We start from the raw sequence: 44,133 nt of genomic DNA, 5'->3' as shown, positions 1-44,133 counted from the left end.
CTACATCGTGGTCTTCCTGAACAAGGCTGACCTGGTAGACGACGCTGAGCTGCTGGAACTGGTCGAGATGGAAGTTCGCGACCTGCTGTCCACCTATGACTTCCCAGGCGACGACACCCCGATCATCATCGGTTCGGCTCGTATGGCGCTGGAAGGCAAAGACGACAACGAGATGGGCACCACTGCCGTCAAGAAGCTGGTTGAAACTCTGGACAGCTACATCCCAGAGCCAGAGCGTGCTATCGACAAGCCGTTCCTGATGCCAATCGAAGACGTATTCTCGATCTCGGGTCGTGGTACCGTTGTTACCGGTCGTATCGAGCGTGGTATCGTCCGCGTTCAGGATCCGCTGGAAATCGTTGGTCTGCGTGACACCACCACCACCACCTGCACTGGTGTTGAGATGTTCCGCAAGCTGCTGGACGAAGGTCGTGCTGGCGAGAACTGCGGCGTTCTGCTGCGTGGTACCAAGCGTGACGACGTTGAGCGTGGCCAGGTTCTGGTCAAGCCAGGTTCGGTCAAGCCGCACACCAAGTTCACCGCAGAAGTCTACGTCCTGTCGAAGGAAGAAGGCGGCCGTCACACTCCGTTCTTCAAAGGCTACCGTCCTCAGTTCTACTTCCGTACCACTGACGTGACCGGTAACTGCGAACTGCCGGAAGGCGTTGAAATGGTAATGCCAGGTGACAACATTCAGATGACTGTCACGCTGATCAAGACCATCGCAATGGAAGACGGTCTGCGCTTCGCTATCCGTGAAGGCGGTCGTACCGTCGGCGCAGGCGTCGTAGCAAAAATTATCGAATAAGTAGTTGATTTACTTGATCAGGCCGGTATAATGGCCGGCCTGATACAGCGTTACAGGTCAGTAGCTCAATTGGCAGAGCGACGGTCTCCAAAACCGTAGGTTGGGGGTTCGATTCCCTCCTGACCTGCCATTCACCTCGGTGTGATTGGCTTTCTTCTCACAGGATCCTCCCCGATGACTCCCAAAACTGAAGCCCAAGAATCGCGTTTTGATCTGTTCAAGTGGCTGGCTGTAGTTGCTTTGGTGGTTGTTGGCGTCGTGGGTAATCAATATTACTCCGCCTCCCCAATCCTGTATCGCGTCCTTGCATTGCTCGCCCTGGCTGCGGCTGCTGGCTTTGTTGCCCTGCAGACTGCGAAGGGTAAGTCGTTCTTTGCGTTGGCGAAGGAAGCTCGTACCGAGATCCGTAAAGTCGTGTGGCCGACCCGCCAAGAAACCACTCAGACCACGCTGATTGTCGTGGCTGTAGTTCTGGTTATGGCGCTGCTGTTGTGGGGTCTTGATTCCCTGCTCGGCTGGGCGGTCTCCTTGATTGTTGGCTAAGGGTGTCCCGTGGCTAAGCGTTGGTACGTAGTGCATGCTTACTCGGGTTACGAGAAGCATGTGATGCGCTCGCTGATCGAGCGCGTCAAGCTGGCTGGCATGGAAGACGGTTTCGGCGAAATTCTGGTTCCGACCGAAGAAGTCGTTGAAATGCGTAACGGCCAGAAGCGCAAGAGTGAGCGCAAATTCTTCCCTGGCTATGTACTGGTCCAGATGGAGATGAACGAAGGGACTTGGCACTTGGTCAAGGATACCCCTCGTGTGATGGGCTTCATCGGTGGTACCGCAGACAAACCTGCGCCAATCACTGATAAAGAAGCTGAGGCTATCCTGCGTCGCGTTGCCGACGGTAGCGACAAGCCGAAGCCGAAGACGCTGTTCGAGCCAGGTGAAGTGGTTCGAGTCATTGATGGTCCGTTCGCAGACTTCAATGGCAGTGTCGAAGAGGTTAACTACGAAAAGAGTCGCCTCCAGGTGGCGGTGCTCATTTTCGGCCGCTCTACCCCGGTAGAGCTCGAGTTCAGCCAGGTCGAAAAGGTCTAGGCGGACGAAGCATCCCATACCCCGCAGCCCTGTGTGCTGCGGGGTTTTGTCGTCACTGGGATAAAACGCAAGTCATCCGGGGAGCCTTCTGGCGTTCGTACCCGATTTTGGAGTAGCTCATGGCTAAGAAGATTCAGGCTTACATCAAGCTGCAAGTTAAGGCCGGCCAGGCCAACCCAAGCCCACCCGTTGGTCCAGCACTGGGCCAACACGGTGTGAACATCATGGAATTCTGCAAGGCCTTCAACGCCCGTACTCAGGGTCAAGAAGCCGGCCTGCCGACTCCTGTGATCATCACTGTCTACAGCGACCGTAGCTTCACTTTCGAGACCAAGAGCACCCCTGCCTCGGTTCTGCTGAAGAAAGCTGCTGGCCTGACCAGTGGTTCGGCTCGTCCGAACACCGTCAAAGTCGGTACCGTGACCCGTGCTCAGCTCGAAGAGATCGCCAAGACTAAACAGGCTGATCTGACCTCTGCTGACCTGGACGCTGCTGTGCGCACCATCGCTGGCTCTGCCCGCAGCATGGGCCTGAACGTGGAGGGTGTGTAATGGCTAAGCTGACCAAGCGCCAAAAGGCTATTGCTTCGAAAATCGAAGCTGGCAAAGTCTACAACTTCGAAGAAGCAGCCGTGCTGCTGGCCGAACTGTCCACCGTGAAGTTCAGCGAATCCTTCGACGTTGCTGTCAACCTCGGCGTTGACCCGCGTAAATCCGACCAGGTCGTTCGTAGCGCTACTGTGCTGCCACACGGCACTGGCAAGACCGTACGCGTTGCCGTCTTCACCCAGGGTCCAGCTGCTGAGGCCGCTCTGGCTGCCGGCGCTGACCGTGTAGGTATGGACGATCTGGCTGCTGAAATGAAAGCCGGCGACCTGAACTATGACGTTGTTATCGCATCGCCAGATGCTATGCGCGTTGTAGGTCAACTGGGTCAGGTTCTGGGTCCTCGCGGCCTGATGCCTAACCCGAAAGTTGGTACCGTGACTCCAGACGTAGCCGGCGCTGTCAAAAACGCCAAGGCTGGTCAGGTTCGCTACCGTACCGACAAGAACGGTATCATTCACACCTCCGTTGGCAAAGTCGGCTTCGAAGCCGTCAAGCTGAAGGAAAACGTTGAAGCCCTGATCGCTGATCTGAAGCGTATCAAGCCAGCTTCTTCGAAAGGTATTTACGTCAAGCGCGTTACCCTGAGCACCACCATGGGCCCAGGCCTGGTCATCGACCAAGGTTCGCTGAACGCGTAAGACCATGGCGGCACGACGTGTCGTGCTGCCAGCAAAAATTGGGGTCCCTGCCTGGCGGGGGCTATCCAAGACCGTAGGCGACGCAAGTCTTAAACCACCAGCCTACGCAGATGGTGCTCCCGATTCGTTATCGAATCAGACACCAAAACGACATCCGGCTTCGGCCAGATGAAACGGTAGAAACCAGGAGTAAACCCGTGGCAATTAAACTCGAAGACAAGAAGGCCATCGTCGCTGAAGTCAACGAGGCTGCCAAAGTCGCTCTGTCCGCTGTCGTGGCTGATGCCCGTGGTGTGACTGTAGGCGCAATGACCGGACTCCGTAAAGAGGCTCGTGAAGCTGGCGTTTACGTACGTGTCGTACGTAACACCCTGCTCAAGCGCGCTGTTGCTGATACTGAATTCAGTGTCCTCAACGACGCCTTCACTGGCCCGACCCTGATCGCTTTCTCCAACGAACACCCGGGCGCTGCTGCTCGTCTGTTCAAAGAGTTCGCCAAGGGTCAGGACAAGTTCGAGATCAAGGCAGCTGCGTTTGACGGCAAGTTCATTGCCGCCAACCAGATCGATGTACTGGCTACCTTGCCGACCCGTGACGAAGCTATCGCACGTCTGATGAGCGTGATTCAAGGCGCTACCAGCAAGCTGGCTCGTACTCTGGCGGCCGTTCGCGACCAGAAAGAAGCTGCTGCTGCCTAAGGCGGCGTAACCTCTTTCAAAATCATTTGTTTAATTTGATGGCTGCGAAGGCTGTCACCCCAATACAGGATTTAAGTCATGTCCCTGACTAACGAGCAAATCATCGAAGCAATCGGCCAGAAAACCGTTCTGGAAGTTGTTGAGCTGATCAAAGCTATGGAAGAAACCTTCGGCGTTACCGCTGCTGTTGCCGCTGCTGGCCCAGCTGCTGCTGCTGCCGTTGTTGAAGAGCAAACCGAATTCAACGTTGTTCTGCTTGAAGCCGGTGAGAAGAAAGTAAACGTGATCAAGGCCGTTCGTGAACTGACCGGTCTGGGCCTGAAAGAAGCCAAAGAGAAAGTCGACGGCGCTCCTCAGGTCGTAGCTGAAGGCGTTTCGAAAGAAGCCGCTGAAGACGCTAAGAAGAAGCTGGAAGAAGCAGGCGCTAAAGTCGAGCTGAAGTAATTTCGACTTTGCGATGCCAGCCTGAGCGTTGAGCACAAGGCTGATGGCTGGTGGCTTATGCCACCGGCCTTTTTCCGTTATTGGTGGCCGATCAGATCGGCCCCGATAGCGAGCTGCAAGACACCCATGTGGGTGGCGCAAACCAAGGGGTTTGCACGATTTTCTGGCTGCTCCCGCCGGGAGAAGCCAAACAAGCAGGTGACCAAGCTGGGGAACGCTGATGGCTTACTCATACACTGAGAAAAAACGTATCCGCAAGGACTTTAGCAAGTTGCCGGACGTCATGGATGTGCCTTACCTCCTGGCCATCCAGCTGGATTCGTATCGCGAATTCCTGCAAGCGGGAGCATCCAAGGATCAGTTCCGCGACGTCGGCCTGCACGCGGCCTTCAAATCGGTATTTCCGATCATCAGCTACTCCGGCAATGCTGCCCTGGAGTACGTAGGCTATCGCCTGGGCGAACCCGCCTTCGATGTGAAGGAATGTGTCCTGCGTGGCGTGACCTTCGCGGTCCCACTGCGGGTCAAGGTGCGCCTGATCATCTTCGACAAGGAATCGTCGAACAAAGCGATCAAGGACATCAAAGAGCAAGAAGTCTACATGGGTGAAATCCCCCTGATGACTGAGAACGGTACCTTCGTAATCAACGGTACCGAGCGTGTGATCGTTTCCCAGCTGCACCGTTCGCCTGGTGTGTTCTTCGACCACGACCGTGGCAAGACGCACAGCTCCGGCAAGCTGCTGTACTCCGCTCGCATCATTCCTTACCGTGGTTCCTGGCTGGACTTCGAGTTCGACCCGAAGGACTGCGTGTTCGTGCGTATCGACCGTCGCCGCAAACTGCCGGCATCGGTACTGCTGCGCGCGCTGGGTTACAGCACCGAAGAGGTTCTGAACACCTTCTACACCACCAACGTGTTCCACGTTTCCGGCGAAAAACTGAGCCTGGAACTGGTACCGCAGCGTCTGCGTGGTGAAGTCGCGGTCATGGACATCCATGACGAAACCGGCAAGGTCATTGTCGAGCAGGGTCGCCGTATCACTGCGCGCCACATCAACCAGCTCGAGAAAGCCGGCGTCAAGCAGCTCGACGTTCCTATGGAATACGTCCTGGGCCGCACCACTGCCAAGGCTATCGTGCATCCGGCTACCGGCGAGATCCTCGCCGAGTGCAACACCGAGATGACCACCGAGCTGCTGATCAAGGTCGCCAAGGCGCAGGTTGTCCGTATCGAGACCCTGTACACCAACGACATCGATTGCGGTCCGTTCATCTCCGACACCCTGAAGATCGACACCACCAGCAACCAGCTGGAAGCCTTGGTCGAAATCTATCGCATGATGCGTCCAGGCGAGCCGCCAACCAAGGATGCTGCCGAGACCCTGTTCAACAACCTGTTCTTCAGCGCCGAGCGTTACGACCTGTCCGCCGTAGGCCGCATGAAGTTCAACCGTCGTATCGGTCGTACCGAGATCGAAGGTTCGGGCGTGCTGAGCAAGGAAGACATCGTCGAGGTCCTCAAGACCCTGGTCGACATCCGTAACGGCAAAGGTATCGTCGACGACATCGACCACCTGGGTAACCGTCGCGTTCGTTGCGTTGGCGAGATGGCCGAGAACCAGTTCCGTGTTGGCTTGGTGCGCGTCGAGCGTGCGGTCAAGGAACGTCTGTCGATGGCTGAAAGCGAAGGCCTGATGCCGCAAGACCTGATCAACGCCAAGCCGGTAGCGGCGGCGGTGAAAGAGTTCTTCGGTTCCAGCCAGCTGTCGCAGTTCATGGACCAGAACAACCCGCTCTCCGAGATCACCCACAAGCGCCGTGTTTCTGCACTCGGCCCTGGCGGTCTGACCCGTGAGCGTGCTGGCTTCGAAGTCCGTGACGTACACCCGACCCACTACGGCCGCGTGTGCCCGATCGAGACCCCTGAAGGTCCGAACATCGGTCTGATCAACTCCCTGGCGGCCTATGCCCGCACCAACCAGTACGGCTTCCTGGAAAGCCCGTACCGCGTGGTGAAGGAAGGCGTGGTCAGCGACGACATCGTGTTCCTGTCGGCCATTGAAGAAGCGGATCACGTCATCGCCCAGGCTTCGGCCGCGATGAACGAGAAGAAGCAACTGATCGATGAGCTGGTAGCGGTTCGTCACCTGAACGAATTCACCGTCAAGGCGCCGGAAGACGTCACCTTGATGGACGTTTCGCCGAAGCAGGTTGTCTCGGTCGCAGCGTCGCTGATTCCGTTCCTCGAACACGACGACGCCAACCGTGCACTGATGGGTTCGAACATGCAGCGTCAGGCTGTACCGACCCTGCGCGCTGACAAGCCGCTGGTAGGTACCGGCATGGAGCGCAACGTTGCCCGTGACTCCGGCGTCTGCGTCGTAGCCCGTCGTGGCGGCGTGATCGACTCGGTCGATGCCAGCCGTATCGTCGTGCGTGTTGCCGATGACGAAGTCGAGACCGGTGAAGCAGGTGTAGATATCTACAACCTGACCAAGTACACCCGCTCGAACCAGAACACCTGCATCAACCAGCGTCCGCTGGTCAGCAAAGGTGATGTGGTCAAGCGTCACGACATCATGGCCGACGGTCCATCCACCGATATGGGTGAACTGGCACTGGGTCAGAACATGCGCATCGCGTTCATGGCGTGGAACGGCTTCAACTTCGAAGACTCCATCTGCCTGTCCGAGCGTGTGGTTCAGGAAGACCGCTTCACCACGATCCACATCCAGGAACTGACCTGTGTGGCGCGTGACACCAAGCTTGGCCCAGAGGAAATCACCGCAGACATCCCGAACGTGGGTGAAGCTGCGCTGAACAAGCTGGACGAAGCCGGTATCGTCTACGTGGGTGCCGAAGTCGGCGCTGGCGACATCCTGGTCGGCAAGGTCACTCCGAAAGGCGAGACCCAGCTGACTCCGGAAGAGAAGCTGCTGCGCGCAATCTTCGGTGAGAAGGCAAGCGACGTCAAAGACACCTCCCTGCGTGTGCCAACCGGCACCAAAGGTACTGTCATCGACGTTCAGGTCTTCACCCGTGACGGCGTTGAGCGCGACAGCCGCGCCCTGGCCATCGAGAAGATGCAGCTGGACGAGATCCGCAAGGACCTCAACGAAGAGTTCCGCATCGTCGAAGGTGCAACCTTCGAGCGTCTGCGTTCCGCCCTGAACGGCCAAGTGGTCGACGGTGGTGCGGGCCTGAAGAAAGGCACCGTGATCGCTGACGAAGTACTGGACGGTCTGGAGCACGGCCAGTGGTTCAAACTGCGCATGGCCGAAGATGCTCTGAACGAGCAGCTGGAAAAAGCCCAGGCTTACATCGTCGATCGCCGTCGTCTGCTGGATGACAAGTTCGAAGACAAGAAGCGCAAGCTGCAGCAAGGCGATGACCTGGCACCGGGCGTACTGAAGATCGTCAAGGTCTACCTGGCTATCCGCCGCCGCATCCAGCCGGGCGACAAGATGGCTGGTCGTCACGGTAACAAAGGTGTGGTCTCGGTGATCATGCCGGTCGAAGACATGCCGCACGACGCCAACGGTACTCCGGTCGACGTCGTACTGAACCCGCTGGGCGTACCTTCGCGTATGAACGTCGGTCAGATCCTTGAAACCCACCTGGGCCTCGCGGCCAAAGGCCTGGGCGAGAAGATCGACCGGATGATCGAAGAGCAACGCAAAGCTGCTGAGCTGCGCGTGTTCCTTACCGAGATCTACAACGAGATCGGCGGTCGTCAGGAAAGCCTGGAAGAGTTCACCGACGAAGAGATCCTCGCCCTGGCGCACAACTTGAAGAAGGGCGTGCCTATGGCTACCCCGGTATTCGACGGTGCCAAGGAAAGCGAGATCAAGGCCATGCTGAAACTGGCAGACATGCCAGAAAGCGGCCAGATGGTGCTGTTCGACGGCCGTACCGGCAACAAATTCGAGCGTCCTGTGACCGTTGGTTACATGTACATGCTCAAGCTGAACCACTTGGTGGACGACAAGATGCACGCGCGTTCCACTGGTTCCTATAGCCTGGTTACTCAGCAGCCGCTGGGTGGTAAGGCGCAGTTCGGTGGTCAGCGTTTCGGGGAGATGGAAGTGTGGGCGCTGGAAGCATACGGCGCGGCATACACCCTGCAAGAAATGCTCACAGTGAAGTCGGACGACGTGAACGGCCGTACCAAGATGTACAAGAACATCGTGGATGGCGATCACCGTATGGAGCCGGGCATGCCCGAGTCCTTCAACGTGTTGATCAAAGAGATCCGTTCGCTCGGTATCGATATCGATCTGGAAACCGAATAACACGTGACGCGAAGGGGAGCGGGGCTGGCACAGCCCGCTTCCTGCTCCGCCAGGAGGAAAGGCCTTGAAAGACCTACTGAATTTGCTGAAAAACCAGGGTCAAGTCGAAGAGTTCGACGCCATCCGCATCGGTCTGGCGTCGCCTGAAATGATCCGTTCGTGGTCGTTCGGTGAAGTTAAGAAGCCGGAAACCATCAACTACCGTACGTTCAAGCCTGAGCGTGACGGCCTGTTCTGCGCCAAGATCTTTGGCCCAGTCAAGGACTACGAGTGCCTGTGCGGCAAGTACAAGCGCCTCAAGCACCGCGGTGTGATCTGCGAGAAGTGCGGCGTTGAAGTTGCCCTGGCCAAGGTTCGTCGTGAGCGCATGGCGCACATCGAACTGGCCTCGCCGGTTGCCCACATCTGGTTCCTGAAGTCGCTGCCGTCCCGTATCGGCTTGCTGATGGACATGACCCTGCGTGATATCGAGCGCGTTCTCTACTTCGAGAGCTACGTCGTTATCGACCCAGGCATGACCACCCTTGAAAAGGGTCAGCTGCTGAACGACGAGCAGTACTTCGAAGCGCTGGAAGAGTTCGGTGACGACTTCGACGCCCGCATGGGTGCCGAGGCTGTCCGCGAGCTGCTGCACGCTATCGACCTGGAGCACGAGATTGGCCGCCTGCGCGAAGAGATTCCGCAGACCAACTCGGAAACCAAGATCAAGAAGCTGTCCAAGCGCCTGAAGCTGATGGAAGCTTTCCAGGGCTCGGGCAACCTGCCTGAGTGGATGGTCCTGACCGTCCTGCCAGTACTGCCGCCGGACCTGCGTCCGCTGGTTCCGCTGGATGGTGGCCGCTTTGCGACCTCCGACCTGAACGACCTGTATCGTCGGGTGATCAACCGTAACAACCGTCTGAAGCGCCTGCTTGATCTGTCGGCGCCGGACATCATCGTGCGCAACGAAAAGCGCATGCTGCAGGAAGCGGTCGACGCCCTGCTGGACAACGGCCGTCGCGGTCGCGCCATCACTGGCTCGAACAAGCGTCCGCTGAAGTCCCTGGCTGACATGATCAAAGGTAAGCAAGGTCGTTTCCGTCAGAACTTGCTCGGTAAGCGTGTGGACTACTCCGGCCGTTCGGTAATTACCGTTGGCCCGACCCTGCGTCTGCACCAGTGCGGTCTGCCGAAGAAGATGGCCCTCGAGCTGTTCAAGCCGTTCATTTTCGGCAAGCTGGAAATGCGTGGTCTGGCGACCACCATCAAGGCTGCCAAGAAGATGGTCGAGCGCGAGCTGCCAGAGGTATGGGACGTGCTCGCCGAGGTCATCCGCGAACACCCCGTGCTGCTCAACCGTGCACCGACCCTTCACCGTCTGGGTATCCAGGCGTTCGAGCCTGTGCTCATCGAAGGTAAGGCGATCCAGCTGCACCCGTTGGTCTGTGCGGCGTACAACGCCGACTTCGACGGTGACCAGATGGCCGTTCACGTGCCGCTGACGCTGGAAGCCCAGCTCGAAGCGCGCGCGCTGATGATGTCGACCAACAACATTCTGTCGCCAGCCAACGGTGAGCCAATCATCGTTCCGTCGCAGGACGTTGTACTGGGTCTGTACTACATGACCCGTGAAGCCATCAACGCCAAGGGCGAAGGTCGCGTATTCGCCGACCTGCAGGAAGTCGACCGCGTATTCCGCGCCGGCGAAGCCGCCCTGCACGCGAAAATCAAGGTCCGTATCAACGAGACCGTGAACGACCGCGATGGTAGCGTCACCAAGAACACCCGCATCGTCGACACCACTGTCGGCCGTGCGCTGCTGTTCCAGGTTGTGCCGGCAGGTCTGCCGTACGACGTGGTCAACCAGCCGATGAAGAAGAAGGCGATCTCCAAGCTGATCAACCAGTGCTACCGCGTGGTTGGTCTGAAAGAGACCGTTATCTTCGCTGACCAGCTGATGTACACCGGTTTTGCCTACTCGACCATTTCCGGCGTTTCGATCGGTGTTAACGACTTCGTTATCCCGGACGAAAAAGCCCGCATCATCGGTACCGCTACCGACGAAGTGAAGGAAATCGAGAGTCAGTACGCCTCCGGCCTGGTAACCCAGGGCGAGAAGTACAACAAGGTCATCGACTTGTGGTCCAAGGCGAACGACGAAGTGTCCAAGGCGATGATGGCCAACCTCTCGAAAGAGAAAGTCATCGACCGCGAAGGCAACGAAGTCGAGCAAGAGTCCTTCAACTCGATGTACATGATGGCTGACTCCGGTGCGCGGGGTTCCGCTGCACAGATCCGTCAGCTGGCAGGTATGCGTGGTCTGATGGCCAAGCCGGACGGCTCGATCATCGAGACGCCGATCACCGCGAACTTCCGTGAAGGTCTGAGCGTACTGCAGTACTTCATCTCGACTCACGGTGCTCGTAAGGGTCTGGCGGATACCGCACTGAAGACTGCGAACTCCGGTTACCTGACTCGTCGTCTGGTAGACGTTGCGCAGGATCTGGTCGTGACCGAGATCGACTGTGGCACCGACCACGGCTTGCTGATGACGCCGCACATCGAAGGCGGTGACGTTGTCGAGCCGCTGGGTGAGCGCGTATTGGGCCGTGTCATTGCCCGTGACGTGTTCAAGCCAGGCACCGAGGACGTCATCGTTCCGGCCGGTACCTTGGTCGACGAGCAGTGGGTCGAGTTCATCGAGCTGAACAGCATCGACGAAGTTATCGTGCGTTCGCCGATCAACTGCGAAACTCGCTACGGCATCTGCGCCAAGTGCTACGGTCGTGACCTGGCTCGCGGTCACCAGGTCAACATCGGTGAAGCTGTCGGCGTTATCGCTGCACAGTCGATCGGTGAGCCGGGTACCCAGCTGACCATGCGTACGTTCCACATCGGTGGTGCTGCAAGCCGGACCTCGGCTGCCGACAGCGTCCAGGTGAAGAACGGCGGTATGGTGCGTCTGCACAACCTGAAGCATGTCGTGCGCGCCGATGGCAACCTGGTTGCCGTATCGCGTTCCGGCGAGCTGGCCATTGCCGACGAATTCGGTCGTGAGCGCGAGCGTTACAAGCTGCCTTACGGTGCGGTGATTTCGGTCAAGGAAGGTGACAAGGTCGAAGCTGGCGCCATCGTCGCCAAGTGGGACCCGCACACCCACCCGATCGTTACCGAGCTGAAAGGTACCGTGACCTTCGTGGGCATGGAAGAAAACATCACCATCAAGCGTCAGACCGACGAATTGACGGGTTTGACCAACATCGAAGTTCTGGACGTCAAGGATCGCCCTGCCGCAGGCAAGGAAATCCGTCCGGCAATCAAGATGGTCGATGCCAACGGCAAGGACCTGTACCTGCCAGGTACCGACGTACCGGCTCAGTACTTCCTGCCGGCCAACGCCCTCGTCGGCGTGGCTGACGGTGCTCAGATCGGTGTGGGTGACGTTATCGCGCGTATCCCGCAAGAAACGTCGAAAACCCGTGACATCACCGGTGGTCTGCCGCGCGTTGCCGACTTGTTTGAAGCGCGCCGTCCGAAAGAAGCCTCGATTCTGGCTGAAGTCAGCGGCACCATCGCGTTCGGTAAAGAGACCAAGGGCAAGCGTCGTCTGGTCATTACTCCGACCGACGGTAGCGATCCGTACGAAGAGCTGATTCCGAAGTGGCGCCACCTGAACGTCTTCGAAGGCGAACAGGTAAACCGCGGCGAAGTTATCTCCGACGGCCCGAGCGATCCGCACGACATCCTGCGTCTGCTGGGTGTGAGCGCGCTGGCGAAGTACATCGTCAACGAGATTCAGGACGTTTACCGTCTGCAAGGCGTTAAGATCAACGACAAGCACATCGAGACCATCCTGCGTCAGATGCTGCGTAAGGTCGAGATTGCCGAGTCGGGTGATTCCAGCTTCATCAAGGGCGACCAGATGGAACTGACTCACGTACTGGTCGAGAACGAGCGTCTGGCCAGCGAAGACAAGTTCATCTCGAAGTTCTCGCGCGTGCTGCTGGGTATCACCAAGGCGTCGCTGTCGACCGAATCGTTCATCTCCGCGGCTTCCTTCCAGGAAACCACCCGCGTACTGACCGAAGCGGCCGTCACCGGCAAGCGCGATTACCTGCGCGGCCTGAAAGAGAACGTGGTCGTGGGTCGTCTGATCCCGGCCGGTACCGGTCTGGCCTACCACAGCGAGCGCAAGCGTCGCCGTGAAGCCGACAAACCGCTGCGTGTGAGCGCCAGTGAGGTTGAAGCCGCACTGACCGAAGCGCTGAATTCCAGCGGTAACTAAGTACAGGGCAGGGCCCCGGCAAGCCCCGAACGGCCGTCGGCGACATAAATTGTTGCCGATGACCGGGCGGGGATGGCCGGGGCCTCGTCTTGACTGGGTGCAAGATCCTCCGTAGACTTTTGTACCCTTAAATTTGGTGAGGCTCCGTCTCGCCAATTTTTGGCTTTCTTGCAAGACAATAGAGTCGCAAGACAATCAGTGGAGCTAGTAGATGGCAACTATCAACCAGCTGGTACGTCAGCCGCGTAAGCGTTCGGTCGAGAAGTCCGACGTTCCTGCGCTGCAGAACTGCCCGCAACGTCGTGGCGTGTGCACCCGCGTGTACACCACCACGCCGAAAAAACCTAACTCGGCACTGCGTAAGGTTTGCCGTGTTCGCCTGACCAACGGTTTCGAGGTTTCCTCGTACATCGGCGGTGAAGGCCACAACCTGCAAGAGCACAGCGTCGTCCTGATCCGTGGCGGCCGTGTAAAAGACTTGCCAGGTGTTCGTTACCACACCGTTCGCGGCTCTCTGGATACTTCGGGCGTTAAAGGCCGTAACCAGGGTCGTTCGAAGTACGGTACCAAGCGTCCGAAGTAATCGGCCGTTTGCACACATCCATTTTTTTGAGTCGATAAGAGTAAGGTCGGGCAGGGGTCGAAGACCCACGTCCCGGGCTAACCTGAAGACCGTTTGAGGGCTTATCATGCCAAGACGTCGTGTAGCAGCAAAACGTGAGATTCTGGACGATCCTAAATACGGATCCCAAATCCTCGCCAAGTTCATGAACCACGTGATGGAAAGCGGCAAAAAGGCCGTGGCCGAGCGCATCGTTTACGGTGCACTGGACAAGGTCAAAGAGCGCAAGAACAGCGACCCCCTGGAAATCTTCGAGAAAGCTCTCGACGCCATCGCTCCGCTGGTCGAAGTAAAGTCCCGTCGTGTCGGCGGTGCCACTTACCAGGTCCCGGTTGAAGTTCGTCCATCCCGTCGTAATGCTCTGGCAATGCGCTGGCTCGTAGACTACGCCCGCAAGCGCGGCGAGAAGTCGATGGCTCTGCGCCTGGCTGGCGAGCTGCTGGATGCTGCTGAAGGCAAAGGTGCTGCAGTCAAGAAGCGTGAAGACGTTCACCGTATGGCCGAAGCCAACAAAGCGTTCTCGCACTACCGCTTCTAATTCAAGCATCAATCATTTTGCGAGGGCTTTATGGCTCGTACTACAGCAATTAACCGCTACCGTAACATTGGTATCTGTGCCCACGTTGACGCGGGCAAGACCACCACTACCGAGCGGATCCTGTTCTATACAGGCCTGAGCCACAAGATGGGCGAGGTGCACGACGGCGCCGCGACCACCGACTGGATGGTGCAGGAGCAGGAGCGGGGTATCACCATTACCTCCGCTGCCGTTACCACCTTCTGGAAAGGTTCTGTTGGTCAGTATGACAACTACCGCGTAAACGTCATCGATACCCCTGGCCACGTCGACTTCACCATCGAAGTAGAGCGTTCGCTGCGTGTGCTCGACGGCGCGGTCGTTGTGTTCTGCGGTACCTCCGGCGTTGAGCCTCAGTCCGAAACCGTATGGCGTCAGGCCAACAAGTACGGCGTTCCACGTGTTGTTTACGTGAACAAGATGGACCGTGCCGGTGCAAACTTCCTGCGCGTCGTAGGTCAGATCAAGAACCGTCTGGGTCACACCCCGGTTCCTGTTCAGCTGGCCATCGGTTCGGAAGATAACTTCCAGGGTCAGGTCGACCTGATCAAGATGAAGGCTATCTACTGGAACGACGACGACAAAGGCACCACCTATCGCGAGGAAGAAATTCCTGCCGATATGCTGGAGCTGGCTGAAGAGTGGCGCTCCAACATGGTTGAGGCGGCTGCCGAGGCCAGCGAAGAGCTGATGAACAAGTACCTGGAAGGCGAAGAGCTGACCGTCGACGAAATCAAAGCCGGTCTGCGCGCGCGCACCCTGGCCAGCGAAATCGTACCGGCCGTCTGTGGTTCGTCGTTCAAGAACAAGGGCGTTCCCCTGGTTCTCGACGCCGTCATCGACTACCTGCCTGCTCCGACCGAGATTCCTGCAATCCAGGGTATCAACCCGGACGACAAGGATCTGGACAAAGACGATCCGGCTGTTCGTAAAGACGAGCGTCACGCTGACGACGACGAGCCGTTCTCGGCTCTGGCGTTCAAGATCGCGACTGACCCGTTCGTGGGTACTCTGACCTTCGTTCGCGTCTACTCGGGTGTTCTGACCTCCGGTGACTCCGTCATCAACTCGGTCAAGGGCAAGAAAGAGCGCGTTGGTCGTATGGTGCAGATGCACGCCAACCAGCGTGAAGAGATCAAGGAAGTACGCGCTGGCGACATCGCGGCCCTGATCGGCATGAAGGACGTGACCACTGGCGAAACCCTGTGCAACGCCGACAAGCCAATCATCCTTGAGCGTATGGACTTCCCTGAGCCGGTTATTTCGCTCTCCGTAGAGCCGAAAACCAAGGCTGACCAGGAGAAGATGGGTATCGCTCTGGGCAAGCTGGCCCAGGAAGACCCGTCGTTCCGCGTCAAGACCGACGAAGAGACTGGTCAGACCATCATCTCGGGCATGGGTGAGTTGCACCTGGATATCCTCGTTGACCGCATGAAGCGCGAGTTCAACGTCGAAGCCAACATCGGTAAGCCTCAGGTTTCGTACCGCGAGAAGATCACCAAGTCCAACGTCGAGATCGAAGGCAAGTTCGTTCGTCAGTCGGGCGGTCGTGGTCAGTTCGGTCACTGCTGGATCCGTTTCTCGGAGCCGGACGTCGACGAGAAGGGCAACATCACCGAAGGTCTGGTGTTCACCAACGAAGTCGTTGGTGGTGTGATTCCTAAGGAATTCATCGCCCCGATCCAGAAGGGTATCGAAGAGCAGATGAAAAACGGCGTTGTTGCCGGCTATCCGCTGCTCGGCCTGAAGGCTACGGTATTCGACGGTTCGTACCACGACGTCGACTCCAACGAAATGGCGTTCAAGATCGCCGCTTCGATGGCGACCAAGCAACTGGCCCAGAAGGGTGGTGGCGTGGTGCTTGAGCCGATCATGAAGGTCGAAGTTGTAACTCCGGAAGACTACCTGGGTGACGTGATGGGTGACCTGAGCCGTCGTCGCGGGATGATCCAGGGTAATGAAGACTCGGTGTCCGGCAAGGTAATCACTGCTGAGGTACCGCTCGGAGAGATGTTCGGTTATGCGACCGACGTTCGTTCCATGTCTCAGGGTCGCGCAAGCTACTCCATGGAATTCTCCAAATACGCCGAAGCTCCGTCGAACATCGTCGAAGCACTCGTTAAAAAACAAGGCTAATCCCCTTTAGGCAAGAGGTTCACTGTCGTGGCTAAAGAAAAATTTGATCGTTCCCTTCCCCACGTTAACGTCGGCACTATCGGCCACGTTGACCACGGTAAGACCACTCTGACCGCAGCTCTGACTCGCGTCTGCTCCGAAGTTTTCGGTTCGGCAGTCGTTGAGTTCGACAAGATCGACTCGGCTCCGGAAGAAAAAGCGCGCGGTATCACCATCAACACCGCTCACGTCGAGTACAACTCGAACATTCGTCACTACGCTCACGTCGACTGCCCAGGTCACGCTGACTACGTGAAGAACATGATCACCGGTGCTGCCCAGATGGACGGCGCGATCCTGGTTTGCTCGGCCGCTGATGGCCCGATGCCACAAACCCGTGAGCACATCCTGCTGTCCCGTCAGGTTGGCGTTCCGTACATCGTGGTCTTCCTGAACAAGGCTGACCTGGTAGACGACGCTGAGCTGCTGGAACTGGTCGAGATGGAAGTTCGCGACCTGCTGTCCACCTATGACTTCCCAGGCGACGACACTCCGATCATCATCGGTTCGGCTCGTATGGCGCTGGAAGGCAAAGACGACAACGAGATGGGCACCACTGCCGTCAAGAAGCTGGTTGAAACTCTGGACAGCTACATCCCAGAGCCAGAGCGTGCTATCGACAAGCCGTTCCTGATGCCAATCGAAGACGTATTCTCGATCTCGGGTCGTGGTACCGTTGTTACCGGCCGTATCGAGCGTGGTATCGTCCGCGTTCAAGATCCGCTGGAAATCGTTGGTCTGCGTGACACCACCACCACCACCTGCACCGGTGTTGAGATGTTCCGCAAGCTGCTGGACGAAGGTCGTGCTGGCGAGAACTGCGGCGTTCTGCTGCGTGGTACCAAGCGTGACGACGTTGAGCGTGGCCAGGTTCTGGTCAAGCCAGGTTCGGTCAAGCCGCACACCAAGTTCACCGCAGAAGTCTACGTCCTGTCGAAGGAAGAAGGCGGCCGTCACACTCCGTTCTTCAAAGGCTACCGTCCTCAGTTCTACTTCCGTACCACTGACGTGACCGGTAACTGCGAACTGCCGGAAGGCGTTGAAATGGTAATGCCAGGTGACAACATTCAGATGACTGTCACGCTGATCAAGACCATCGCAATGGAAGACGGTCTGCGCTTCGCTATCCGTGAAGGCGGTCGTACCGTCGGCGCCGGCGTCGTAGCCAAAATCATCGAGTAATCACTCGATCGATTGAAAAAACCCCCGCTCAGCGGGGGTTTTTTTTTATTGGGTTGACACTAAATTGAGCCGTCTATAGAATCACGCCTCCTTTTAGCGGGCGTAGTGCGTCCGTTGGGAACAGCCTGGAGTCTGAAATCCAATGCAAAATCAGCAAATCCGTATCAGGTTGAAGGCTTTCGACCATCGCCTGATCGACCAATCCACCCAGGAAATCGTGGAAACCGCGAAACGTACTGGTGCACAAGTGCGTGGTCCAATTCCACTGCCTACCCGCAAAGAGCGTTTCACCGTTCTGGTCTCCCCGCACGTCAACAAAGACGCGCGTGACCAGTACGAGATTCGCACTCATAAGCGCGTTCTGGACATCGTCCAGCCAACGGATAAAACCGTTGATGCGCTGATGAAGCTTGATCTCGCGGCAGGTGTGGAAGTGCAGATCAGCCTCGGCTAAGACTTCGGTCTTGTCCGTGTAACGCTCTGAAATGGGCGGCCATAGCGGGTGAAAGCCCCGTACACTCATGAGGTTACAACATGACTATTGGTGTAGTCGGTCGTAAATGCGGTATGACCCGCGTTTTCACCGAAGAAGGTGTCTCCATTCCGGTCACGGTCATTGAGATCGAGCCGAATCGCGTCACCCAGTTCAAGACTGAAGAAACCGATGGCTACCGTGCAGTGCAAGTCACTGTCGGCGAGCGTCGTGCTTCGCGTGTGACTGCTGCTCAAGCAGGTCACTTCGCTAAAGCGAACGTTGCCGCTGGTCGCGGTGTCTGGGAGTTCCGCCTTGAAGAAGGCGAGTTCCAGGCTGGCGACTCGATCAAAGCTGAACTCTTCACTGCAGGCCAGCTGGTAGACGTTACTGGTCAGTCCAAAGGTAAAGGCTTCGCCGGTACCATCAAGCGCTGGAACTTCCGTGGTCAGGACAACACCCACGGTAACTCCGTGTCGCACCGTGTCCCAGGCTCCATCGGCCAGTGCCAGACTCCTGGTCGTGTGTTCAAGGGCAAGAAAATGTCCGGCCACATGGGCGCCGAGCGCGTGACTGTTCAGTCCCTGGAAGTAGTACGCGTAGACGCTGAACGCAACCTGCTGCTGATCAAGGGTGCCGTTCCTGGCGCTACTGGCGGCGACGTGGTTGTACGTCCGGCTGTCAAGGCTCGCGGTTAAGGGGAAACTGACATGCAACTTAATGTAAATGACGCTCAGGCGATCGAAGTTTCCGAACTGACTTTCGGTGGCGAATTCAACGAGACGCTGGTTCACCAAGCAGTCGTGGCCTACATGGCCGGCGGCCGTCAGGGCACCAAGCAGCAAAAGACCCGTTCCGACGTGGCTGGTGGCGGTAAGCGCCCATGGCGTCAGAAGGGTACTGGCCGTGCTCGTGCTGGTACCACTCGTGGTCCGATCTGGCGTGGCGGTGGTGTTACCTTCGCAGCTCGCCCTCAAGATCACTCGCAAAAGCTCAACAAGAAGATGTATCGCGCAGCACTGCGCTCCATCCTCGCTGAGCTGGTGCGTAGCGACCGTCTGGTCGTGGTTCAGGACTTCGCTGTTGAAGCACCGAAAACCAAAGATCTGCTGAACAAGCTGAACGGCATGGGTCTGAGCGACGTTCTGATCGTTTCGGACGCTGTTGATCAGAACCTGTACCTGGCTGCTCGCAACCTGCCGCACGTCGATGTACGTGACGTTCAAGGTTCCGACCCGGTCAGTCTGATCGCATACGAGAAAGTGTTGATCACTGTCTCGGCCGTGAAGAAATTCGAGGAGCTGCTGGGATGAACCAGGAACGCGTATTCAAAGTCCTCCTTGGCCCGCACGTTTCCGAGAAGGCTACCGTTCTGGCTGAGAAGAAAGGCCAGTTCGTATTCAAGGTTGCTACCGACGCAACCAAGCTGGAAATCAAGAAAGCTGTCGAAGGCCTGTTCAACGTAAAAGTTGAAAACGTGTCGACCGTTAACGTTCTGGGTAAAACCAAGCGTACCGCACGTGGTCTGGGCAAGCGTAATGACTGGAAGAAGGCAATTGTCTCCCTTCAGCCAGGCCAAGATCTCGATTTCAGCAGCAGTGCTGAGTAAGGAAGGGGTGCATCATGGCAATCGTTAAATGCAAACCGACTTCCCCTGGCCGCCGTTTCGTGGTCAAGGTGGTCAACAAGGAGCTCCATAAAGGCGCTCCTCACGCACCGCTGCTCGAGAAGAAGTCGAAGTCTGGTGGTCGTAACAACAATGGCCGCATTACCACTCGTCACGTTGGTGGTGGTCACAAGCAGCATTACCGTCTGGTCGACTTCCGTCGCAACGACAAAGATGGCATCCCAGCCACTGTCGAGCGTATCGAATACGATCCAAACCGTACTGCTCACATCGCCCTGCTGTGCTACGCAGACGGTGAGCGTCGCTACATCATCGCCCCTAAAGGCGTGAGCGCTGGCGACCAGCTGATCGCAGGTGCCCTGGCCCCAATCAAGGCCGGTAACTCCCTGCAGCTGCGCAACATCCCAGTAGGTAGCACCATTCACGGCGTCGAACTGAAGCCGGGTAAAGGTGCTCAGATCGCTCGTTCCGCTGGTGCTTCGGCTCAGCTGATCGCTCGTGATGGCGTCTACGTGACTCTGCGTCTGCGCTCCGGTGAGATGCGTAAAGTACTGGCTGAGTGCCGTGCGACCCTGGGCGAAGTCTCGAACTCCGAGCACAGCCTGCGTTCGCTGGGTAAAGCAGGTGCCAAACGCTGGCGCGGCGTTCGCCCAACCGTTCGTGGTGTTGCCATGAACCCGGTTGACCACCCACATGGTGGTGGTGAAGGTCGTACCTCTGGTGGTCGTCATCCGGTATCGCCATGGGGCTTCCCAACCAAGGGTGCTAAAACCCGTGGTAATAAGCGTACCGACAACATGATCGTCCGTCGTCGCAAGTAACTAGAGGGATACGACAGTGCCACGTTCTCTGAAAAAAGGTCCTTTTATCGATCTTCACCTGTTGAAGAAGGTCGAAGTGGCGGTGGAGAAGAACGATCGCAAGCCAGTTAAAACCTGGTCGCGTCGCTCGATGATCCTGCCACAAATGGTCGGTCTGACCATCGCGGTTCATAACGGTCGCCAGCATGTCCCAGTTCTCGTGAACGAAGACATGGTCGGCCACAAACTGGGCGAGTTCGCCGGTACCCGCACCTATCGCGGGCACGTGGCTGACAAGAAAGCCAAGCGTTAAGGGGTAAGGAAATGGAAGTAGCCGCTAAGTTGTCGGGCGCTCGCATCTCCGCCCAGAAAGCCCGCTTGGTCGCCGACCAGATCCGCGGGAAGAAGGTGGGCGAAGCGCTCAACCTGTTGGCCTTCAGCAGCAAAAAAGCCGCTGAAATCATGAAGAAAGTCCTCGAGTCGGCCGTTGCCAACGCCGAACACAACGAAGGCGCAGACGTTGATGACCTGAAGGTCTCCACCGTCTTCGTCAACGAAGGGCGTTCGCTGAAGCGCATCATGCCACGTGCCAAAGGCCGTGCTGATCGCATCGTCAAGCGGTCTTGCCATATCACTGTCAAGGTTGCGGACAAGTAACGGAGTCGATCAGATGGGTCAGAAAGTACATCCCACTGGCATTCGCCTGGGAATCGTCAAGGAGCACACCTCCGTCTGGTACGCAGACGGTGCTACTTACGCAGATTACCTGTTGAAGGATCTGAAAACACGTGAGTACCTCCAAGACAAACTAAAAAGCGCGTCCGTAAGCCGTATCGATATTCATCGTCCGGCTCAAACTGCACGCATCACCATCCACACTGCTCGTCCCGGTATCGTTATCGGTAAGAAAGGTGAGGATGTCGAGAAGCTGCGTCAGGACCTGACCAAGCAGATGGGTGTGCCTGTGCACATCAACATCGAAGAGATCCGCAAGCCGGAGCTCGACGCTATGCTGGTTGCGCAGAGCGTAGCTCAGCAGCTGGAACGCCGCGTAATGTTCCGTCGCGCCATGAAGCGCGCCGTACAGAACGCCATGCGTATTGGTGCCAAGGGCATCAAGATCCAGGTGAGCGGTCGTCTCGGCGGCGCCGAGATTGCTCGTACCGAGTGGTATCGCGAAGGTCGTGTGCCTCTGCACACCCTGCGTGCCGATATCGACTACAACACCTACGAAGCTCACACCACTTATGGTGTGATCGGTGTGAAGGTTTGGATCTTCAAAGGCGAAGTTATTGGTGGTCGCCAAGAAGAACTGAAACCACAAGCACCAGCGCCTCGTAAAAAAGCTGCTAAGTAAGGGGTACGCCAAATGTTGCAACCAAAGCGTACAAAATTCCGCAAGCAGATGACTGGCCACAACCGTGGTCTGGCACTGCGCGGTAGCAAAGTCAGCTTCGGCGAATTCGCCCTGAAAGCTGTTGCTCGCGGTCGCCTCACCGCCCGCCAGATCGAGTCGGCACGTCGTGCTCTGACCCGTCACGTTAAACGTGGCGGCAAGATCTGGATCCGTGTGTTCCCGGACAAGCCGATCTCCAAGAAGCCTCTCGAGGTTCGTATGGGTAAAGGTAAGGGCTCCGTGGAATACTGGGTTGCCCAGATCCAGCCAGGCAAAGTCCTGTACGAGATCGAGGGTGTTTCTGAAGAGCTGGCGCGCGAAGCTTTCGCCCTGGCTGCTGCAAAGCTGCCTCTCGCCACCTCCTTTGTTAAGCGGACGGTGATGTGATGAAAGCGAATGAACTTCGTGAAAAATCGGCACAGCAGCTGAACGAGCAACTGCTCGGCTTGCTGCGCGACCAGTTCAATCTGCGCATGCAGAAAGCAACTGGCCAGTTGGGGCAGTCGCACCTGCTCTCGCAAGTTAAGCGTGACATCGCTCGCGTGAAAACTGTGCTCAACCAGCAGGCAGGTAAGTGATCATGGCTGAAGCTGAAAAAACCGTCCGTACGCTGACTGGCCGTGTCGTCAGCGACAAAATGGACAAGACCATCACCGTTCTGATCGAGCGTCGCGTAAAGCACCCGATCTACGGTAAATACGTTAAGCGTTCGACTAAGCTGCACGCGCACGACGAAACCAACCAGTGCAAGATCGGCGACAAAGTTTCGATTACCGAAACCCGTCCGCTGGCCAAGACCAAGTCCTGGGCACTGGTTGAAGTCCTCGAACGCGCTGTTGAAGTCTAAGGGCTAGGGGTCGGAGAAATTTTATGATTCAGACTCAATCCATGCTCGATGTGGCCGATAACAGCGGCGCTCGTCGCGTCATGTGCATCAAGGTACTCGGCGGTTCGCACCGTCGTTACGCTGGCATCGGTGACATCATCAAAGTAACCGTCAAGGAAGCAATTCCGCGCGGTAAGGTCAAAAAAGGCCAGGTGATGACCGCTGTTGTCGTCCGTACCCGTCACGGTGTACGTCGCGCTGACGGTTCCATCATTCGTTTCGACGGCAACGCTGCTGTTCTGCTGAACAACAAGCAAGAGCCGATCGGCACTCGCATCTTCGGGCCAGTGACCCGTGAACTTCGTACTGAGAAGTTCATGAAGATCGTCTCGCTCGCCCCTGAAGTGCTGTAAGGAGATCCGACATGCAAAAGATTCGTCGTGACGACGAGATCATCGTGATCGCCGGCAAAGACAAAGGTAAGCGCGGTAAGGTGCTGAAGGTTCTTGCTGATGACCGTCTGGTTATCGGTGGTGTGAACCTGGTCAAGCGTCATACCAAGCCTAACCCGATGGCGGGCGTTCAGGGCGGTATCGTCGAGAAAGAAGCGCCTCTGCACGCTTCCAACGTTGCCATCTTCAACGGCGAAACCAACAAGGCTGACCGCGTTGGTTTCAAAGTAGAAGACGGTAAGAAAATTCGTGTCTTCAAGTCGACCCAAAAAGCGGTTGATGCTTGAACACTGCTAGGTAGAAGACCATGGCACGACTGAAAGAGATTTACCGGAACGAAATCGCTCCCAAGCTTAAGGAAGAACTTAAGCTGTCGAACGTGATGGAAGTTCCGCGCGTTACCAAAATCACCCTGAACATGGGTCTGGGCGAAGCGATCGGCGACAAAAAAGTCATCGAGCACGCTGTTGCCGACCTGGAAAAGATCACCGGTCAAAAGCCGGTCGTGACTTTCGCTCGTAAATCCATCGCGGGCTTCAAAGTCCGTGAAGGATGGCCGATCGGCGTCAAGGTGACCCTGCGTAGCGACAAGATGTACGAATTCCTGGACCGCCTGCTGGCGATCTCCCTGCCTCGGGTTCGCGACTTCCGCGGCCTGAATGCCAAGTCCTTCGATGGCCGTGGCAACTACAGCATGGGCGTGAAAGAGCAGATCATCTTCCCGGAAATCGATTACGACAAGATCGATGCTCTGCGCGGTTTGGACATCACCCTGACCACCACTGCTCGTTCGGATGACGAAGGCCGCGCTCTGCTGCGTGCTTTCAAATTCCCGTTCCGCAACTGATTGGAGTAGGAAAATGGCCAAGAAGAGCATGAAAAACCGCGAGCTGAAGCGTCAGCTCACGGTAGCCAAGTTCGCCAAAAAGCGTGCTGAGCTGAAAGCGACCATCGTCAACCTGAACGCCTCTCCTGAAGAGCGTTTCGCTGCCGTTGTCGCTCTGCAGAAGCAGCCACGTGATGCCAGCGCTGCGCGTCTGCGCAACCGTTGCCGCCTGACCGGTCGTCCTCACGGTGTATACCGTAAGTTCGGCCTGGGCCGTAACATGCTGCGTCAAGCGGCAATGCGTGGTGACGTACCAGGTCTGGTCAAGGCCTCCTGGTAATCGCTGCAGGTGTGATCCCGGCGGAAGGGGAGCAATCTTCCGACCGCCGGTGACCTCGCCAACAAACAAGCCCCTATATGGGGCTTGTTTCGTTTCTGCCTTGTGTCTAGAATGACCGGCTCACCTGAGCCTGGGTTTTTTACCCAACCCGCTCGGGTGGTTGTGATAGCCGCAAGGCTAATAATTCTTGTATCAGGAGCATCTAGCCCATGAGTATGCAGGACCCGTTAGCGGACATGCTAACTCGCATCCGTAATGCCCAGATGGCTGAAAAGTCCGTCGTGAGCATGCCTTCCTCTACGCTGAAGGTTGCGGTTGCCAAAGTTCTGAAGGATGAAGGTTACATCGCTGGCTACCAAGTCAGTGGCGAAGCCAAGCCCTCCCTGTCGATCGAACTGAAGTACTTCGAAGGCCGTCCGGTCATCGAGGAACTGAAGCGCTCCAGCCGTCCAGGCCTGCGCCAGTACAAGGCCGTCACCGATCTGCCGAAAGTACGTGGCGGTCTGGGCGTGTCTATTGTCTCCACCAACAAAGGTGTGATGACTGATCGCGCTGCGCGCGCTGCCGGCGTCGGCGGCGAAGTTCTCTGCACAGTGTTCTAAGGGGGGATAGACATGTCTCGCGTCGCTAAGAACCCCGTTAAGCTGCCATCTGGTGTCGAAGTCAAATTCGCCGGCCAGCAGCTTTCGGTGAAGGGTGCCAAAGGCACTCTCGAACTGAACGTTCACTCGTCTGTTGAAGTTACCGAAGAGTCTGGTGAGCTGCGTTTCGTCGCTCGCAATGGTGACCAGCAAGCTCGCGCCATGGCCGGTACTACCCGCGCTCTGGTCAACAACATGGTCCAAGGCGTAAGCCAAGGCTTCGAGCGTAAGCTCCAGCTGGTCGGTGTTGGTTACAAGGCTCAGGCCAAGGGCACCGTCCTGAACCTGGCCCTGGGCTTCTCGCACCCAGTGGACTACGAACTGCCAGCCGGTATCACCGCTGAAACACCTAGCCAGACCGACATCCTGATCAAGGGTATCGACAAGCAGCTGGTAGGTCAGGTGGCCGCTGAAATCCGCGACTTCCGTCCGCCAGAGCCTTACAAAGGTAAAGGTGTGCGTTACGCGGACGAAGTAGTCCGTCGTAAAGAAGCCAAGAAGAAGTAGGGCCTAGCAAATGACCGACAAAAAAGTTACTCGACTGCGTCGCGCTCGCAAAGCACGCCTCAAGATGCACGAACTCGAAGTCGTGCGCCTGTGCGTGTTCCGCTCCTCGCAGCACATCTATGCCCAGGTCATTTCGGCCGACGGCAGCAAGGTTCTGGCAAGCGCCTCGACCTTGGACAAAGACCTGCGTGATGGCGCCACTGGCAACATCGACGCGGCCACTAAGGTTGGCAAGCTGGTAGCTGAGCGTGCGAAAGCCGCCGGTGTATCTCAAGTTGCCTTTGACCGTTCCGGCTTCAAGTACCATGGCCGCGTCAAAGCGCTGGCTGATGCTGCTCGTGAAGGCGGGCTGGAGTTCTAAGTTATGGCAAATAACGATCAAAAGCGCGACGAAGGCTACATCGAGAAGCTGGTTCAAGTTAACCGCGTTGCCAAGACCGTAAAAGGCGGCCGTATCTTCACCTTCACCGCGTTGACCGTGGTAGGTGATGGTAAAGGTCGTGTTGGCTTCGGCCGTGGCAAGTCGCGCGAAGTACCAGCCGCGATCCAGAAAGCCATGGAAGCTGCTCGTCGCAATATGATCCAGGTTGACCTGAAGGGCACTACCCTGCAGTACGCCACCAAGGCTGCCCACGGCGCCTCGAAGGTTTACATGCAGCCTGCTTCGGAAGGTACCGGTATCATCGCCGGCGGCGCAATGCGTGCTGTCCTGGAAGTTGCTGGTGTTCAGAACGTTCTGGCCAAGTGCTACGGTTCGACCAACCCAGTGAACGTGGTTTACGCCACCTTCAAGGGTCTGAAAGCCATGCAATCTCCTGAATCCATTGCTGCCAAGCGCGGCAAGAGCGTCGAGGAGATCTTCTGATCATGGCAACCGTTAAAGTAACGCTGATCAAGAGCGTCTCGGGCCGTATTCCTAACCACAAACTGTGCGTTAAGGGTCTGGGTCTGCGTCGCATCGGTCACACTGTAGAAGTCCAGGATACTCCCGAGAATCGCGGGATGATCAACAAGGCTTACTACATGCTGCGCGTCGAGGGTTAATCGATGAAACTCAATGATCTGAGTCCAGCGCCGGGTTCCCGTCGCGAAAAACATCGTCCGGGTCGTGGTATCGGTAGCGGTCTGGGTAAGACCGGCGGCCGTGGCCACAAAGGTCAGACCTCCCGTTCGGGTGGTTCGATCGCTCCGGGCTTCGAAGGCGGTCAACAGCCGCTGCACCGTCGTCTGCCGAAATTCGGCTTCGTTTCGCTGAAAGCCATGGACCGCGCAGAAGTGCGTCTGTCCGAGCTGGCCAAAGTGGAAGGCGACGTGATCTCCGTGCAATCCCTGAAGGATGCCAACGTGATCAACCAGCACATTCAGCGTGTGAAAATCATGCTGTCTGGCGAAGTTACTCGCGCAGTCACCATCAAGGGCATCGCAGCCACCAAGGGTGCGCGTGCGGCTATCGAAGCAGCTGGCGGCAAATTCGAGGAATAAATGGCTAAGCAAGGTGCTCTCTCTTCGCTCGGTAAGGGCGGGATGTCGGAACTCTGGGCTCGTCTGCGCTTTCTGTTCATGGCGATCATCGTCTATCGGATAGGTGCGCATATCCCGGTTCCAGGCATCAATCCGGACCGTTTGGCGGATCTGTTTCGGCAGAATGAGGGGACCATTCTTAGCTTGTTCAACATGTTTTCCGGTGGTGCGCTTGAGCGCATGAGCATCTTTGCACTGGGGATCATGCCGTACATTTCGGCATCGATCATCATGCAGTTGATGACGGCGGTCAGCCCGCAACTGGAGCAGTTGAAGAAGGAAGGTGAAGCTGGCCGTCGCAAGATCAGCCAGTACACCCGCTACGGCACCGTTATTCTGGCGCTGGTCCAAGCCATTGGCATGTCCATTGGCCTGGCCAACCAGGGCGTGGCGTTTTCTGCCGGTCTAGGCTTCCATGTCGTCGCGGTTTCCACGTTTGTGGCAGGCGCGATGTTCATGATGTGGCTGGGCGAGCAGATCACCGAGCGCGGTGTGGGCAACGGTATCTCGATGTTGATCTTCGCGGGTATCGTTGCCGGTCTTCCGAGAGCAATCGGGCAGTCTTTCGAGTCTGCGCGCACAGGCGATATCAACATTTTCGCCCTGGTCGCTATCGGTTTGCTGGCAGTAGCGATTATCGGTTTCGTGGTGTTCATTGAGCGTGGTCAGCGTCGTATCGCCGTTCACTACGCCAAGCGTCAGCAGGGCCGCAAGGTCTTCGCTGCGCAGACCAGCCACTTGCCGTTGAAGGTGAACATGGCAGGGGTTATCCCGGCCATTTTCGCCAGCAGCATTTTGCTGTTCCCGGCTTCGCTGGGTGCCTGGTTCGGTCAGTCCGAAGGTATGGGCTGGCTGCAGGACATCTCGCAGTCGATCGCTCCTGGTCAGCCGTTGAACATTTTGCTGTTTAGTGCAGGGATCATTTTCTTCTGCTTCTTCTACACAGCGTTGATGTTCAATCCGAAAGACGTAGCGGAAAACCTGAAGAAGTCCGGTGCCTTTATTCCGGGTATCCGTCCTGGTGAGCAGTCGGCGCGCTACATTGATGGCGTTCTGACCCGTTTGACCATGTTCGGTGCTCTATACATGATGGCCGTCTGCCTTCTGCCCCAGTTCCTGGTGGTGGCAGCAAATGTGCCGTTCTACCTTGGCGGGACCTCGTTGCTGATTGTGGTAGTGGTTGTGATGGACTTCATGTCCCAAGTACAATCGCACCTCGTTTCGCACCAGTACGAATCCCTGATGAAGAAAGCCAACCTGAAAGGCTACGGTGGCAGCGGTTTGCTGCGCTGATACGCCCCTAAGGTTCGAGGAGTCGGTAATGAAAGTTCGTGCATCGGTGAAAAAGCTGTGCCGTAACTGCAAGATCATCCGTCGCGAAGGCGTCGTACGAGTGATCTGCAGCGCGGAACCGCGTCACAAACAGCGCCAAGGCTGATTGTGATCGTCGCTTCAAACCCAGCAGCTAGTGTGCTGCTGGGTTGATTATTCGTTTCTACAGCGATATTATCTCGCGCCCTATTTCTTGGCTTCCGGGGCGTAGGTAGCTGTCAATTGGAGTCCCACTGAATGGCCCGTATTGCAGGCGTCAACATTCCAGATAACAAGCATACTGTTATCTCGCTGACCTACATCTATGGTGTCGGTCGCACAACTGCGCAGAAGATCTGTGCAGACGCTGGTGTAAACCCAGCCGCTAAGATCAAGGATCTGAGCGACGAGCAAATCGAAACCCTGCGTGGCGAAGTCGCGAAGTTCACCACCGAAGGTGACCTGCGTCGTGACATCAACATGAAGATCAAGCGCTTGATGGACCTGGGTTGCTACCGCGGCCTGCGTCATCGTAAAGGTCTGCCGGTTCGCGGTCAGCGCACCAAGACCAACGCACGCACCCGTAAGGGCCCGCGTAAGCCGATCCGCAAGTAACCGCCCAGGAATATAGACATGGCAAAACCTGCTGCTCGTCCTCGTAAGAAAGTCAAAAAGACAGTGGTTGATGGCATCGCCCACATCCACGCTTCTTTTAACAACACCATCGTGACCATCACCGACCGTCAGGGCAATGCTTTGTCCTGGGCGACCTCCGGTGGTTCGGGTTTCCGTGGTTCGCGCAAATCCACCCCGTTCGCAGCTCAGATTGCTGCTGAGCGTGCTGGTCAAGCTGCGCTGGAATACGGTCTGAAGAACCTCGACGTTAACGTCAAGGGTCCAGGTCCAGGTCGTGAGTCCGCCGTTCGTGCATTGAACAGCTGCGGCTACAAGATCGCCAGCATCACCGACGTGACGCCAATCCCGCATAACGGGTGCCGTCCGCCGAAGAAGCGTCGCGTGTAATCAGGAGACAGAAGAATGGCACGTTACATTGGTCCAAAATGCAAACTGTCTCGTCGTGAAGGCACCGATCTGTTCCTGAAGAGCGGCGTTCGCGCTCTGGAATCGAAGTGCAACATCGAAGCAGCCCCAGGTATCCACGGCCAGCGCCGTGGCCGTCAGTCCGACTACGGTACCCAGCTGCGCGAGAAACAAAAAGTCCGTCGTATCTACGGTGTTCTGGAGCGTCAGTTCCGCGGTTACTACCAAGCTGCTGCCTCGAAAAAAGGCGCAACCGGTGAGAACCTGCTGCAACTGCTCGAGTGCCGTCTGGATAACGTCGTTTACCGTATGGGCTTCGGCTCGACTCGTTCCGAGTCCCGTCAGCTGGTTTCGCACAAAGCGATCAGCGTCAACGGTAAGACTGTAAACATTCCATCCTACCAAGTTCGTCCGGGTGACGTGGTCGCGGTTCGCGAGAAGTCGCTGAGCCAGCTGCGCATTGTTCAAGCCCTTGAACTGTGCGCCCAGCGTGGCCGCGTTGAGTGGGTTGATGTGGATGCTGCTAAAAAGTCGGGCGTTTTCAAGAACGTTCCTGCTCGCAGCGACCTGTCCGCCGACATCAACGAGAACCTGATTGTCGAGCTCTACTCCAAGTAAGGGCTAGAAAATAGGTGCATCCATGCAGATTTCGGTAAATGAGTTCCTGACTCCCCGCCACATTGATGTGCAGGTAGTCAGTCCGACCCGCGCCAAGATCACGCTCGAGCCTCTCGAGCGTGGCTTCGGCCATACCCTGGGCAACGCGCTGCGCCGCATCCTGTTGTCCTCCATGCCTGGCTGTGCAGTAGTCGAGGCCGAGATCGATGGCGTACTCCATGAGTACTCCGCGATCGAAGGTGTTCAGGAAGACGTCATTGAAATCCTGTTGAACCTGAAAGGCCTGGCTATCAAACTGCACGGTCGTGACGAAGTTACGCTGACCTTGTCGAAAAAGGGTTCGGGGGTGGTTACCGCTGCCGATATTCAGCTGGATCACGATGTCGAGATCGTCAACCCCGATCACGTAATCGCGAACCTGGCGTCGAATGGCGCCCTGAACATGAAGCTCACCGTAGCTCGTGGTCGTGGTTACGAGCCGGCCGACTCCCGTCAGACCGACGAAGACGAAAGCCGTAGCATTGGCCGTCTGCAGTTGGACGCTTCGTTCAGCCCGGTGCGTCGTATCGCCTATGTGGTCGAAAACGCCCGTGTTGAGCAGCGTACCAACTTGGACAAGCTGGTCATTGATCTGGAAACCAACGGCACCCTGGATCCTGAAGAGGCTATCCGCCGCGCTGCGACCATCCTGCAACAGCAGCTGGCCGCGTTCGTCGACCTCAAAGGTGACAGTGAGCCGGTTGTTGTCGAGCAGGAAGACGAGATCGATCCGATCCTGCTGCGTCCGGTTGACGACCTGGAACTGACTGTACGTTCGGCCAACTGCCTCAAGGCGGAGAACATCTACTACATCGGCGACCTGATTCAGCGTACCGAAGTAGAGCTGTTGAAGACTCCTAACCTGGGCAAGAAGTCCCTGACTGAAATCAAGGACGTCCTGGCCTCTCGTGGTCTGTCTCTCGGCATGCGCCTCGACAACTGGCCGCCTGCAAGTCTTAAGAAAGACGACAAGGCGACCGCCTGATCGTCGTAATCACCGAACGTAGTGTTTGGTAAGGAATGAATCATGCGTCATCGTAAAAGTGGACGTCACCTGAGCCGTACCAGCTCTCACCGCAAAGCTATGTTCCAGAACATGGCAGTGTCGCTGATCGAGCACGAGCTGATCAAAACCACCCTGCCGAAAGCCAAGGAACTGCGCCGCGTTGCCGAGCCGCTGATCACCCTGGCCAAGGAAGACAGCGTTGCTAACCGTCGTCTGGCCTTCGACCGTACCCGTTCGAAGTCCGCTGTTGGCAAACTGTTCAACGATCTGGGCAAGCGTTACGCCTCCCGTCAGGGCGGCTACCTGCGCATCCTGAAGTGCGGTTTCCGCGCTGGCGACAACGCGCCTATGGCGTACGTCGAGCTGGTTGATCGTCCAGTCGGTGGTGCTGTAGAAGCTGCCGAGTAAGACGTTCTGTCTGCTACAAAAAACCGGGCCTAGTGCCCGGTTTTTTGTTTCTGTACGTATTGTTAATTTCTATTGATACAAGTCATGTAATGAATTTGTCCTGAAACAACCGCTCGTCAATACTCCTATCCAAGCCGATTAGCCGGCACTTCAAGACCGATAAGGAGAGCCCATGAGCAAGATTCTCACCACCGCCAGCGGTGCACCTGTAGCTGACAACCAGAATTCCCGCTCTGCCGGCCCACGCGGTCCGCTGCTGCTCGACGATTTCCACCTGATCGAGAAGCTCGCCCACTTCAACCGCGAGAACATCCCCGAGCGTCGTGTTCACGCCAAGGGTTCGGGCGCCTATGGCACGTTTACCGTCACCCGCGACATCACCGCATACACCAGCGCCAAGTTGTTCGAGCAGGTCGGCAAACAGACTGAAACCTTCCTGCGTTTCTCCACCGTCGGTGGCGAACGGGGTTCGGCCGACACCGAGCGTGACCCGCGAGGTTTTGCGCTGAAGTTCTATACCGAGGAAGGCAACTGGGACATCGTTGGCAATAACACCCCGGTGTTCTTCATCCGTGACCCGCTCAAGTTCCCGGACTTTATCCACACCCAGAAGCGCCACCCGCAATCCAACCTGAAGAACGCCCAGATGATGTGGGACTTCTGGTCGCACTCACCCGAGGCACTGCACCAGGTCACCATCCTGTTCTCCGACCGCGGCATTCCGGACGGCTATCGTCACATGCACGGTTTCGGCAGCCACACCTACAGCCTGATCAGTGCGGCAGGCGAGCGCACCTGGGTCAAATGGCACTTCAAGACCCAGCAAGGCATCAAGAACCTCGCCCCAGCCGACGCTGCACGCCTGGCCGGCACAGACCCGGACTACGCCCAGCGCGACCTGTTCGAGGCCATCGAGCGTGGCGACTACCCGCGCTGGACAGTGTGCATTCAGGTGATGAGTGAAGCCGAGGCGGCCAGCCGCGACGAGAACCCGTTCGACGTGACCAAGACCTGGTCGCAAAAGGACTACCCGCTGATCGAGGTGGGTGTGCTGGAGCTCAACCGCAACCCGCTCAACTACTTCGCCGAAGTCGAGCAGGCCGCGTTCGGCCCTAGCAACATGGTCCCTGGCGTGGGGCTGTCGCCAGACCGCATGCTGCAAGGTCGCGTGTTCGCCTACGCTGATGCCCACCGCTACCGCGTGGGTACCAACCACCAGCACCTGCCGGTCAATGCACCGCGCTGCACGGTCAACAGCTACCAGCGTGACGGCTCGATGGCCACGGGCAGCTACGGTAGCGCGCCGAACTACGAGCCCAACAGCTACGGCGATGCGCCCAAGCAGTCCCCACGCCATGCCGAGCCTGCACTGGCCCTCAATGGTTCGGCTGATCGCTACGATCACCGCGAGGACAACGACTACTACAGCCACGCCGGTGCGTTGTTCCGCCTGATGAACGAACAGCAGAAGGCCTTGCTGATCAGTAACATCGCCGGTGCCATGGCAGGGGTGAGCGAGGATGTGATCCAGCGTCAGCTCCAGTACTTCTACAAGGCTGACGCCGCCTACGGCGAAGGCATTGCCAAGGCGTTGGGCGTGAACCTCGCTTAACTCGAAGTGATAAGAAGAACCGCCCTCATTTGGGCGGTTTTTCAATGAATATCACTACTGTTTAGCCGATTTTTTGCCTGTTATTGCGCGTTTATCCGTGACCGCGAGCAAAACCTGGTTCACACTATGTCCATTGATGTTTTCACATGGAGAAGCAGGGCGATGCAAGGTCACCCGGACGTAATCAACTACCTCGTCACGTTGCTGAAGGGCGAACTGGCAGCACGCGACCAGTACTTCATTCACTCGCGTATGTATGAAGACTGGGGCCTGTCCAAGCTCTACGAGCGCATCAACCACGAGATGGAAGAAGAGACGCAGCACGCCGATGCGCTGATGCGCCGCATCCTCATGCTCGAAGGTACGCCCGACATGCGTGCCGATGACCTCGAAGTGGGCAGCACAGTGCCGGAAATGATCGAGGCTGACCTCAAGCTCGAATACAAGGTGCGTGCCGCGCTGTGCAAAGGCATCGAGCTGTGCGAGCTGCACAAGGACTACATCAGCCGCGACATCCTGCGCGCACAGCTGGCTGACACCGAAGAAGATCACACCTACTGGCTGGAGAAGCAGCAGGGCCTGATCAAGGTGATCGGCCTGGAGAACTACCTGCAGTCGCAGATGTAAGTTATCCACAGCCCACGAAAAAGCCCCTGGCACCTACGGTATCAGGGGCTTTTTTATGCACAGGCGGATCAGGCCCGGTCACGCTCCAACAGCGGCTTGAGGTAATGCCCGGTGTAGGACTGCTTCATCTTGGCCAGCTCTTCCGGCGTACCGGTGGCAATGATCTGCCCACCCTTGGAGCCACCCTCCGGCCCCAGGTCCACCAGCCAGTCGGCCGTCTTGATCACGTCCAGGTTGTGCTCGATCACCACCACGGTGTTGCCGTGGTCGCGCAGGCGGTGCAGCACATCGAGCAACTGCTGGATATCGGCAAAGTGCAGGCCGGTGGTCGGCTCGTCGAGGATGTACAGGGTCTTGCCGGTGTCGCGCTTGGACAGCTCGCGCGACAGCTTCACCCGCTGCGCCTCACCGCCGGACAAGGTCGTCGCCGACTGCCCCAGCTTGATGTATGACAGGCCCACGTCCATCAGCGTTTGCAGCTTGCGCGCCAGCGCCGGCACCGCATCGAAGAACTCGCGGGCATCCTCGATGGTCATTTCCAGCACCTCGTGGATGTTCTTGCCCTTGTACTTGATCTCCAGGGTTTCGCGGTTATAGCGCTTGCTCTTGCACACATCGCACGGCACGTAGATGTCTGGCAGGAAGTGCATCTCGACCTTGATCAGGCCGTCGCCCTGGCACGCCTCACAACGCCCCCCCTTGACGTTGAACGAGAAGCGACCGGGGCCATAGCCACGCGAGCGCGACTCGGGCACGCCCGAGAACAGTTCGCGGATAGGCGTGAAGATACCGGTGTAGGTTGCCGGGTTGGAGCGCGGTGTGCGGCCAATCGGGCTCTGGTCGATATCGACTACCTTGTCCAGGTGCTGCATGCCGTCCATGCTGCTGTGCGGCGCGGCTTCCAGGCTGCTGGCACCGTTCAGCGCGGTCGCTGCGAGCGGGTACAAGGTGTTGTTGATCAGCGTCGACTTGCCCGAACCCGATACCCCTGTCACGCAGGTCAGCAGGCCGATCGGGATTTCCAGGTCGACGTTCTGCAGGTTGTTGCCGCGGGCACCCTTGAGTTTCAGCGAGAGCTTCTTGTCGCGCGGTGTGCGTTTGGCTGGCACGGCGATCTTCTTGCGCCCGGACAGGTATTTGCCGGTCAGCGAGTCAGGGTGCGCCATGACCTCTTCAGGCGTGCCCTCGGCGACGATCTGGCCGCCATGCACCCCGGCCCCCGGGCCGATGTCCACCACGTAGTCAGCCAGGCGGATAGCGTCCTCGTCGTGCTCCACCACGATCACCGTGTTGCCAAGGTCGCGCAGGTGGTTGAGGGTGGCCAGCAGGCGGTCGTTGTCGCGTTGATGAAGACCGATGGACGGTTCGTCGAGGATGTACATCACCCCGACCAGGCCCGCGCCGATCTGGCTGGCAAGGCGGATGCGCTGGGCTTCACCGCCCGACAGGGTGTCGGCGCTGCGGTCCAGTGTCAGGTAGTCCAGGCCGACGTTGACCAGAAATTGCAGGCGCTCGCAGATTTCCTTGAGGATCTTCGAAGCAATTTCGCCTCGGCGCCCGGTCAGGGTCAGCTCGCCGAAGTAGTTGCTGGCTTCACCGATGGGCAGGTTGGTAACTGCCGGCAGGGTTTTCTCGCCAACCCACACGTGGCGGGCCTCGCGCCGCAGGCGGGTACCGCGGCAGTCGGGGCAGGGCTGGGTGCCGAGCAGCTTGGCCAGCTCTTCACGCACCGTGGCCGACTCGGTTTCGCGGTAGCGCCGCTCCAGGTTCGGCACGATGCCTTCGAACGGGTGCGAGCGCTTGACGATGTCGCCCCGGTCGTTGAGGTACTTGAAGTCCACGCTCTGCTTGCCGCTGCCTTGCAGGATCACCTTCTGGTGCTCGGCCGACAGCTCGCCGAACGGCGCCTCCAGGCTGAACCCGTAATGCGCGGACAGCGAGCCGAGCATCTGGAAGTAATAGACGTTGCGCCGGTCCCAGCCACGTATCGCGCCCTCGGCCAAGGTCAGCTCGGTATTGACCAGGCGCTTGGTGTCGAAGAACTGCTTGACGCCCAGGCCGTCACAGGTCGGGCAGGCACCGGCCGGGTTGTTGAACGAGAACAGCTTGGGTTCCAGCTCGCTGATCGCATGGCCGCAGACCGGGCAGGCGAAGCGGGCGGAGAAGATCATCTCTTCGCCTTCCTCATCGTCCATCGGCGCCACCAGCGCGATGCCGTCGGCCAGCTTGAGCGCAGTCTCGAACGACTCGGCCAGGCGCTGCTGCAGGTCGGCGCGGACCTTGAAGCGGTCTACCACCACATCGATGCTGTGCTTCTTCTGCTTGTCCAGCTTGGGCAGTTCATCGAGCTCGTAGAGCTTGCCGTTGACCCGTGCGCGGACGAAGCCTTGGGCGCGCAGCTCGTCGAACACCGCCAGGTGCTCGCCCTTGCGCTCGCGGATTACCGGGGCCAGCAGCATCAGCTTGCTGCCTTCTGGGCGCTCCAGTACCAGGTCGACCATCTGGCTGATGGTCTGCGCTTCCAGCGGGATGTCGTGGTCCGGGCAGCGCGGGGTGCCGACGCGGGCATAAAGCAGGCGCAGGTAGTCGTAGATCTCGGTGATCGTGCCCACGGTAGAGCGCGGGTTGTGCGACGTCGACTTCTGCTCGATGGAGATGGCCGGGGAGAGCCCTTCAATGGTGTCGACGTCGGGCTTTTCCATCATCGACAGGAACTGCCGGGCATAGGCCGACAGCGATTCGACATAGCGGCGCTGGCCTTCGGCGTACAGCGTGTCGAACGCCAGTGAGGACTTGCCGGATCCGGACAGGCCGGTGATCACGATCAGCTTGTCCCGCGGCAGGGTCAGGTCGATGTTCTTCAGGTTGTGGGTACGTGCCCCACGAATCAGGATCTTGTCCACTGCGGCCTCGCTCGGCGGGCATAAACAAGGAAGTATACGGCGCGCTGCCATTACGCGGCAAAGCGTCGCGTATATGCCGTCTAGCTGTCGGACTGATAGAATCGCCGCCGGTTCACACGAGGTTAATCCATGCACGACACCCACAACGAGCGCATGAGTGGCAGCGAAACCCGCGCCGCAAGCGGCCTGGCCCTGGTCTTTGCCTTTCGTATGCTGGGCATGTTCATGGTCTTGCCGGTGCTGGCCACCTACGGCATGGACCTGGCTGGCGCCACGCCCGCGCTGATCGGCCTGGCCATTGGCGCCTATGGCCTGACCCAGGCGGTACTGCAGATCCCGTTCGGCATGGTGTCCGACCGCATCGGGCGGCGTCCGGTGATCTACCTGGGGCTGGTGATCTTCGCCCTGGGCAGCATTTTGGCGGCCCAGGCCGACTCTATCTGGGGCGTGATCGCCGGGCGCATTCTGCAGGGCGCGGGGGCGATTTCTGCGGCGGTCATGGCGCTGCTGTCCGACCTTACCCGCGAGCAACACCGCACCAAGGCCATGGCCATGATCGGCATGAGCATCGGCCTGTCATTCGCCGTCGCCATGGTCGTCGGGCCACTGTTGACCAGTGCCTTCGGCTTGTCAGGATTGTTCCTTGCCACGGCGGGGCTTGCCTTGGTCGGTATCCTGCTGATTGCCTTCGTCGTGCCCAATTCCCACAGCACCCTGCAGCACCGCGAGTCGGGTGTCGCGCGCCAGGCACTCGGCCCGACCCTGCGCCATGCGGACCTTCTGCGCCTGGACGTCGGTATCTTCATCCTGCATGCCATCCTCATGGCCAGCTTCGTCGCCCTGCCTCTTGCCTTCGTCGAACGGGGCGGCCTGCCGAAGGAAGAACACTGGTGGGTGTACCTGACCGCGCTGTTCATCTCATTTTTTGCAATGGTGCCGTTCATCATCTACGGCGAGAAGAAGCGCAAGATGAAACGCGTGCTGGCCGGAGCGGTCAGTGTGTTGCTGCTGGTGGAGGTGTTCTTCTGGCAGTGGGCTGACAACTTGCGCGGACTGGTGATTGGCACCGTGGTATTCTTTACTGCATTCAACCTGCTGGAAGCCTCGCTGCCTTCGCTGGTGAGCAAGGTGTCGCCTGCGGGTGGCAAGGGAACGGCGATGGGGGTGTATTCCACCAGCCAGTTCCTGGGTGCCGCCCTAGGCGGAATCCTCGGTGGCTGGTTGTTCCAGCACGGTGGGCTGAACATGGTGTTTCTGGGTTGTGCGGCGCTGTGTGCCGTGTGGCTGGTCGTTGCCTTGCGCATGAACGAGCCGCCGTATGTGACCAGCCTGCGCATGCCGTTGACGCCCGAGGCAGTCCGGGAAGCCGGGTTGACCGAACGCCTGATGGCCGTGCCGGGTGTAACCGACGCCGTTGTGGTGGCAGAAGAAGCCGCCATCTATATCAAACTGGATACGAAAATTTTGGACCGTACGACCCTCGAGCGTCTGGTGAACCCAGCCTCTTCGGCGTGCGAAGCCTAGGAGAACGTTATGGCCCGTGGGGTTAACAAAGTCATTCTGGTCGGCACCTGTGGCCAGGATCCCGAAGTCCGCTACCTGCCCAACGGTAACGCCGTGACCAACCTGAGCCTGGCTACCAGCGAGCAGTGGACCGACAAGCAGTCGGGCCAGAAGGTCGAGCGTACCGAGTGGCACCGCGTGTCGATGTTCGGCAAGGTTGCCGAAATCGCCGGCGAATACCTGCGCAAGGGTTCGCAGGTGTACATCGAAGGCAAGCTGCAGACCCGTGAGTGGGAAAAAGACGGCATCAAGCGCTACACCACCGAAATCATCGTCGACATGCAGGGCACCATGCAGCTGCTGGGCGGCCGTCCGCAGAACCAGCAAGGTGGCGGCGACCAGTACAACCAGGGTGGTGGTAACAACTACAACCAGGGCGGCCAGCAGCAACAGTACAACCAGGCGCCGCCACGTCAGCAGGCCCAACGCCCGCAGCAGGCGCCACAGCGTCCTGCACCGCAGCAGCCAGCGCCGCAGCCGGCCGCTGACTTTGACAGCTTTGATGACGATATTCCGTTCTGATCAGAGCGGTTAGGCGTCGCGCTACATCGAAAGCCCAGGGCATTTGCCCTGGGTTTTTTTATGTGCGAGGAAACTTCACGGGCGCAAATGAAAGGTAAGCCTCGAGAGTCAGGCATCGCCATCCAGCGCCGCCTGGGCAAACTGCACATCCAGCTCCGGCGTAGCCCCGCTGATACCGATGCCGCCGATATGCTGGCCATTCGCATCCATGATTGGCAGGCCACCCCCCAGTAGTGTGAAGCCAGGCAGTGACGCATAGGGATTCGCTGGCAGGGCAGCACTGCGCTCTGCAAGTGTTCTGGAGGCAAGCGGGAAACGGGCGGAAGTCGCGGCCTTGAGCTTTGCGACCTGGATGCTGCCGCTGCTGGTGCCGTCCATGCGGTGGAAGTGCTTGAGGTTGCCATGGTTGTCGACAATGCTGATGACGATGGCAAAGCCCTCGGCCTGGGCAGCGCGTTCGGCGGCTGAGGCCATTGCCCGGGCGGCTTCGGCAGTGATCGAGGCGGAGGGAGGCGGGGCGGCTGTCAGGGGATCAGCCAGCGAGGGTGCCGCCAGCAACAGCGAGCACATGAGGAGACTGGCACGGCCGTAGTAGGTTTTCATGCAAGCATTACCCTTAGGATTTTTCGGGCAACCTAGCAGGCGACTGGCGTTTGTTGATGTAGTCCGTTTCAGAAACCGATGTCGGCCTGTCTCAAAAGGACGGCAGCGAGCCGTCCAGGGTCATTCGCCTAGTAGAAAAGCCGCGGCTCTGGTGAATCCAGCAGGCTGACCAGTTTGGTCAGGGCAAAGCCCAGTTCCGAACGGCTCGGCGTCATCAGGGCGATACGCACGCCGCAGGTGGCAGCGCTGCGCTCAGGCAGGAACTGGCTGCCGCTGACCACGGTGACGCCATTGTTGCGCGCCAGGTTGGCAAATTCGTCGCTGGTCCAGGGTTCGGGCAGCTCCAGCCAGATATGAAAACTGTAGGGCTGGCTGCGGATCTTGTACTTGCCGAGGATTTCACGGGCCATCTGCTGGCGCGTGGCCGCTTCGTCCTGCTGCACCTGCACCAGTTGCTCGGCCATGCCGCTGTTGATCAGGTTGCTGGCCAGTTGTGCCATCAACGGCGATGGCATCCACACGCTGCTGCGCACCATCGACGACAGCCGCGACAGGGTTTGCGGCGGGGCATACAGGTAGCCGATACGCAGCGCTGGCAGCACGCTCTTGGACAAGCTGGTGAGGTATACCGAGCGTTCGGGTGCATAGGCGGCCAAGGGCTTGTAGCCAGGTGCTGGCTCCAGGAAACCGTAGATATCGTCATCGACGATGAACAGGTCGAACTCGCGGGCAATGGCGGCGATGGCTTCGCGGCGCGCGTGGGGCATGATCGAGTTGGTCGGGTTCTGGTGGGTGGTGACGCACACCAGCAGGGAAGGGCGGTGCTCCATGCACGCTGTGCGCAAGGCCTCGGGAATCAGGCCGTGTTCGTCCATGGCCACACCGCGTAGGCGGCGCCCCATGCTATGGGCCAGCGAAATGATGCCTGGGTAGCAGAACGACTCGCACAGTATGACGTCGTCGCCTTTGGACAGGCTGCTGATGGCCACCAGCAGGCCATGCTGGGCACCCGAGGTCAGCACTACCTGCTGCCAGTTGGCTTCAGGCATCCAGCGCTGGATCCAGGCCGCACCGGCCTGCTTGTGCGTCGCATGGCCACCCTCGGTGACGTAATCGAGCACCTGGGCCAGGTCGGGTGACGCGGCCAGTTCGTTTATTGCCCCGCGCAGCCAGTCGGTCATGTGCGCGTCATTGGGCTTGATGATCGAAAGGTCGATCTGCCCGCTCTCGCGTTCGGCTGGCGGCATCAAGGGGCGTGCTGCCGGGGCCTGCGCCTGGCGTTGCTGCAGCACGAAGGTGCCGCGCCCCACCTCGCCCACCACCAGGCCACGTTTGGCCGCTTCGTCATAGGCTCGGCCGATGGTGCCAGGCGTCACGTTCAGTGATTCGGCCAGGTCCTTGAGTGTCGGCAAGCGTTCGCCAGCGGTCAGCCGGCCGCTACCGATGTCCTGTTCAAGGGCGTCGGCGATCATCAGATAGACCGGCTGTGCCAGGTCGCTGTAGTGAGGAACCCACATGGAAATGGCACCAGAAGCTGCAAGAACGCGAAAGCCTAGCACGAAAGGTCTGATAGGAGTAATTGTGTTTTTGTCTAGGTAAATTGCACCGATTGAGGTGGTTTCGCTAAACAAAAACGGAGGAAGGGGCGAATCGCGTTCCGGCTGTACTCGGCACCAGGCACGCGTGTCTACGGCGGTTTTTCCAGAAATCTTTTGAAATCAATGAGTTGATTGAATCGATTCAATCGGTGTTCTTTGTTGATGATGAAATAAATTGAGTCGATTCTATTTTTGTAATTACAATGATTGAGTCGATGCAATTGACGGGTGCCCTTTCTGCCTCCGCCACCCCCATCGCACAGCTGTGAACGGCTTCAAAAAAAAGACAATGTCTGCCGCCTCTGCCCGGCTTAGCACGACACCGAATGGCCACAAGCTAGCTCAATGGACTAACACTCGAAATGGAAAGCGCACACCTGCAACAAGCAGCCGAGCCTCAGACTTCACTGGAGATTCGCCTGCCTTGGGTGACTTCAAGTGCCTGGCAAACCGTACTGAACAATACCCCCCTCGATTTCGAAACCAGCAAAGAGCTCTATCCGCAGCTCAAGGACCAGGCACAGGAGGTGCTGGGCAAAGCACTCTGCCAACAGATTCGTGGCTTCGTCGAAGACCCGCAGCTGACCTGCATGATCGTGCGCAACTGCCCACGCGACCGCGACGTCCCCCCTACGCCGTACTCCGGGGTACTCAGCCCGCGCAGCACGCCGATAGCCTGCCTGGTCAGCCTGACCATGCAGAGCCTGATGGGGATCAACCCGATCGTTTATGAAGGGGAGAACGACGGGCGCCTGTTCCGCCATGTCATCCCGGCGCGTACCTCGTCCAGCCACAAAAGCTCCCACGGCTCGCGCCTGCGCTTTTCCTACCACGTCGACAACCCCGACTTGCCGTTGTCGTCCGAGCCACTGGGCAGCGCTTCGTGCTGCCCGGAGTACCTGTCGTTCTTCGGCATGCGCTGTGACCCGCGTATCAGCACAACCCTGGTCAACCTCGATGCCGTAGTGGCGGCGCTGCCCGCGGCCAGCGTGCGCGAGCTTTGCCAGCCACAGTTCGAAATTCGCCGCCCCGACTCGTTCACCGCCAATCGGCGCTGCACCGCGGAGCTGCCCGTGCTGGCACGTGGCAACGCGGGGGAGTGGTTGTGCCGTTTCGACAGCGAAAACACCCACGGGCTGAACCTGCGTGCCGAGCAAGCCCTGGCCAGCCTGCGCGGCGTGCTGGAAACCCGCCGCTTCGATGAGCCGCACCTGCTGCTGCCGGGTGACTTCATGGTGTTCAAGAACCAGCGCGTATTGCATGCCCGTGATGGCTTCGAGCCGCAAAACGACGGTGCCGACCGCTGGCTGATGCGCCTGTTCGCAGTCAACGACCTGAACCGTGTGCATTTCACCCGCGCCGATCACCTCTACGAAGTGCGCTCCTGATCTCACTCAACCACTCGATGGAAGTAATGCTATGGAACTGTTAGGCGCTTTCTGGGCGGAACACTGGCTGCTGGCGATCCTGATGCTGGGGGCGATCGCGTTCATTGCCGGCTTCGTCGACAGCATTGCCGGCGGTGGCGGGCTGTTTCTGGTCCCTGGGTTTTTGCTGGTGGGCATGCCGCCGCAAGTGGCCCTGGGGCAAGAAAAACTGGTCAGCACCCTGGGCACGCTGGCGGCCATTCGCAACTTTCTGGCCAACAGCAAGATGGTCTGGAAGGTGGCGCTGGTCGGCGTGCCGTTCTCGTTGCTCGGGGCCTACCTGGGGGCGCACCTGATTGTGTCGATCTCCCAGGAGACCGTGGGCAAGATCATCCTGGCGCTGATCCCGGTCGGCATCCTGATTTTCCTCACCCCTAAGGACCGCCCGGTCGAGGAACGCGAGCTGTCACCGCGGGTGCTGTACACCGTGGTGCCATTGACCTGCCTGACCATCGGCTTTTATGACGGTTTCTTCGGCCCCGGCACCGGCAGCATGTTCATCATCGCCTTCCACTACCTGCTGCGCATGGACCTGGTGTCCAGCTCGGCCAACTCCAAGACCTTCAACTTCGCCTCCAACATCGGCGCACTGGTGGCGTTCATCATGGCCGGCAAGGTTGTGTACCTGCTGGCCCTGCCACTGGTGGCCTGCAACATCCTCGGCAACCACATGGGCAGTGCCCTGGCCTTGCGCAAAGGCAATGACGTGGTGCGCAAGGTGTTGGTGTTCTCGATGCTGTGCCTGTTCACCAGCCTGGGCGTGAAGTACCTGGTCTGACTTACCCAACCGGAGATAACTGATGAAAACCGCATTCGTAACCGGCGCCTCCTCGGGGTTCGGCCGTGCCATCTGTCGTACCTTGGTTGCCAAGGGCTACCGCGTGATCGGTGGCGCCCGGCGCATGGATAAACTGCAGGCATTGGAGGGTGAATTGGGGGTCAATTTCATCCCGCTGGCCCTGGATGTCACCGACCCGGTGTCGCTTGAAGCGGCAGTCGAACAGATCCGTGATGCGTCGCTGCAGATCGACCTGCTGGTGAACAACGCCGGGCTGGCGCTGGGCGTCGATCGCGCCCAGGCCAGCAGCGCCGAAAACTGGCAGCGGATGATCGACACCAATGTCACCGGGCTGGCCATGGTCACCCACAAGATCCTGCCGCAGATGGTGGCGGCGGACAGCGGGATGATTATCAACATCGGCTCCATTGCCGGCACTTACCCCTACCCAGGCGGCAACGTGTATGGCGCCAGCAAGGCATTCGTTCGCCAGTTCAGCCTCAATCTGCGTGCCGACCTGGCCGGTACGTGTGTTCGGGTGAGCAACATTGAACCGGGCCTGTGCTCGGGTACCGATTTTTCGCTGGTGCGCCTGAAGGGCGATGTGGAGGCCGTGCAGGCTCTGTACCGTGATGTGGAGGCGATTCTGCCGGAGGATATCGCGGCCACGGTGGCCTGGATTGCGGACCAGCCCGCGCATGTGAATATCAATACCATCGAGATCATGCCGGTGGCGCAGAGCAGTGCGGCGCTTAATGTGGTGCGCGATCTGCCTAGGCCGTTGGGCGCTGCTTGATTGCCCCGTTATCGTTTGGGCCAACTGGCGCCATGGCGGCTGATGGCCTCTTCGCGGGATCTTGTGGGGTTTACCGCGAAGAGGCCAGTGAGATCAATGCAACCTCCTAAGTGGCTGGAACCTGTAGCATTTGGTTTCAGGTTCAGAAATGTCTTACGGCGGATGGGTTTGTTGGCTGTGAGGTGCATGTCGGGAGAAAAGGGTGGGCACGGGGTGTTCGCCACAACAGCTTCAGCGCCTATGAGATCGAGCGCCGCCCGCGCGGCGCTTCGCGGGGCAAGTCGGATCGCCGCACCGCCGCTCCCACATCTGTTTCGGGCCAGTTATGCCTGATGCATTGGCGCGCGGCACTTTGGTGCCCGCCACAATATCGCGTCGGACAAACAAGGCGGTCGCGCGCAAATGGCACAGGCCTCACTGGCCCGAAACAGATGTGGGAGCGGCGGTGCGGCGATCCGACTTGCCCCGCGAAGCGCC

General features: G+C 58.4%; 51 protein-coding genes and 1 tRNA gene. 49 read left to right on the top strand and 3 right to left on the bottom strand.

Annotated features, from left to right (window positions below; all coding sequences use genetic code 11):
• From CKW22_RS26705 to bfr, 44 genes are all read left to right on the top strand, one after another.
• Positions 1 to 808: elongation factor Tu (locus CKW22_RS26705; protein WP_143500817.1), on the top strand; the 808-nt coding region annotated here is incomplete at its 5' end.
• A 54-nt stretch (positions 809 to 862) separates the two neighbouring features.
• A tRNA-Trp gene (locus CKW22_RS26700) sits at positions 863 to 938 on the top strand.
• A gap of 44 nt (positions 939 to 982) precedes the next feature.
• A complete protein-coding gene (gene secE, locus CKW22_RS26695) occupies positions 983 to 1,351 on the top strand; it encodes a preprotein translocase subunit SecE (RefSeq protein ID WP_027595465.1) in 369 nt (122 codons plus the stop codon).
• 9 nt (positions 1,352 to 1,360) lie between these two features.
• A complete protein-coding gene (gene nusG, locus CKW22_RS26690) occupies positions 1,361 to 1,894 on the top strand; it encodes a transcription termination/antitermination protein NusG (RefSeq protein ID WP_003255501.1) in 534 nt (177 codons plus the stop codon).
• A 119-nt stretch (positions 1,895 to 2,013) separates the two neighbouring features.
• Complete coding sequence (gene rplK, locus CKW22_RS26685; RefSeq protein ID WP_028633698.1) at positions 2,014 to 2,445, top strand: 50S ribosomal protein L11; 432 nt, start codon at positions 2,014 to 2,016, stop codon at positions 2,443 to 2,445.
• Positions 2,445 to 3,140 carry a 50S ribosomal protein L1 gene (gene rplA / locus CKW22_RS26680; RefSeq protein WP_033703496.1) on the top strand — a complete coding sequence of 232 codons (696 nt, stop codon included), beginning with the start codon at positions 2,445 to 2,447 and terminating at the stop codon, positions 3,138 to 3,140. Before rplK ends, rplA begins: the two co-directional genes overlap by 1 nt.
• A gap of 197 nt (positions 3,141 to 3,337) precedes the next feature.
• Positions 3,338 to 3,838 carry a 50S ribosomal protein L10 gene (rplJ, locus tag CKW22_RS26675; protein ID WP_027595468.1) on the top strand — a complete coding sequence of 167 codons (501 nt, stop codon included), beginning with the start codon at positions 3,338 to 3,340 and terminating at the stop codon, positions 3,836 to 3,838.
• Positions 3,839 to 3,916: 78 nt separating this feature from the next.
• The gene (gene rplL / locus CKW22_RS26670) at positions 3,917 to 4,282 is read left to right on the top strand and encodes a 50S ribosomal protein L7/L12 (protein ID WP_033703494.1); all 366 of its coding nucleotides are present in this window, start codon (positions 3,917 to 3,919) and stop codon (positions 4,280 to 4,282) included.
• Between the two features lie 220 nt (positions 4,283 to 4,502).
• A complete protein-coding gene (gene rpoB, locus CKW22_RS26665; protein ID WP_047583916.1) occupies positions 4,503 to 8,576 on the top strand; it encodes a DNA-directed RNA polymerase subunit beta in 4,074 nt (1,357 codons plus the stop codon).
• Positions 8,577 to 8,640: 64 nt separating this feature from the next.
• Positions 8,641 to 12,840, top strand: a complete 4,200-nt coding sequence (rpoC, locus tag CKW22_RS26660; protein WP_033703491.1) for a DNA-directed RNA polymerase subunit beta' — start codon at positions 8,641 to 8,643, stop codon at positions 12,838 to 12,840.
• Between the two features lie 211 nt (positions 12,841 to 13,051).
• Positions 13,052 to 13,423: a 30S ribosomal protein S12 gene (gene rpsL / locus CKW22_RS26655; protein ID WP_003255492.1), complete on the top strand. Its 372-nt coding sequence runs from the start codon at positions 13,052 to 13,054 to the stop codon at positions 13,421 to 13,423.
• 106 nt (positions 13,424 to 13,529) lie between these two features.
• Positions 13,530 to 14,000 carry a 30S ribosomal protein S7 gene (gene rpsG, locus CKW22_RS26650; RefSeq protein ID WP_008089143.1) on the top strand — a complete coding sequence of 157 codons (471 nt, stop codon included), beginning with the start codon at positions 13,530 to 13,532 and terminating at the stop codon, positions 13,998 to 14,000.
• Positions 14,001 to 14,030: 30 nt separating this feature from the next.
• Complete coding sequence (gene fusA, locus CKW22_RS26645; protein ID WP_033703490.1) at positions 14,031 to 16,175, top strand: elongation factor G; 2,145 nt, start codon at positions 14,031 to 14,033, stop codon at positions 16,173 to 16,175.
• A gap of 27 nt (positions 16,176 to 16,202) precedes the next feature.
• Entirely contained in the window at positions 16,203 to 17,396 is a 1,194-nt protein-coding gene (gene tuf / locus CKW22_RS26640; protein ID WP_028614144.1) for an elongation factor Tu, read from the top strand.
• A gap of 142 nt (positions 17,397 to 17,538) precedes the next feature.
• Positions 17,539 to 17,850, top strand: coding sequence for a 30S ribosomal protein S10 (rpsJ, locus tag CKW22_RS26635; RefSeq protein WP_003186070.1), 312 nt, complete (start codon positions 17,539 to 17,541; stop codon positions 17,848 to 17,850).
• A gap of 80 nt (positions 17,851 to 17,930) precedes the next feature.
• The gene (rplC, locus tag CKW22_RS26630) at positions 17,931 to 18,566 is read left to right on the top strand and encodes a 50S ribosomal protein L3 (protein ID WP_027594871.1); all 636 of its coding nucleotides are present in this window, start codon (positions 17,931 to 17,933) and stop codon (positions 18,564 to 18,566) included.
• Positions 18,567 to 18,578: 12 nt separating this feature from the next.
• Positions 18,579 to 19,181 (top strand): 50S ribosomal protein L4, encoded by a 603-nt coding sequence (gene rplD / locus CKW22_RS26625; RefSeq protein ID WP_003255485.1) that lies wholly within the window; start codon positions 18,579 to 18,581, stop codon positions 19,179 to 19,181.
• Positions 19,178 to 19,477 (top strand): 50S ribosomal protein L23, encoded by a 300-nt coding sequence (gene rplW, locus CKW22_RS26620; protein WP_003255484.1) that lies wholly within the window; start codon positions 19,178 to 19,180, stop codon positions 19,475 to 19,477. The genes rplD and rplW overlap by 4 nt, the downstream gene beginning before the upstream one ends.
• 14 nt (positions 19,478 to 19,491) lie before the next feature.
• A complete protein-coding gene (rplB, locus tag CKW22_RS26615) occupies positions 19,492 to 20,316 on the top strand; it encodes a 50S ribosomal protein L2 (RefSeq protein WP_008089816.1) in 825 nt (274 codons plus the stop codon).
• 16 nt (positions 20,317 to 20,332) lie between these two features.
• Complete coding sequence (gene rpsS, locus CKW22_RS26610) at positions 20,333 to 20,608, top strand: 30S ribosomal protein S19 (protein ID WP_003255482.1); 276 nt, start codon at positions 20,333 to 20,335, stop codon at positions 20,606 to 20,608.
• Positions 20,609 to 20,619: 11 nt separating this feature from the next.
• Positions 20,620 to 20,952, top strand: a complete 333-nt coding sequence (gene rplV, locus CKW22_RS26605) for a 50S ribosomal protein L22 (RefSeq protein ID WP_003103908.1) — start codon at positions 20,620 to 20,622, stop codon at positions 20,950 to 20,952.
• A gap of 13 nt (positions 20,953 to 20,965) precedes the next feature.
• Positions 20,966 to 21,652, top strand: coding sequence for a 30S ribosomal protein S3 (rpsC, locus tag CKW22_RS26600; RefSeq protein ID WP_003255481.1), 687 nt, complete (start codon positions 20,966 to 20,968; stop codon positions 21,650 to 21,652).
• Positions 21,653 to 21,664: 12 nt separating this feature from the next.
• Entirely contained in the window at positions 21,665 to 22,078 is a 414-nt protein-coding gene (rplP, locus tag CKW22_RS26595; RefSeq protein ID WP_003255479.1) for a 50S ribosomal protein L16, read from the top strand.
• Positions 22,078 to 22,269: a 50S ribosomal protein L29 gene (gene rpmC / locus CKW22_RS26590; RefSeq protein ID WP_002555481.1), complete on the top strand. Its 192-nt coding sequence runs from the start codon at positions 22,078 to 22,080 to the stop codon at positions 22,267 to 22,269. The genes rplP and rpmC overlap by 1 nt, the downstream gene beginning before the upstream one ends.
• 2 nt (positions 22,270 to 22,271) lie before the next feature.
• Entirely contained in the window at positions 22,272 to 22,538 is a 267-nt protein-coding gene (rpsQ, locus tag CKW22_RS26585; protein WP_023534981.1) for a 30S ribosomal protein S17, read from the top strand.
• 23 nt (positions 22,539 to 22,561) lie between these two features.
• Positions 22,562 to 22,930, top strand: coding sequence for a 50S ribosomal protein L14 (gene rplN / locus CKW22_RS26580; protein ID WP_002555479.1), 369 nt, complete (start codon positions 22,562 to 22,564; stop codon positions 22,928 to 22,930).
• 11 nt (positions 22,931 to 22,941) lie between these two features.
• The gene (gene rplX / locus CKW22_RS26575; protein WP_003255476.1) at positions 22,942 to 23,256 is read left to right on the top strand and encodes a 50S ribosomal protein L24; all 315 of its coding nucleotides are present in this window, start codon (positions 22,942 to 22,944) and stop codon (positions 23,254 to 23,256) included.
• Between the two features lie 20 nt (positions 23,257 to 23,276).
• Entirely contained in the window at positions 23,277 to 23,816 is a 540-nt protein-coding gene (gene rplE / locus CKW22_RS26570; protein WP_003255474.1) for a 50S ribosomal protein L5, read from the top strand.
• Positions 23,817 to 23,829: 13 nt separating this feature from the next.
• Positions 23,830 to 24,135 (top strand): 30S ribosomal protein S14, encoded by a 306-nt coding sequence (gene rpsN / locus CKW22_RS26565; RefSeq protein ID WP_012316516.1) that lies wholly within the window; start codon positions 23,830 to 23,832, stop codon positions 24,133 to 24,135.
• 209 nt (positions 24,136 to 24,344) lie between these two features.
• Positions 24,345 to 24,737 (top strand): 30S ribosomal protein S8, encoded by a 393-nt coding sequence (gene rpsH / locus CKW22_RS26560; protein WP_027594873.1) that lies wholly within the window; start codon positions 24,345 to 24,347, stop codon positions 24,735 to 24,737.
• A 12-nt stretch (positions 24,738 to 24,749) separates the two neighbouring features.
• A complete protein-coding gene (gene rplF / locus CKW22_RS26555) occupies positions 24,750 to 25,283 on the top strand; it encodes a 50S ribosomal protein L6 (protein WP_003255469.1) in 534 nt (177 codons plus the stop codon).
• 10 nt (positions 25,284 to 25,293) lie between these two features.
• Positions 25,294 to 25,644 (top strand): 50S ribosomal protein L18, encoded by a 351-nt coding sequence (rplR, locus tag CKW22_RS26550; protein ID WP_008089801.1) that lies wholly within the window; start codon positions 25,294 to 25,296, stop codon positions 25,642 to 25,644.
• A gap of 3 nt (positions 25,645 to 25,647) precedes the next feature.
• The gene (rpsE, locus tag CKW22_RS26545; protein ID WP_003255465.1) at positions 25,648 to 26,148 is read left to right on the top strand and encodes a 30S ribosomal protein S5; all 501 of its coding nucleotides are present in this window, start codon (positions 25,648 to 25,650) and stop codon (positions 26,146 to 26,148) included.
• A gap of 2 nt (positions 26,149 to 26,150) precedes the next feature.
• Positions 26,151 to 26,327: a 50S ribosomal protein L30 gene (gene rpmD / locus CKW22_RS26540; protein WP_008089798.1), complete on the top strand. Its 177-nt coding sequence runs from the start codon at positions 26,151 to 26,153 to the stop codon at positions 26,325 to 26,327.
• Between the two features lie 3 nt (positions 26,328 to 26,330).
• Entirely contained in the window at positions 26,331 to 26,765 is a 435-nt protein-coding gene (rplO, locus tag CKW22_RS26535) for a 50S ribosomal protein L15 (RefSeq protein ID WP_003255461.1), read from the top strand.
• Positions 26,766 to 28,097, top strand: coding sequence for a preprotein translocase subunit SecY (gene secY / locus CKW22_RS26530; protein WP_003255459.1), 1,332 nt, complete (start codon positions 26,766 to 26,768; stop codon positions 28,095 to 28,097). It abuts the gene before it with no gap.
• Between the two features lie 28 nt (positions 28,098 to 28,125).
• Positions 28,126 to 28,242, top strand: coding sequence for a 50S ribosomal protein L36 (gene rpmJ / locus CKW22_RS26525; protein ID WP_002555468.1), 117 nt, complete (start codon positions 28,126 to 28,128; stop codon positions 28,240 to 28,242).
• A 131-nt stretch (positions 28,243 to 28,373) separates the two neighbouring features.
• Entirely contained in the window at positions 28,374 to 28,730 is a 357-nt protein-coding gene (gene rpsM / locus CKW22_RS26520; RefSeq protein WP_003255457.1) for a 30S ribosomal protein S13, read from the top strand.
• An 18-nt stretch (positions 28,731 to 28,748) separates the two neighbouring features.
• Positions 28,749 to 29,138, top strand: a complete 390-nt coding sequence (gene rpsK / locus CKW22_RS26515; RefSeq protein ID WP_003255454.1) for a 30S ribosomal protein S11 — start codon at positions 28,749 to 28,751, stop codon at positions 29,136 to 29,138.
• A gap of 15 nt (positions 29,139 to 29,153) precedes the next feature.
• Complete coding sequence (rpsD, locus tag CKW22_RS26510; protein WP_009681977.1) at positions 29,154 to 29,774, top strand: 30S ribosomal protein S4; 621 nt, start codon at positions 29,154 to 29,156, stop codon at positions 29,772 to 29,774.
• Between the two features lie 22 nt (positions 29,775 to 29,796).
• The gene (rpoA, locus tag CKW22_RS26505; protein ID WP_003255452.1) at positions 29,797 to 30,798 is read left to right on the top strand and encodes a DNA-directed RNA polymerase subunit alpha; all 1,002 of its coding nucleotides are present in this window, start codon (positions 29,797 to 29,799) and stop codon (positions 30,796 to 30,798) included.
• Between the two features lie 42 nt (positions 30,799 to 30,840).
• Positions 30,841 to 31,227 carry a 50S ribosomal protein L17 gene (rplQ, locus tag CKW22_RS26500; protein WP_033703488.1) on the top strand — a complete coding sequence of 129 codons (387 nt, stop codon included), beginning with the start codon at positions 30,841 to 30,843 and terminating at the stop codon, positions 31,225 to 31,227.
• 172 nt (positions 31,228 to 31,399) lie between these two features.
• Entirely contained in the window at positions 31,400 to 32,839 is a 1,440-nt protein-coding gene (locus CKW22_RS26495) for a catalase (protein WP_047583913.1), read from the top strand.
• Positions 32,840 to 33,001: 162 nt separating this feature from the next.
• Entirely contained in the window at positions 33,002 to 33,466 is a 465-nt protein-coding gene (gene bfr, locus CKW22_RS26490) for a bacterioferritin (RefSeq protein ID WP_008089766.1), read from the top strand.
• A 68-nt stretch (positions 33,467 to 33,534) separates the two neighbouring features.
• Here the strand turns inward: bfr and uvrA are convergent, their stop codons facing one another.
• Complete coding sequence (uvrA, locus tag CKW22_RS26485) at positions 33,535 to 36,369, bottom strand: excinuclease ABC subunit UvrA (RefSeq protein ID WP_177447969.1); 2,835 nt, start codon at positions 36,367 to 36,369, stop codon at positions 33,535 to 33,537.
• Positions 36,370 to 36,498: 129 nt separating this feature from the next.
• Between uvrA and CKW22_RS26480 the strand changes: the two genes are divergently transcribed.
• Both CKW22_RS26480 and CKW22_RS26475 read left to right on the top strand, forming a co-directional pair.
• Positions 36,499 to 37,893 (top strand): MFS transporter, encoded by a 1,395-nt coding sequence (locus tag CKW22_RS26480; protein ID WP_095065585.1) that lies wholly within the window; start codon positions 36,499 to 36,501, stop codon positions 37,891 to 37,893.
• A 9-nt stretch (positions 37,894 to 37,902) separates the two neighbouring features.
• A complete protein-coding gene (locus tag CKW22_RS26475; RefSeq protein ID WP_033703483.1) occupies positions 37,903 to 38,454 on the top strand; it encodes a single-stranded DNA-binding protein in 552 nt (183 codons plus the stop codon).
• 108 nt (positions 38,455 to 38,562) lie between these two features.
• Here CKW22_RS26475 and CKW22_RS26470 read toward each other — a convergent pair whose 3' ends face one another.
• Together CKW22_RS26470 and CKW22_RS26465 are read right to left on the bottom strand one after the other, a co-directional pair.
• Positions 38,563 to 39,057 carry a heme-binding protein gene (locus tag CKW22_RS26470; protein WP_077068794.1) on the bottom strand — a complete coding sequence of 165 codons (495 nt, stop codon included), beginning with the start codon at positions 39,055 to 39,057 and terminating at the stop codon, positions 38,563 to 38,565.
• A gap of 128 nt (positions 39,058 to 39,185) precedes the next feature.
• Positions 39,186 to 40,574, bottom strand: coding sequence for a PLP-dependent aminotransferase family protein (locus CKW22_RS26465; RefSeq protein WP_033703482.1), 1,389 nt, complete (start codon positions 40,572 to 40,574; stop codon positions 39,186 to 39,188).
• A 443-nt stretch (positions 40,575 to 41,017) separates the two neighbouring features.
• Here CKW22_RS26465 and CKW22_RS26460 point away from each other — a divergent pair, with 443 nt between their 5' ends.
• The 3 genes from CKW22_RS26460 to CKW22_RS26450 are packed head-to-tail and all read left to right on the top strand — an operon-like array spanning position 41,018 to position 43,656.
• Complete coding sequence (locus tag CKW22_RS26460) at positions 41,018 to 42,043, top strand: TauD/TfdA family dioxygenase (protein ID WP_033703480.1); 1,026 nt, start codon at positions 41,018 to 41,020, stop codon at positions 42,041 to 42,043.
• Between the two features lie 31 nt (positions 42,044 to 42,074).
• Positions 42,075 to 42,860 carry a TSUP family transporter gene (locus CKW22_RS26455; protein ID WP_033703479.1) on the top strand — a complete coding sequence of 262 codons (786 nt, stop codon included), beginning with the start codon at positions 42,075 to 42,077 and terminating at the stop codon, positions 42,858 to 42,860.
• A 22-nt stretch (positions 42,861 to 42,882) separates the two neighbouring features.
• A complete protein-coding gene (locus CKW22_RS26450; protein ID WP_033703478.1) occupies positions 42,883 to 43,656 on the top strand; it encodes an SDR family NAD(P)-dependent oxidoreductase in 774 nt (257 codons plus the stop codon).
• Positions 43,657 to 44,133: the final 477 nt, after the last annotated feature.

Source organism: Pseudomonas sp. Irchel s3f19, assembly GCF_900187555.1.
Classification (GTDB): Bacteria; Pseudomonadota; Gammaproteobacteria; order Pseudomonadales; family Pseudomonadaceae; genus Aquipseudomonas; species Aquipseudomonas capeferrum.
Note: the sequence above shows the minus strand (reverse complement) of the source record. Positions and strands in the feature narration are given on the sequence as shown.

Excerpts from the sequence above, each read along its gene's own strand:
- secE (WP_027595465.1), top strand. The coding sequence starts at position 983 with ATGACTCCCAAAACTGAAGCCCAAGAATCGCGTTTTGATCTGTTCAAG.
- rplK (WP_028633698.1), top strand. The coding sequence starts at position 2,014 with ATGGCTAAGAAGATTCAGGCTTACATCAAGCTGCAAGTTAAGGCCGGC.
- rplA (WP_033703496.1), top strand. The coding sequence starts at position 2,445 with ATGGCTAAGCTGACCAAGCGCCAAAAGGCTATTGCTTCGAAAATCGAA.
- rplL (WP_033703494.1), top strand. The coding sequence starts at position 3,917 with ATGTCCCTGACTAACGAGCAAATCATCGAAGCAATCGGCCAGAAAACC.
- rpoB (WP_047583916.1), top strand. The coding sequence starts at position 4,503 with ATGGCTTACTCATACACTGAGAAAAAACGTATCCGCAAGGACTTTAGC.
- rpsL (WP_003255492.1), top strand. The coding sequence starts at position 13,052 with ATGGCAACTATCAACCAGCTGGTACGTCAGCCGCGTAAGCGTTCGGTC.
- rpsG (WP_008089143.1), top strand. The coding sequence starts at position 13,530 with ATGCCAAGACGTCGTGTAGCAGCAAAACGTGAGATTCTGGACGATCCT.
- fusA (WP_033703490.1), top strand. The coding sequence starts at position 14,031 with ATGGCTCGTACTACAGCAATTAACCGCTACCGTAACATTGGTATCTGT.
- rpsJ (WP_003186070.1), top strand. The coding sequence starts at position 17,539 with ATGCAAAATCAGCAAATCCGTATCAGGTTGAAGGCTTTCGACCATCGC.
- rplC (WP_027594871.1), top strand. The coding sequence starts at position 17,931 with ATGACTATTGGTGTAGTCGGTCGTAAATGCGGTATGACCCGCGTTTTC.
- rplD (WP_003255485.1), top strand. The coding sequence starts at position 18,579 with ATGCAACTTAATGTAAATGACGCTCAGGCGATCGAAGTTTCCGAACTG.
- rplW (WP_003255484.1), top strand. The coding sequence starts at position 19,178 with ATGAACCAGGAACGCGTATTCAAAGTCCTCCTTGGCCCGCACGTTTCC.
- rplB (WP_008089816.1), top strand. The coding sequence starts at position 19,492 with ATGGCAATCGTTAAATGCAAACCGACTTCCCCTGGCCGCCGTTTCGTG.
- rplV (WP_003103908.1), top strand. The coding sequence starts at position 20,620 with ATGGAAGTAGCCGCTAAGTTGTCGGGCGCTCGCATCTCCGCCCAGAAA.
- rpsC (WP_003255481.1), top strand. The coding sequence starts at position 20,966 with ATGGGTCAGAAAGTACATCCCACTGGCATTCGCCTGGGAATCGTCAAG.
- rplP (WP_003255479.1), top strand. The coding sequence starts at position 21,665 with ATGTTGCAACCAAAGCGTACAAAATTCCGCAAGCAGATGACTGGCCAC.
- rpmC (WP_002555481.1), top strand. The coding sequence starts at position 22,078 with ATGAAAGCGAATGAACTTCGTGAAAAATCGGCACAGCAGCTGAACGAG.
- rpsQ (WP_023534981.1), top strand. The coding sequence starts at position 22,272 with ATGGCTGAAGCTGAAAAAACCGTCCGTACGCTGACTGGCCGTGTCGTC.
- rplN (WP_002555479.1), top strand. The coding sequence starts at position 22,562 with ATGATTCAGACTCAATCCATGCTCGATGTGGCCGATAACAGCGGCGCT.
- rplX (WP_003255476.1), top strand. The coding sequence starts at position 22,942 with ATGCAAAAGATTCGTCGTGACGACGAGATCATCGTGATCGCCGGCAAA.
- rplE (WP_003255474.1), top strand. The coding sequence starts at position 23,277 with ATGGCACGACTGAAAGAGATTTACCGGAACGAAATCGCTCCCAAGCTT.
- rpsN (WP_012316516.1), top strand. The coding sequence starts at position 23,830 with ATGGCCAAGAAGAGCATGAAAAACCGCGAGCTGAAGCGTCAGCTCACG.
- rpsH (WP_027594873.1), top strand. The coding sequence starts at position 24,345 with ATGAGTATGCAGGACCCGTTAGCGGACATGCTAACTCGCATCCGTAAT.
- rplF (WP_003255469.1), top strand. The coding sequence starts at position 24,750 with ATGTCTCGCGTCGCTAAGAACCCCGTTAAGCTGCCATCTGGTGTCGAA.
- rplR (WP_008089801.1), top strand. The coding sequence starts at position 25,294 with ATGACCGACAAAAAAGTTACTCGACTGCGTCGCGCTCGCAAAGCACGC.
- rpsE (WP_003255465.1), top strand. The coding sequence starts at position 25,648 with ATGGCAAATAACGATCAAAAGCGCGACGAAGGCTACATCGAGAAGCTG.
- rpmD (WP_008089798.1), top strand. The coding sequence starts at position 26,151 with ATGGCAACCGTTAAAGTAACGCTGATCAAGAGCGTCTCGGGCCGTATT.
- rplO (WP_003255461.1), top strand. The coding sequence starts at position 26,331 with ATGAAACTCAATGATCTGAGTCCAGCGCCGGGTTCCCGTCGCGAAAAA.
- secY (WP_003255459.1), top strand. The coding sequence starts at position 26,766 with ATGGCTAAGCAAGGTGCTCTCTCTTCGCTCGGTAAGGGCGGGATGTCG.
- rpmJ (WP_002555468.1), top strand. The coding sequence starts at position 28,126 with ATGAAAGTTCGTGCATCGGTGAAAAAGCTGTGCCGTAACTGCAAGATC.
- rpsM (WP_003255457.1), top strand. The coding sequence starts at position 28,374 with ATGGCCCGTATTGCAGGCGTCAACATTCCAGATAACAAGCATACTGTT.
- rpsK (WP_003255454.1), top strand. The coding sequence starts at position 28,749 with ATGGCAAAACCTGCTGCTCGTCCTCGTAAGAAAGTCAAAAAGACAGTG.
- rpsD (WP_009681977.1), top strand. The coding sequence starts at position 29,154 with ATGGCACGTTACATTGGTCCAAAATGCAAACTGTCTCGTCGTGAAGGC.
- rpoA (WP_003255452.1), top strand. The coding sequence starts at position 29,797 with ATGCAGATTTCGGTAAATGAGTTCCTGACTCCCCGCCACATTGATGTG.
- rplQ (WP_033703488.1), top strand. The coding sequence starts at position 30,841 with ATGCGTCATCGTAAAAGTGGACGTCACCTGAGCCGTACCAGCTCTCAC.
- CKW22_RS26495 (WP_047583913.1), top strand. The coding sequence starts at position 31,400 with ATGAGCAAGATTCTCACCACCGCCAGCGGTGCACCTGTAGCTGACAAC.
- bfr (WP_008089766.1), top strand. The coding sequence starts at position 33,002 with ATGCAAGGTCACCCGGACGTAATCAACTACCTCGTCACGTTGCTGAAG.
- CKW22_RS26480 (WP_095065585.1), top strand. The coding sequence starts at position 36,499 with ATGCACGACACCCACAACGAGCGCATGAGTGGCAGCGAAACCCGCGCC.
- CKW22_RS26475 (WP_033703483.1), top strand. The coding sequence starts at position 37,903 with ATGGCCCGTGGGGTTAACAAAGTCATTCTGGTCGGCACCTGTGGCCAG.
- CKW22_RS26470 (WP_077068794.1), bottom strand. The coding sequence starts at position 39,057 with ATGAAAACCTACTACGGCCGTGCCAGTCTCCTCATGTGCTCGCTGTTG.
- CKW22_RS26465 (WP_033703482.1), bottom strand. The coding sequence starts at position 40,574 with ATGTGGGTTCCTCACTACAGCGACCTGGCACAGCCGGTCTATCTGATG.
- CKW22_RS26460 (WP_033703480.1), top strand. The coding sequence starts at position 41,018 with ATGGAAAGCGCACACCTGCAACAAGCAGCCGAGCCTCAGACTTCACTG.
- CKW22_RS26455 (WP_033703479.1), top strand. The coding sequence starts at position 42,075 with ATGGAACTGTTAGGCGCTTTCTGGGCGGAACACTGGCTGCTGGCGATC.
- CKW22_RS26450 (WP_033703478.1), top strand. The coding sequence starts at position 42,883 with ATGAAAACCGCATTCGTAACCGGCGCCTCCTCGGGGTTCGGCCGTGCC.